Origin of the sequence: Nocardia sp. NPDC052112, assembly GCF_040680135.1 — a bacterium.
GTDB lineage: Bacteria > Actinomycetota > Actinomycetes > Mycobacteriales > Mycobacteriaceae > Nocardia.
This window is the reverse complement of the sequence record NZ_JBFAWD010000021.1, coordinates 56,675-113,082: the sequence shown is the minus strand read 5'-3', so window position 1 is coordinate 113,082 and position 56,408 is coordinate 56,675. Positions and strand designations below refer to the sequence as shown.

The 56,408-nt window shown below is 65.9% G+C and carries 53 protein-coding genes, 1 tRNA gene, 2 pseudogenes and 1 riboswitch (2 of these 57 running past the window's edge); of the genes and pseudogenes, 27 read left to right on the top strand and 29 right to left on the bottom strand.

Going from position 1 to position 56,408, the window contains the following annotated elements; translation table 11 throughout:
* Positions 1-887, bottom strand: partial view of a DEAD/DEAH box helicase gene (locus AB0L58_RS32625; protein ID WP_364392805.1) — the start only. 1,432 nt of this gene lie to the left of the window's left edge; the window shows 887 of its 2,319 coding nt (coding positions 1-887); its start codon is at positions 885-887; its stop codon lies beyond the left edge, outside the window.
* Positions 888-1,386: 499 nt separating this feature from the next.
* Here AB0L58_RS32625 and AB0L58_RS32620 point away from each other — a divergent pair, with 499 nt between their 5' ends.
* From AB0L58_RS32620 to AB0L58_RS32590, 7 genes are all read left to right on the top strand, one after another.
* Entirely contained in the window at positions 1,387-1,593 is a 207-nt protein-coding gene (locus AB0L58_RS32620) for a cold-shock protein (protein WP_011206895.1), read from the top strand.
* A 356-nt stretch (positions 1,594-1,949) separates the two neighbouring features.
* Positions 1,950-4,763: a type I DNA topoisomerase gene (gene topA / locus AB0L58_RS32615; RefSeq protein ID WP_364392898.1), complete on the top strand. Its 2,814-nt coding sequence runs from the start codon at positions 1,950-1,952 to the stop codon at positions 4,761-4,763.
* 128 nt (positions 4,764-4,891) lie between these two features.
* The gene (locus AB0L58_RS32610; protein WP_364392802.1) at positions 4,892-5,395 is read left to right on the top strand and encodes a DUF664 domain-containing protein; all 504 of its coding nucleotides are present in this window, start codon (positions 4,892-4,894) and stop codon (positions 5,393-5,395) included.
* Between the two features lie 120 nt (positions 5,396-5,515).
* Positions 5,516-6,721, top strand: a complete 1,206-nt coding sequence (locus tag AB0L58_RS32605; RefSeq protein ID WP_364392800.1) for a DNA polymerase III subunit delta' — start codon at positions 5,516-5,518, stop codon at positions 6,719-6,721.
* 192 nt (positions 6,722-6,913) lie between these two features.
* Positions 6,914-6,989: transfer RNA gene (locus tag AB0L58_RS32600), tRNA-Thr, on the top strand.
* A gap of 312 nt (positions 6,990-7,301) precedes the next feature.
* A complete protein-coding gene (locus AB0L58_RS32595) occupies positions 7,302-7,451 on the top strand; it encodes a hypothetical protein (protein ID WP_364392798.1) in 150 nt (49 codons plus the stop codon).
* Positions 7,452-7,465: 14 nt separating this feature from the next.
* The gene (locus AB0L58_RS32590) at positions 7,466-7,711 is read left to right on the top strand and encodes a hypothetical protein (protein WP_364392796.1); all 246 of its coding nucleotides are present in this window, start codon (positions 7,466-7,468) and stop codon (positions 7,709-7,711) included.
* 369 nt (positions 7,712-8,080) lie between these two features.
* Here AB0L58_RS32590 and AB0L58_RS32585 read toward each other — a convergent pair whose 3' ends face one another.
* The 3 genes from AB0L58_RS32585 to AB0L58_RS32575 all read right to left on the bottom strand — a co-directional run bounded on the left by AB0L58_RS32585 (position 8,081) and on the right by AB0L58_RS32575 (position 11,159).
* A complete protein-coding gene (locus tag AB0L58_RS32585) occupies positions 8,081-9,022 on the bottom strand; it encodes a sigma-70 family RNA polymerase sigma factor (RefSeq protein ID WP_364392794.1) in 942 nt (313 codons plus the stop codon).
* A gap of 10 nt (positions 9,023-9,032) precedes the next feature.
* The gene (locus AB0L58_RS32580) at positions 9,033-10,223 is read right to left on the bottom strand and encodes an FAD-dependent oxidoreductase (RefSeq protein ID WP_364392792.1); all 1,191 of its coding nucleotides are present in this window, start codon (positions 10,221-10,223) and stop codon (positions 9,033-9,035) included.
* Between the two features lie 168 nt (positions 10,224-10,391).
* Positions 10,392-11,159: a hypothetical protein gene (locus tag AB0L58_RS32575; RefSeq protein WP_364392790.1), complete on the bottom strand. Its 768-nt coding sequence runs from the start codon at positions 11,157-11,159 to the stop codon at positions 10,392-10,394.
* A 63-nt stretch (positions 11,160-11,222) separates the two neighbouring features.
* Between AB0L58_RS32575 and AB0L58_RS32570 the strand changes: the two genes are divergently transcribed.
* From AB0L58_RS32570 to AB0L58_RS32560, 3 genes are all read left to right on the top strand, one after another.
* Positions 11,223-11,405, top strand: coding sequence for a hypothetical protein (locus tag AB0L58_RS32570; RefSeq protein ID WP_364392787.1), 183 nt, complete (start codon positions 11,223-11,225; stop codon positions 11,403-11,405).
* A gap of 100 nt (positions 11,406-11,505) precedes the next feature.
* Positions 11,506-12,630 carry a PLP-dependent cysteine synthase family protein gene (locus AB0L58_RS32565; protein ID WP_364392785.1) on the top strand — a complete coding sequence of 375 codons (1,125 nt, stop codon included), beginning with the start codon at positions 11,506-11,508 and terminating at the stop codon, positions 12,628-12,630.
* A complete protein-coding gene (locus AB0L58_RS32560; RefSeq protein WP_364392783.1) occupies positions 12,627-13,940 on the top strand; it encodes an MFS transporter in 1,314 nt (437 codons plus the stop codon). Before AB0L58_RS32565 ends, AB0L58_RS32560 begins: the two co-directional genes overlap by 4 nt.
* Here AB0L58_RS32560 and AB0L58_RS32555 read toward each other — a convergent pair.
* Together AB0L58_RS32555 and AB0L58_RS32550 are read right to left on the bottom strand one after the other, a co-directional pair.
* Positions 13,930-14,610 (bottom strand): MspA family porin, encoded by a 681-nt coding sequence (locus tag AB0L58_RS32555; protein ID WP_364392781.1) that lies wholly within the window; start codon positions 14,608-14,610, stop codon positions 13,930-13,932. The two genes, AB0L58_RS32560 and AB0L58_RS32555, sit on opposite strands and share 11 nt — an antisense overlap.
* 311 nt (positions 14,611-14,921) lie before the next feature.
* Positions 14,922-15,227 (bottom strand): helix-turn-helix domain-containing protein, encoded by a 306-nt coding sequence (locus tag AB0L58_RS32550; RefSeq protein ID WP_364392896.1) that lies wholly within the window; start codon positions 15,225-15,227, stop codon positions 14,922-14,924.
* Positions 15,228-15,298: 71 nt separating this feature from the next.
* Here AB0L58_RS32550 and AB0L58_RS32545 point away from each other — a divergent pair.
* Positions 15,299-15,573, top strand: a pseudogene (locus tag AB0L58_RS32545) (hypothetical protein); the annotation flags it as partial.
* 51 nt (positions 15,574-15,624) lie between these two features.
* Here the strand turns inward: AB0L58_RS32545 and AB0L58_RS32540 are convergent.
* Positions 15,625-17,058 carry a gamma-aminobutyraldehyde dehydrogenase gene (locus AB0L58_RS32540; RefSeq protein WP_364392779.1) on the bottom strand — a complete coding sequence of 478 codons (1,434 nt, stop codon included), beginning with the start codon at positions 17,056-17,058 and terminating at the stop codon, positions 15,625-15,627.
* On the opposite strand from AB0L58_RS32540, the gene AB0L58_RS32535 reads away from it, so the two are divergent.
* Complete coding sequence (locus AB0L58_RS32535) at positions 17,036-17,524, top strand: hypothetical protein (RefSeq protein WP_364392777.1); 489 nt, start codon at positions 17,036-17,038, stop codon at positions 17,522-17,524. The two genes, AB0L58_RS32540 and AB0L58_RS32535, sit on opposite strands and share 23 nt — an antisense overlap.
* Positions 17,525-17,697: 173 nt before the next feature.
* Here AB0L58_RS32535 and AB0L58_RS32530 read toward each other — a convergent pair whose 3' ends face one another.
* Complete coding sequence (locus AB0L58_RS32530) at positions 17,698-18,207, bottom strand: DNA starvation/stationary phase protection protein (protein ID WP_364392775.1); 510 nt, start codon at positions 18,205-18,207, stop codon at positions 17,698-17,700.
* A 215-nt stretch (positions 18,208-18,422) separates the two neighbouring features.
* Between AB0L58_RS32530 and AB0L58_RS32525 the strand changes: the two genes are divergently transcribed.
* Positions 18,423-19,067 (top strand): response regulator transcription factor, encoded by a 645-nt coding sequence (locus tag AB0L58_RS32525; RefSeq protein WP_364392773.1) that lies wholly within the window; start codon positions 18,423-18,425, stop codon positions 19,065-19,067.
* Here AB0L58_RS32525 and AB0L58_RS32520 read toward each other — a convergent pair.
* Positions 19,045-19,455, bottom strand: coding sequence for a response regulator (locus tag AB0L58_RS32520; protein ID WP_364392771.1), 411 nt, complete (start codon positions 19,453-19,455; stop codon positions 19,045-19,047). The two genes, AB0L58_RS32525 and AB0L58_RS32520, sit on opposite strands and share 23 nt — an antisense overlap.
* 111 nt (positions 19,456-19,566) lie before the next feature.
* Here AB0L58_RS32520 and AB0L58_RS32515 point away from each other — a divergent pair, with 111 nt between their 5' ends.
* The 3 genes from AB0L58_RS32515 to AB0L58_RS32505 all read left to right on the top strand — a co-directional run bounded on the left by AB0L58_RS32515 (position 19,567) and on the right by AB0L58_RS32505 (position 22,727).
* Positions 19,567-21,150, top strand: a complete 1,584-nt coding sequence (locus tag AB0L58_RS32515; protein ID WP_364392769.1) for a GAF domain-containing protein — start codon at positions 19,567-19,569, stop codon at positions 21,148-21,150.
* 213 nt (positions 21,151-21,363) lie between these two features.
* On the top strand, positions 21,364-21,864 hold the full coding sequence (locus tag AB0L58_RS32510) for a hypothetical protein (RefSeq protein WP_364392767.1): 501 nt from the start codon (positions 21,364-21,366) through the stop codon (positions 21,862-21,864).
* Between the two features lie 167 nt (positions 21,865-22,031).
* Positions 22,032-22,727, top strand: coding sequence for a cupin domain-containing protein (locus AB0L58_RS32505; RefSeq protein ID WP_364392765.1), 696 nt, complete (start codon positions 22,032-22,034; stop codon positions 22,725-22,727).
* Between the two features lie 28 nt (positions 22,728-22,755).
* Here AB0L58_RS32505 and AB0L58_RS32500 read toward each other — a convergent pair whose 3' ends face one another.
* The 4 genes and pseudogenes from AB0L58_RS32500 to AB0L58_RS32485 form a co-directional block, all read right to left on the bottom strand.
* Positions 22,756-23,097 carry a hypothetical protein gene (locus AB0L58_RS32500; protein WP_364392763.1) on the bottom strand — a complete coding sequence of 114 codons (342 nt, stop codon included), beginning with the start codon at positions 23,095-23,097 and terminating at the stop codon, positions 22,756-22,758.
* A gap of 2 nt (positions 23,098-23,099) precedes the next feature.
* Positions 23,100-23,924 carry an alpha/beta fold hydrolase gene (locus tag AB0L58_RS32495; protein ID WP_364392761.1) on the bottom strand — a complete coding sequence of 275 codons (825 nt, stop codon included), beginning with the start codon at positions 23,922-23,924 and terminating at the stop codon, positions 23,100-23,102.
* A gap of 25 nt (positions 23,925-23,949) precedes the next feature.
* Positions 23,950-24,426 (bottom strand): annotated as a pseudogene (locus tag AB0L58_RS32490) (poly(3-hydroxyalkanoate) polymerase); the annotation flags it as partial.
* A gap of 371 nt (positions 24,427-24,797) precedes the next feature.
* The gene (locus AB0L58_RS32485; RefSeq protein ID WP_364392758.1) at positions 24,798-26,018 is read right to left on the bottom strand and encodes a helix-turn-helix domain-containing protein; all 1,221 of its coding nucleotides are present in this window, start codon (positions 26,016-26,018) and stop codon (positions 24,798-24,800) included.
* On the opposite strand from AB0L58_RS32485, the gene AB0L58_RS32480 reads away from it, so the two are divergent.
* Positions 25,935-26,537 (top strand): SDR family oxidoreductase, encoded by a 603-nt coding sequence (locus AB0L58_RS32480; protein WP_364392756.1) that lies wholly within the window; start codon positions 25,935-25,937, stop codon positions 26,535-26,537. The two genes, AB0L58_RS32485 and AB0L58_RS32480, sit on opposite strands and share 84 nt — an antisense overlap.
* A gap of 238 nt (positions 26,538-26,775) precedes the next feature.
* Positions 26,776-27,258 carry a hypothetical protein gene (locus AB0L58_RS32475; protein WP_364392754.1) on the top strand — a complete coding sequence of 161 codons (483 nt, stop codon included), beginning with the start codon at positions 26,776-26,778 and terminating at the stop codon, positions 27,256-27,258.
* Positions 27,259-27,338: 80 nt separating this feature from the next.
* On the opposite strand, the gene AB0L58_RS32470 is transcribed toward AB0L58_RS32475, so the two are convergent.
* The 4 genes from AB0L58_RS32470 to AB0L58_RS32455 form a co-directional block, all read right to left on the bottom strand.
* Positions 27,339-27,656, bottom strand: a complete 318-nt coding sequence (locus tag AB0L58_RS32470) for a hypothetical protein (RefSeq protein ID WP_364392752.1) — start codon at positions 27,654-27,656, stop codon at positions 27,339-27,341.
* Positions 27,657-27,724: 68 nt separating this feature from the next.
* A complete protein-coding gene (locus AB0L58_RS32465; protein ID WP_364392750.1) occupies positions 27,725-30,154 on the bottom strand; it encodes a LuxR C-terminal-related transcriptional regulator in 2,430 nt (809 codons plus the stop codon).
* A 108-nt stretch (positions 30,155-30,262) separates the two neighbouring features.
* Positions 30,263-31,048: an OB-fold domain-containing protein gene (locus AB0L58_RS32460; protein WP_364392748.1), complete on the bottom strand. Its 786-nt coding sequence runs from the start codon at positions 31,046-31,048 to the stop codon at positions 30,263-30,265.
* A 184-nt stretch (positions 31,049-31,232) separates the two neighbouring features.
* Entirely contained in the window at positions 31,233-33,548 is a 2,316-nt protein-coding gene (locus AB0L58_RS32455) for a LuxR C-terminal-related transcriptional regulator (protein WP_364392746.1), read from the bottom strand.
* A gap of 324 nt (positions 33,549-33,872) precedes the next feature.
* On the opposite strand from AB0L58_RS32455, the gene AB0L58_RS32450 reads away from it, so the two are divergent.
* Together AB0L58_RS32450 and AB0L58_RS32445 are read left to right on the top strand one after the other, a co-directional pair.
* Positions 33,873-34,139 carry a hypothetical protein gene (locus tag AB0L58_RS32450; RefSeq protein ID WP_364392744.1) on the top strand — a complete coding sequence of 89 codons (267 nt, stop codon included), beginning with the start codon at positions 33,873-33,875 and terminating at the stop codon, positions 34,137-34,139.
* Entirely contained in the window at positions 34,136-35,131 is a 996-nt protein-coding gene (locus tag AB0L58_RS32445) for an alpha/beta hydrolase (RefSeq protein ID WP_364392742.1), read from the top strand. The genes AB0L58_RS32450 and AB0L58_RS32445 overlap by 4 nt, the downstream gene beginning before the upstream one ends.
* A 185-nt stretch (positions 35,132-35,316) precedes the next feature.
* Here AB0L58_RS32445 and AB0L58_RS32440 read toward each other — a convergent pair whose 3' ends face one another.
* The 3 genes from AB0L58_RS32440 to AB0L58_RS32430 all read right to left on the bottom strand — a co-directional run bounded on the left by AB0L58_RS32440 (position 35,317) and on the right by AB0L58_RS32430 (position 39,135).
* Positions 35,317-36,162 (bottom strand): tetratricopeptide repeat protein, encoded by an 846-nt coding sequence (locus tag AB0L58_RS32440; protein ID WP_364392740.1) that lies wholly within the window; start codon positions 36,160-36,162, stop codon positions 35,317-35,319.
* A 627-nt stretch (positions 36,163-36,789) separates the two neighbouring features.
* Positions 36,790-37,701, bottom strand: a complete 912-nt coding sequence (locus AB0L58_RS32435) for a transglycosylase SLT domain-containing protein (RefSeq protein WP_364392738.1) — start codon at positions 37,699-37,701, stop codon at positions 36,790-36,792.
* A 60-nt stretch (positions 37,702-37,761) separates the two neighbouring features.
* A complete protein-coding gene (locus AB0L58_RS32430) occupies positions 37,762-39,135 on the bottom strand; it encodes a S1 family peptidase (RefSeq protein ID WP_364392737.1) in 1,374 nt (457 codons plus the stop codon).
* A gap of 84 nt (positions 39,136-39,219) precedes the next feature.
* Between AB0L58_RS32430 and AB0L58_RS32425 the strand changes: the two genes are divergently transcribed.
* Positions 39,220-39,753 carry a hemophore-related protein gene (locus AB0L58_RS32425; protein ID WP_364392736.1) on the top strand — a complete coding sequence of 178 codons (534 nt, stop codon included), beginning with the start codon at positions 39,220-39,222 and terminating at the stop codon, positions 39,751-39,753.
* Between the two features lie 408 nt (positions 39,754-40,161).
* Here AB0L58_RS32425 and AB0L58_RS32420 read toward each other — a convergent pair whose 3' ends face one another.
* The gene (locus AB0L58_RS32420) at positions 40,162-41,160 is read right to left on the bottom strand and encodes an alpha/beta hydrolase family protein (RefSeq protein WP_364392734.1); all 999 of its coding nucleotides are present in this window, start codon (positions 41,158-41,160) and stop codon (positions 40,162-40,164) included.
* A 332-nt stretch (positions 41,161-41,492) separates the two neighbouring features.
* On the opposite strand from AB0L58_RS32420, the gene AB0L58_RS32415 reads away from it, so the two are divergent.
* On the top strand, positions 41,493-42,890 hold the full coding sequence (locus AB0L58_RS32415; protein WP_364392732.1) for an FAD-binding oxidoreductase: 1,398 nt from the start codon (positions 41,493-41,495) through the stop codon (positions 42,888-42,890).
* 68 nt (positions 42,891-42,958) lie between these two features.
* Here AB0L58_RS32415 and AB0L58_RS32410 read toward each other — a convergent pair whose 3' ends face one another.
* Positions 42,959-44,014, bottom strand: a complete 1,056-nt coding sequence (locus AB0L58_RS32410) for an alpha/beta fold hydrolase (RefSeq protein WP_364392730.1) — start codon at positions 44,012-44,014, stop codon at positions 42,959-42,961.
* A 315-nt stretch (positions 44,015-44,329) separates the two neighbouring features.
* Positions 44,330-44,599, bottom strand: coding sequence for a hypothetical protein (locus tag AB0L58_RS32405; protein ID WP_364392728.1), 270 nt, complete (start codon positions 44,597-44,599; stop codon positions 44,330-44,332).
* 77 nt (positions 44,600-44,676) lie between these two features.
* On the opposite strand from AB0L58_RS32405, the gene AB0L58_RS32400 reads away from it, so the two are divergent.
* The 3 genes from AB0L58_RS32400 to AB0L58_RS32390 are packed head-to-tail and all read left to right on the top strand — an operon-like array spanning position 44,677 to position 45,782.
* Positions 44,677-45,063, top strand: coding sequence for a glyoxalase superfamily protein (locus AB0L58_RS32400; RefSeq protein WP_364392726.1), 387 nt, complete (start codon positions 44,677-44,679; stop codon positions 45,061-45,063).
* A 48-nt stretch (positions 45,064-45,111) separates the two neighbouring features.
* Positions 45,112-45,576 (top strand): DUF2752 domain-containing protein, encoded by a 465-nt coding sequence (locus AB0L58_RS32395; RefSeq protein ID WP_364392724.1) that lies wholly within the window; start codon positions 45,112-45,114, stop codon positions 45,574-45,576.
* A 20-nt stretch (positions 45,577-45,596) separates the two neighbouring features.
* Positions 45,597-45,782, top strand: a complete 186-nt coding sequence (locus tag AB0L58_RS32390; RefSeq protein WP_364392721.1) for a hypothetical protein — start codon at positions 45,597-45,599, stop codon at positions 45,780-45,782.
* A gap of 7 nt (positions 45,783-45,789) precedes the next feature.
* On the opposite strand, the gene AB0L58_RS32385 is transcribed toward AB0L58_RS32390, so the two are convergent.
* The 3 genes from AB0L58_RS32385 to AB0L58_RS32375 form a co-directional block, all read right to left on the bottom strand.
* Positions 45,790-47,139, bottom strand: coding sequence for a M1 family metallopeptidase (locus AB0L58_RS32385; RefSeq protein ID WP_364392719.1), 1,350 nt, complete (start codon positions 47,137-47,139; stop codon positions 45,790-45,792).
* A complete protein-coding gene (locus tag AB0L58_RS32380) occupies positions 47,139-51,161 on the bottom strand; it encodes a Pls/PosA family non-ribosomal peptide synthetase (RefSeq protein WP_364392717.1) in 4,023 nt (1,340 codons plus the stop codon). The genes AB0L58_RS32385 and AB0L58_RS32380 overlap by 1 nt, the downstream gene beginning before the upstream one ends.
* A gap of 118 nt (positions 51,162-51,279) precedes the next feature.
* Positions 51,280-51,702 (bottom strand): MarR family transcriptional regulator, encoded by a 423-nt coding sequence (locus tag AB0L58_RS32375; RefSeq protein WP_364392715.1) that lies wholly within the window; start codon positions 51,700-51,702, stop codon positions 51,280-51,282.
* An 81-nt stretch (positions 51,703-51,783) separates the two neighbouring features.
* Between AB0L58_RS32375 and AB0L58_RS32370 the strand changes: the two genes are divergently transcribed.
* A complete protein-coding gene (locus AB0L58_RS32370; RefSeq protein ID WP_364392713.1) occupies positions 51,784-53,211 on the top strand; it encodes a DHA2 family efflux MFS transporter permease subunit in 1,428 nt (475 codons plus the stop codon).
* A gap of 42 nt (positions 53,212-53,253) precedes the next feature.
* Here AB0L58_RS32370 and AB0L58_RS32365 read toward each other — a convergent pair whose 3' ends face one another.
* Positions 53,254-53,889, bottom strand: a complete 636-nt coding sequence (locus AB0L58_RS32365; RefSeq protein ID WP_364392711.1) for a LysE family translocator — start codon at positions 53,887-53,889, stop codon at positions 53,254-53,256.
* A 113-nt stretch (positions 53,890-54,002) separates the two neighbouring features.
* Positions 54,003-54,116, top strand: a riboswitch (SAM riboswitch).
* Between the two features lie 45 nt (positions 54,117-54,161).
* Here AB0L58_RS32365 and AB0L58_RS32360 point away from each other — a divergent pair.
* On the top strand, positions 54,162-55,526 hold the full coding sequence (locus AB0L58_RS32360; RefSeq protein WP_364392709.1) for an aminotransferase class V-fold PLP-dependent enzyme: 1,365 nt from the start codon (positions 54,162-54,164) through the stop codon (positions 55,524-55,526).
* A gap of 51 nt (positions 55,527-55,577) precedes the next feature.
* Here the strand turns inward: AB0L58_RS32360 and AB0L58_RS32355 are convergent, their stop codons facing one another.
* Entirely contained in the window at positions 55,578-56,129 is a 552-nt protein-coding gene (locus AB0L58_RS32355) for a flavin reductase family protein (protein WP_364392707.1), read from the bottom strand.
* 33 nt (positions 56,130-56,162) lie between these two features.
* On the bottom strand, positions 56,163-56,408 hold the 3' portion of the coding sequence (locus AB0L58_RS32350) for a YbaK/EbsC family protein (protein WP_364392705.1). Its footprint extends 228 nt past the window's final position; 246 of the gene's 474 nt are visible here — the last part of the coding sequence; its start codon lies beyond the right edge, outside the window; its stop codon occupies positions 56,163-56,165.

Below are 56,408 nucleotides of genomic sequence, written 5' to 3'. Positions count from 1 at the left end.
GCGAGCGTGCGCGCGCCCTCGACCACTAGATCGGCCATGATTCTGGCCGCCTCCGAGGTCGCCGACCGCCGAACCGGCGCACCGTTTTCGCCGGTCAAAGTGGTCAGCAGCGGCGGCTCCCACAGCGCGATGGTGCGCGAGCCCTGCGGCGATCCGTCCTCGGTGACCGCGACACAGGGTGCGCCGATCAGCCGGGATGCCGCGGCGGCGGGGTCGGCTGTGGTCGCCGAGCACAGTATGAATACGGGATCAGCGCCGTAGTGCGCCGCAATGCGCCGCAGCCTGCGCAGCACCAGCGCCACATGCGAGCCGAATACGCCCCGGTAGGCATGGCATTCGTCGACCACCACGTAGCGCAGCCTGCGCAGCACTCTGGCCCAGCGCTGATGTGAGCGCAGCATGCCGACGTGCAGCATGTCCGGATTGGTGAGGATCAAGCGGGCATTGGCGCGCACCCATTGCCTGACCTCGGCCGGTGTATCGCCGTCGTAAGTGGCCGGATGGACATCCCGCAATGGGCTCTCGTGCGTCAATTCCGCTATTGCCCGTAGCTGATCGGCACCCAATGCCTTGGTAGGCGCCAGATAAAGGGCCGTCGCGAGCGGATCTTCGCGCAATGCGGTGAGCAACGGCAGCTGGTAGCCCAGCGATTTCCCGGATGCTGTGCCGGTGCTGACGACAACATGCCGACCGCTTGCCGCGAGGTCCGCGGTCCTGGTCTGATGCGTCCACGGCGCCTCGACTCCGGCGGCCCGCAGTGCGGCGACGACATCGGGTGCGGCCCAATCAGGCCAGGTAGTGCTGGCTGCTGGCCGCGCGGCGAGCTCGACGACATGGGTGAGCCGGGGGTCTTCATCGGGGCCCCCATTCAGGACACGATTCAGCAACGATCCCCCGTAACTCGGGCTGTTGCTGGCGCGTGGCCGAGTTGCCGGTTCGGTCGGATTCACGACTCGGGCTCCGCGACACGCGCAGAAAGTGTGAAACGTGTGCGCTTGGGAAGTCCCACCTGCCATTTCGATACCAAATAGCGACCTGGGTCACAGCTTGTTTGCCAGACGCTGGCTCGGTTATCAGGAAGCAAACGAACCACAAGTCTGGATTCCGGCATTGTGTCCCTCACCTGCGCATTCGCAAGATCAACTTTTTTGCAAATTGTCGGTAACTCGACTGTTGAATTGCTCGAAGACATGGTTCACTAGTTCCTGGTCGCAAGCTTCTGTGTTCGAGGGACGGATCCAAAGTCCAAACCGTCAGCAGGATCGATGTTGCGAACGGTGTGCTTGGTGCTTTCCTGCAGGGGGAACCAACAGTACAGCGGTCGGAACGGACCCGGTGGATGAACCTACTTGTCCGCCGTTCCGGTAAGAAAAGAGAAGGAACAGAATGGCACAGGGAACTGTGAAGTGGTTCAACGCGGAGAAGGGGTTCGGCTTCATCGCGCCGGAGGACGGCTCCGCTGACGTCTTCGTCCACTACTCCGAGATCCAAGGGTCGGGCTTCCGCACCCTCGAGGAGAACCAGAAGGTCGAGTTCGAGGTTGGCCAGGGCACCAAGGGCCCGCAGGCCACCGGAGTTCGCGCGCTCAGCTGAGCGACGCAAACGATTCGCTCGTCCCTCACCGCCGGTAACGGAGGTGAGGGACGAGCTATATCTGGGGTAAGACACAAAATCGGCGCGTACCTGCGGTGCGGCCGTATCGCGGCAGGCACTGCATACTGATCACCAGCGACGCAGGTACGCTCTGTGGTTCGAGTCGCAAGCGCTCGGCCACACGTCGCGTCAAGGTATAAACGTGTCTGGTGGCAACGTCGTCCTCGTCGCCGCCGCTTGCCCCAGCCGCGCACAGCGCGAAGAAGCGCCGCGCGGGTCGATAAGGAAAGGTGTATTCGCCGGTGGCAACACGAGACCGCAGTGCAGCCGACCAGGGCCGTCCCCTGCGTCGTCTCGTGATTGTCGAGTCCCCGACCAAGGCCCGCAAAATAGCGCCCTACCTGGGTCGCAATTACACGGTCGAGGCCTCGGTCGGTCATATCCGGGACCTGCCGCGTGGGGCGGCCGACGTGCCCGCCAAGTACAAGGGGCAGTCCTGGGCGCGCCTCGGTGTCGACGTCGACAACGACTTCGAGCCGATCTATGTGGTGAGTCCGGATAAGAAGGCCAAGGTCTCCGAGCTCAAGACCCTGTTGGCCGATGCCGACGAGCTCTACCTCGCCACCGACCCGGACCGCGAGGGTGAGGCCATCGCCTGGCACCTGTTGGAGACGTTGAAGCCCAAGGTGCCGGTGCGACGCATGGTGTTCCACGAGATCACCGAGCCCGCCATTCTGGCCGCCGCCGCCGATACCCGCGATTTGGATAACGATCTGGTCGACGCGCAGGAAACCCGGCGCATCCTGGACCGGTTGTACGGCTACGAGGTCAGTCCGGTGCTGTGGAAAAAGGTCATGCCGCGGTTGTCGGCGGGCCGGGTGCAGTCGGTTGCGACTCGGGTGATCGTGCAGCGCGAGCGCGAGCGGATGGCATTCCGCTCGGCCGAGTACTGGGATATCGCGGCGAAGCTGGATGCGGGCGGGGACAACGGCGACGCCACCAATCCACGAACCTTTGGGGCAAGGCTGGTCAGCGTCGATGGGACCAGGGTTGCCACCGGTCGGGACTTCGGACCGGACGGGCAGCTCAAGGGCAATGGCGTTGTCGTCCTCGACGAGCCCTATGCCCGCCGTCTCGCCGAGGCGCTCGAGGGCGCCGATCTGGTGGTTTCCTCCGCGGAGGCCAAGCCGTATACGCGCAAGCCGTACGCGCCGTTCATGACCTCGACGTTGCAGCAGGAGGCGGGCCGCAAATTGCGGTTCAATGCCGAGCGCACCATGCGGGTCGCGCAGCGGCTGTACGAAAACGGTTACATCACCTATATGCGTACCGACTCGACCACGCTGTCGGAGTCGGCGATCGCCGCGGCCAGATCGCAGGCGACCCAGCTGTACGGCGCGGAGTACGTGCATCCGTCGCCGCGGCAATACACCCGCAAGGTGAAGAACGCGCAGGAGGCGCACGAGGCGATCCGCCCGGCGGGCGATACCTTCGCGACCCCGGGCCAGTTGCATGCGCGGTTGGACAATGACGAGTTCCGGCTCTACGAGCTGATCTGGCAGCGCACGGTCGCCTCGCAGATGGCCGATGCGAGGGGCACCACGCTGACCCTGCGAATCACCGGCGTCGCGGGTACCGGCGAGGAATGCGTGTTCTCGGCCTCCGGTCGGACCATCACCTTCCCGGGCTTTCTCAAGGCCTACGTGGAGAGTGTCGACGAGGAGGCGGGCGGTCAGTCCGATGACGCCGAATCCCGGTTGCCCGCACTCGACGAGGGTGAGCGCGTCACCGCGGTGGAGCTGAATCCCGATGGGCACAGCACGAATCCGCCCGCGCGGTATACCGAGGCTTCGTTGATCAAGACACTCGAAGACCTCGGCATCGGTCGGCCCTCGACGTATTCGTCGATCATCAAGACGATTCTCGACCGCGGATATGTGTACAAGCGTGGGAGTGCGCTCGTACCGTCGTGGGTCGCCTTCGCTGTGGTCGGTTTGCTCGAGGCTTATTTCGGTCGGCTGGTCGACTTCGACTTCACCGCCGCGATGGAGGACGATCTCGATGCCATCGCGGGTGGGCGTGAGCAGCGTGGAAATTGGTTGTCCAGCTTCTATTTCGGTGGCGACCACGGTGTCGAGGGTTCGGTCGCGCGCTCCGGCGGTCTGAAGCGGATGGTCGGCGAGCGGCTCGAGGATATCGATGCCCGCGAGGTCAACTCCATCAAGCTGTTCGTCGACGACGAGGGACGCGACGTCGTGGTCCGGGTCGGTCGGTTCGGACCGTATCTGGAGCGCATGGTCGCCAATCCCGATGACCCGGAAGGGGATTCGATCTCGCAGCGGGCGAATCTGCCCGACGATCTGCCGCCCGACGAACTGACCCCCGAGGTCGCCGAGAAGCTCTTCTCGACACCGCAGGAGGGACGTGCGCTGGGTGTCGATCCTGCGACCGGACACGAAATCGTCGCCAAGGAAGGACGTTTCGGCCCGTACGTCACCGAGATCCTGCCGGAGCCCGCGGCCGAGGACGGGCCGACACCTGCCAAGAAGACCGCGAAAAAGGCTGCGGCGCCTAAACCGCGGACCGGATCGCTGTTCAAAGGTATGGACCTGGCGACGATTACGCTCGACGATGCGCTGAAATTGTTGTCGCTGCCACGCGTTGTCGGTGCCGACCCGGTTTCCGGTGAGGAGATCACCGCACAGAACGGACGCTACGGCCCATATCTGAAGAAGGGCACCGATTCTCGTTCGCTGCTCAATGAGGATCAGATCTTCACCGTGACGCTCGACGAGGCATTGAAGATCTACGCCGAGCCCAAGCGACGCGGACGCCAGGCCGCCAGCGCCGCGGCGCTGCGCGAGCTCGGTAACGACGCGGCCACCGGCAAGCCGATGGTGATCAAGGATGGCCGTTTCGGTCCGTACGTCACCGACGGTGAGACCAATGCCAGTCTGCGCAAGGGCGACGAGGTCGATTCGATCACCGATGAGCGGGCCTCGGAACTGCTCGCCGATCGGCGCGCGCGTGGGCCGGTGAAGAAGACTGCCAAGAAGGCGGCGGCGAAGAAGACTCCGGCGAAGAAGACCGCTGCCGCGAAGAAGACTGCGGCCAAGACCACGGCGGCGAAGAAGACCGCCGCCAAGAAGGCGGCCGCGAAGAAGTCCTGACGGCTGCACCGATCGGTCGATTCGATCGATCGGTGCGGTTCGCCCTGCGCTCGGACGATCGAGGCCGTGCTGGCCGAAGTTGCCGTAGCCTCCCCCGTATCGACGAACGATCGTGAAGGGGACTGTCCATGGCCATCGACCAGGAACGCGAGAATCTCATCGCCATGCTCGCCAGTCAGCGCGAGCTGTTCCGGATCACTTTGCGCGGCATCGACGACGCACAGGCGCGGCAACGCACGACGGTCAGCGAACTGACGCTCGGTGGCCTGCTGCACCACCTGGTCAGTTGCGAAAGCCACTGGACGACGGTCATTATCGAGCGCGATGAAACGGCCGAACTCGACGTTTCGAAATTCGATGGCGAGTACGTGCTCGGACCCGATGAGACGGTGGCCGGACTGCTGGCGGCCTGGGACGAGGTCGCGGCGGCGACCGAGAAGCTGATCCGGACCGAACCCGATCTGAACACGTCCATTCCCACACCGACCACGCCGTGGACACCCGAACGCGAATGGTGGACGGTGCGTTTCACCGTGCTGCACATCCTGCGCGAAATCGCCCACCACAGCGGTCACGCCGACATCATTCGCGAAGCGCTCGATGGTGCGAACACGACCTATCAGCGAGCATGAGCGACGGTGGGGGCTCGGACTCGCCGCCCGGATGATGACTATGCCGGAACGCCGGTTCGGTGTGGACGCTCGGACGGCGCGGGAACGAGCCTGTCGGTGGGGACGGTTAGGGTGTATGGCGTGGCGGGTGTCTTCGATCGGCTGGTCGGCCAGGATGCGGTCGAGTCCGAGTTGACGGCTGCCTCGATTGCCGCGCGTGGAGGCGCGGGCAATGGGGCGATGACGCATTCGTGGCTGTTCACCGGGCCGCCGGGATCGGGGAGATCGGTTGCGGCGCTGTGCTTTGCGGCCGCGCTGCAGTGCACCGACGAGGGTGTGCCCGGATGTGGGCGATGCCATGCGTGTACGACCACGATGGCCGGAACACATGGCGATGTGCGGCGGGTGATTCCAGAGGGGCTGAGTATCAGCACCAAAGAGATGCGCGAGATCGTGCAGATCGCCGCACGGCGGCCGAGCACCGGCCGATGGCAGGTGGTGCTGATCGAGGACGCCGATCGGTTGACCGAGGCGGCGGGCAATGTGCTGTTGAAGGTGGTCGAGGAGCCGCCGGAGCGGACGGTATTCCTGCTGTGCGCGCCATCGGTGGATCCGGAGGACATCTCCGTGACGCTGCGGTCGCGCTGTCGGCATGTGCATCTGGTGACGCCCTCGGTGCCGGCCATCGCGCAGGTGCTGCGGGAGCGCGACAAGCTCGATGAGAAGACCGCGACCTGGGCGGCATCGGTGAGCGGTGGTCATGTCGGGCGGGCTCGGCGGTTGGCCACCGACGAGGAGGCGCGTGCTCGTCGGCAACGGGCGTTGGCGTTGGTGGGCGCGGTTTCGCGGCCAGGTGCCGCCTACGCTGCCGCTGACGAATTGGTGAAATCCGCCGACGACGAGGCCAAGCAGATGAGTGCGGCCCGCGACGAACGTGAGCGCGAGGAATTGGCGACCGCACTCGGCGCGGGCGGCACCGGCAAAGGCGCCGCGGGTGCGACCCGAGGTTCGGCAGGTGTGCTCAAGGACCTGGAGCGCAGGCAGAAATCCCGCGCCACCCGCACCGGCCGCGATGCCCTCGACCGGGCGCTCATCGACGTCGCGGGCGTCTACCGCGACGCCATCGCCGTCCGCTTCGGTGCTGCCGGCAGTGGTTCCGGTGTCACCCTCACCCACCCCGATATGTCCGACCAGATCCATGATCTCGCCGACCGCGTCCACCCCGAGGGTCTGCTCCGCTCCATCGAAGCCGTCCTCGCCTGCCGCGAGGCCCTCGACCTCAACGTCAAACCTCGCTTCGCCCTGGCCGCCATGGTCGCCACCCTCATCTCCGCCCAATCCGCCTAGCCCATCCGATCGACACCCGTCGCGGGCTTCACTCGTGAAACCGGCCGAGGATCCGCTCTTCCGATGCCTGACCTGCTGGTGCAGCCGACCGAAACCGGCCGGGACACCATCGGCCTGCCTATCAGGTCGCGCTGACCACCCGTTTTCGCGATCCGGCCGCCGAGACGATAGACTCGCGACGCCGAAAGGCACGCCGCCTTAGCTCAGTCGGTAGAGCGCTTCACTCGTAATGAAAAGGTCGGGGGTTCGATTCCCCCAGGCGGCTCCAGGTCAAAGCATATTTTAACGGTGTTTACCCATGGTGTGTGGCACCGCCGGTGTGCCAACGCTCGGGAGAAGTTCCCCGTAGAACGCCTGCCGTTGGCTTCGGATCTTTGGGTTTTGGGTCGCTGTGGAGACAGTGAGATTGGTTGGTTGTGGGGTGCCAGGCTCCGATGGTGGCGAGGCTGGCTGCGCCTTTCCATGCTGGTGGTGGCGGCGTTCGGTGCGTTGTTCCGCGTCGGCCTGGAGGACGTTGCGAGCGTATTCGACCTGCTCACAACGTCTTTGGTGAGTGGCGCGAGCTGCTAAGGCACCGTGAGTGTGGTGGGGTGGACGGTGCTGCCGTGTCGACGACGCGCTCGCCTATGTCGGCGACCCGCATCATGCCCAGGGCGACGGCGAGGTGGCGCTGACCGCATTCGAGGCCCCGCTGCGCGCCACCCTGCGGTTCGATCTGATTTCCCGCTGATCGCGCCGCGCAGGTTGTGGGGCGAGACCAGCGACCTGATCATCCCGATCGGGCTGGACGCCGATCTGAACGAGGCCATGCGCGAATGCGTTCGCGGCGCGATCGAGCTGTTGACCGACGCGGGCATAGACCGGGCACACGCCTACGCCTATCTCTCGGCCGCAGGTGATTTCGCGGTATCGCAGGTGGTGGACCGGGTATGCGGGGTGCACGGCGGGATCCGCAAGGCCGATCTGGTCGAGTTGCTCGAATCCGATTAGTCTCGCGCGGCCGTCGCGTCCATATCCATGACCTGCTGTGAAGGAGCTCTGTCGCAAAGGTTGGACTTCGGGGTGCGCAGTCCGCTCGTCCGCGCGACTTCCGCTGAGTAATCGCTGTTGGGAGAGGATTGCTTTGCGTCCGGCATCGACTCCGGGTCGGGGACGTTGATAGGCATCCGGGGTTTGGTTCGACCACCCCAAGGGTTTCGGCGGTGCACCCGAGCTCGGAAAAGTGGTGCTGGAGCAGACACGGGACCGCCTTCTCGTATTCGCGGGCGATCTCACCGGTTCGGAACGTGGCGAGCATTTCGGTGTCGACGTAGCCCGAGTAGACGATCGTCCCATCGACATCGGGTGCCGGACGGCCGGTTACCACGATTCGATCAGCGGGACATCATGGTCCTGCCGCTGCCATTCCGCCGTGAGGCGACCGAGTCGGTCCGGGGCCGCGATGCCGCGCACGCCTGCGATCTTGTCATCACGGATCTCCAGGATCACGACACCCACGGCCCGGTCGTCGAGCGTGGCGAGCATCGCCGGGCAGCCGTTGACAACCACGGCATGGATCGAGGGCGAGCCACCGGCGAGTCTGCGCTTGGCCGGAGTTGGTTTGAAGCCGGCCCGCACCGCGCTGGCGATCGTCGCCGGGGTCGAGTACCGGATCAGCTTCTCGACCAGTCCCAGCCCGGCGCCGTCGGAGATGCCGGTCGCGTCGTCGGTCAGCAGCGCAACCAGCCGTTCGGTCCGGCCCGAGGCGGCGGCAGCGACGAACGCCTCGACGATTCGACGCGCGGAAGCATGGTCGACGTCAGTGCCATTGCCGGCGGCGGCGATTCGACGCCGGGCTCGGTGGGCGTGCTGCTGACTCCCGGACTCGGTGATACCGAGGATCTCGGCTATTTCGGCGTGGCTGTACGAAAAGGCCTCGCGCAGCACGTAAACGGCCCGTTCGATCGGCGACAGACGCTCCATGAGCGTCAGCACCGCCAGGGTCACCGATTCCCGCTGCTCGACGGTGTCGGCCGGGCCCAGCATCGGGTCGCCGTCGAGGAGCGGTTCGGGCATCCAGGCGCCGACCGCGCGTTCGCGCCGCACCTTCGCCGAACGGAGCCGGTCGAGCGCCAGATTGGTGACGATCTTGGTCAGCCATGCCTCGGGGACCTCGACATACTCCCGGTCGGCGGCCTGCCACCGCAGGAACGCGTCCTGCACCGTGTCCTCGGCGTCGGCGGCCGAGCCGAGCAGACGGTAGGCGAGCGAGGCCAGCCGGTTCCGACTGGCCTCGAAACGCGCCACGGTGGCAGTGTCCATGAGCACAAATCTATGCGGCGATCACGACGGACGAGTGCTCTCGGGTGGTGGCCAAGCGGTACTGGTGACTCGGCCTGCCGAAGGTCGGGCGGCTGATGGCCCAGCCGCTGGTTGCCACGATCGCCGACTTGACGCGCGCCGCCGACCGGCCGCAAAGGGCCCCGGGCTTCGAGCGAGCGTCACCATCGACCAGCTGGAAGATCCCGTCCTTGCGTCCGAGGCTGATGTGGTTGCCGAAATAGGACAGTGTGGTCGCCTTGATCTTGCGCCCGGTCCGGTCCCCGATGATCGCGGCCGTCGCCTGCATGCCGGTAAATCCCGCGGAAGCGCAGGACATCGGCAATGGATGACCGTTCTCGCCGATGACGAAGGCGCTGTCACCGGCAACGTAGACATCCGGGTGTGAGACCGACCGCATCTGACGGTCGACCGTGATCTGGCCGTTGGGTTCCACCGCGAGGCCGCTGGCGGCGGCAATCGGGTGGACGGCGAAGCCGGCGGCCCACACGGTCGCGTCGGCGGCGAAAACGGTGCCGTCGGCGGCGATCACGGCCGCTTCCTCGACGCGCTCGATGGCGGTGTGCTCGTGGACCGTAATGCCGAACCGGTCGAAGGTACGCAGCAGGTGACGCCGGGCCTTCGGGCCCAGCCAGCCGCCCAGTTCGCCGCTGGTGACGAGGCTGACCCGCAGTCCAGGACGGGCCTCGGCGATCTCGGTGACGGCCTCGATCGCGGTCAGGTTGCCGCCGACTACCAGCACCTTGCCGTCCTCGCCCAGCTCATCCAGGCGTGCGCGCAGGCGCAGCGCGGACGGCCGCGCGGCCACATGGTAGGCGTGCTCGTCGACGCCCGGAACGCCGTGGTCGGCGGCGGTGCTGCCGAGCGTGTAGAGGAGGGTGTCGTATTCGAGCCGGGCGATGCCCTCGCCGTCGGCGACTGTGACAGTCCGGTGCTCGGCGTCGACGTCGGTTACCCGCGCCAGTCGTAGCCGGATGCCGGTGCCCGCGAACACCTCTGCCAGCGGCCGGTGGCGGAGATCGTGCCCGGCGGCGAGCTGATGCAGGCGCAGCCGCTCGACGAAATCGGGTTCCGCGTTGACGACGGTGATCTCGAAGTCGTCGGAGTGGAGTTGGCGGGCCAGGTATCCGGCGGAGAAGGCTCCGGCGTATCCGGCCCCGAGGACGACGATGCGGTGCTTCATGGTTCGCTCCTGTCTGGTTCGCGTGCTACCTGAACGCGACAGCCCCCGAATTCCTGACAGCATCGCCCGTGACGTGGATCACCCCGGGGCTCGCGCAGCAGACGAACTCGGGGCGACCCAGGTCGACTGCTTCAAGTCGTAGGCGAAGCCCCCTCCGGACCGTCGCTGCTACGTCAAGCACGCCCGCAGTCGAGGGATGGCCTCGACGGGATGTTGTGCGCGGATGGCGTCGCCGATCGCGCCGAACTGCCATACCCCGTCCGGGCGGAAGAGTTTGCCCATGACCAGTCCGGTGTGGTGCCACCGCCGGTCAGGTCGTAGCGGGCGATTTCGGTGTCGGAGATGCCGTCGACCAGGCGGGGAGAACGCGTTCTCGATCTGGTCGAAGGTCTGGCCCGAGTAGGAGGTGACGATGAAGACGATGGTGGTGACCTGCGGTTGTCGAGGTGCAGGATCGAATCCGGGCCGCCGTGCGGGGCCGATGAGCGGATGGGGGTAGCCGAGGAGATCCGAGCTACGCAGGATTCGACAAAAAGCGCGGGTAGTGCACGGGAGCGCCTTCGCGACGCCGGCAATTTCCACTGCCACAGTGGTCGGCCATCCGGCGATCGGGTAGGTGAGCAACCAGGCCAGATGCGACAGCGAGAACTGTGCGGCGACGAGCATCCGGTGTGTGCCATCGGGACGCCGATCCCGAACATCCGATGCCGCGACCCGCGCTGCCGCCGTTTGCCACCGGACCGTCGCTATAGTTGGCTCATTGTGAACCTCATCGGGCGGTTGCGGCACGGTGGCCCCGTAGTAGCGGTGCTCGTCGCGGTGCTGCTCATGGCGCCGATGGTCCACTGCGCTCGCATGGATGACCACGAGCACGCCGGTGCCCATGCCCGAACGGTGCCGGGCGAATTTCTCACCGCCGCCGCCGATTCCGCTCATGCGGTCATCGACGCGTCGCACGAGCCCTGTGGCGCACATCTTGCCCACTGCATCGTCAAATCGGTGCGACCGAGTGCGGCCGAGAACTTCGCGGCGCTGCGCCTTCTCACCTTGATCGCGGTCGTTGCCATCGTTGCCACAGCCATCTATTCGGCACTCGCCGGGGCCGTGCGCGGTCCGCCGGTATCCCCGCCCGCCGCTGCTGGTCGGGACATTCTCACGCGGTTCTGTATCGCCCGACGCTGATCGGTCAGCGCCAGGCCGACGCTGTGTGTCGTCGGCCGGTGTTCGCTGCCGTTCAACGTCCGCGCCGCCGCATGGCGGTCTCGATCAGGAAGCGACAGTCATGAACAAGATCGTGCTCGACAGGCCCGAGGTGCCCCCGGCGCTGATCCCGGCACCGGGTGCCGCCCGGCAGGCCCGCGCGCTGGTCGGCAACACGCCGGTGCTGTGGGTCGGCGCCCCGCTCGCACCCGCCGGTCGGGGTTTCTGGGCCAAGCTCGAAGGATTCAATCCCGGCGGCATGAAGGACCGCCCGGCGCTGCACATGGTGCGGCGAGCCGAAGCGCGCGGCGCCCTCGCAGCCGGCGCACGAATCATTGAATCATCCAGCGGCACACTGGGATTGGGTTTGGCGCTGGCAGGCATGGTATACTGCCATCCGGTCACGGTGGTGACCGATCCCGGCTTGGAACCCATCGTCGCCCGAATGCTCGCGGCCTATGGTGCTCGCGTAGATCTCGTCGCCCAGCCGCACCCGAACGGCGGTTGGCAACAAGCACGTCGGGATCGGGTCGCCGAGTTGCTGGCCGAGGAATCCGGGGCATGGTGCCCGGACCAGTACAACAACCCCGACAATGTCGACGGCTATGAATCGTTGGCGCTCGAACTGGTGGAACAGCTCGGGACGGTGGATGTGCTGGTGTGCGCGGTGGGCACCGGCGGCCATTCGGCCGGGGTCGCGAGGGTGCTGCGGCGGTTCGATCCCGACCTGAAACTCATCGGCGTGGACACGCTGGCCTCCACGATCTTCGGCCAACCGGCGGGACCACGGCTGATGCGTGGTCTCGGGTCGAGCATCTACCCGACCAACGTCGACTACGGCGCGTTCGACGAAATCCATTGGGTCGCACCGTCGGAAGCGGTGTGGGCCTGCCGCGCCCTGGCCGCCACGCACTATGCCACCGGCGGCTGGAGCGTCGGTGCGGTGGCGCTGGTCGCGGGCTGGGCGGCGCGCACCCACGACGCCGATGCCCGGATCGCGGCCGTATTTCCCGATGGCCCGCAACGCTATTTCGACACCGTCTACAGCGACACCTACTGCGCCGAGCACGGACTGCTCGATGCCGAGCCGCCGACCGCCCCCGACACCATCACGCATCCGGCCGAACGGGTCGTGACCGCCTGGACCCGTTGCGGCACAGTTGTCGACCCGCGCGAACAATCTTCGGATCAGGGGGCAGCCCGGTGACGGTTTTCGGAAAGTTCCGTAGCTTCGACCTCCCGGCACGTTTGTTGATGGTCAACCAGTTCGGCATCAACCTGGGCTTCTACATGTTGATGCCGTACTTGGCCGGGTATCTGGCGGGTCCGCTCGGCTTGGCGGCGTGGGCCGTCGGTCTGGTGCTGGGTGTGCGCAACTTCTCGCAGCAGGGCATGTTCCTGATCGGCGGCACGCTGGCCGACCGGCTGGGCTACAAACCGCTCATCGTGGCCGGATGTCTGCTGCGCACCGGCGGTTTCGCACTGCTGGTTTTCGCGACATCCCTGCCCGGTCTGCTGATCGCCTCGGCGGCAACAGGTTTCGCGGGCGCCCTGTTCAACCCGGCGGTACGCGCCTACCTCGCAGCCGATGCCGGGGAGCGGCGGGTGGAGGCATTCGCCGTGTTCAACATCTTCTATCAAGCGGGCATCCTGGCCGGACCACTGGTCGGACTCGCACTGATGGCGGTCGATTTCCGGGTCACCGCAGGTATCGCCGCGCTGGTGTTCGCGGCGCTGACGGTGGCGCAGTTGTGCGCGCTGCCGACCCGTCGGGCGGAGTTCGCCAACGAGCAGTCGTCGGTTCTCGACGACTGGCGGACCGTGGTCGCGAACCGCCGATTCCTCGCCTTCGCGATCGCGATGATCGGCTCGTATGTGCTGTCGTTCCAGGTTTATCTGGCGCTGCCGCTACACGCGGAGTTCATCGCGGGTGCGCGCGCACAGATCCTGGTATCGGCACTGTTCGTGGTGTCAGGGGTGGTAGCGGTCGCCGGTCAGCTACGCATCACTGCCTGGTTCCGCGAAAGATGGGGGAGCGGACGCAGTCTGGTCGTCGGGATGGGCATACTCGCCGTGTCATTCCTACCTCTGGTGATCGTCCCTGGGCCTGGACGTTTCGGCGTCGGCGCGGCCGTGGTGGCATTGCTTGTGTCGGCGGCATTGCTGGCGGTCGGCACCGCGACGGTATTCCCGTTCGAGATGGACACGGTCGTATCCCTGGCCAACGGGAAACTCGTGGCAACCCACTACGGGTTCTACAACACGGTGGTCGGCGTCGGCATTCTGGCGGGCAACTTGGCAACCGGCGCCGTGGTCGGCGCCGCCCGCGCCACCGGAGTCGACTGGGCGGTGTGGTCGGGGCTCATCGTGATCGGTGTGTGCGCCGCCTTCGCATTGCTCCGGCTCGACCGGACCCAACTCGCTCACCCGGTCGCGACGAGCAACCCCGCACCAGCATTGTCCGGCGAGCGTCGTCGACAGCCCGAGCACCCGGCGGCTGCGCCCCCTAGAACGTGAATTGTGGTCCATAGCCGGTTGTCTGGGCGGTTCCGTTGGTGCCGTCGGCGCGCACGGTGACGAACGGGACGGCCGACGCGGGTGCCGCGCATGAGCTGACACTCAGTGGCGTATTGGTGTGGCCGAAGGTGTAGGGGAACGCCGCGTCCTGATCCAGGCTGGCCGCACCGATAACCACCGCCGTAACGGCCCCCGGTGCGAGGGTCAACTCGATCGTTCCGGCGAGACCGGCATTGACGGAAGCGCTCGGTTGAACTGCGAAAGTGACGCTGGGCATCGAGTCCATGCTCAGCGTCAACGCGGCCGAGGGGGCGATACCCATGCTGGCGCCTACGGCGGGGGTAATCGCGAGGGAGAGGCCGTTGGAAAGATCCACGGCGCAACCGACCACGTATCCGACCGCCATTTCCCCGTCGCGAACCGATGAAACACCGCTGAGCGACACCGAGTAATTTCCGGACACTTTGACCGCGTGCGCGAACGGGATTCCGGCCGGGGTATCGCCCCCGGCCGGAAAGACATCGCTCGTGTCGACCGATGCGACGATGTGCATGCCACCGGCATCGACTTCGCCGGGTGCCGCAATGGCGGGTGCGGTGGCAATACCGGTGGTCGCCGCACCGACCATTGTGGTGAAAGCTGCAATACTCCTCAGATATCCCCTGGTCATAGCACTCCAGTCGAATAGATACCGACACAGTCTGTTCCGTCGAGAATGGATCGCTCGCGACACCGGGACTCGAAGTCTCTACCGGCGCAGGAGGTTCGATACGCCGACCAGCACTCGAACCTTTCGGCAGACCCTACCGTGTCGACGGGACAATTGATCTCCTGGGCCGCGTAACTCGCCGGGCTCGGCCACAATCCGGACATTCACGACCGCGGCTCGAAACCGGCCGTCGCACCGTCGAACACGCGACTCGTCCGGAGATATCGCGAGCCGCGTCTGGACAGGTAGTCGACGAGAGCCGGATCAGGTGATCAAGCCGGATCCGGTCGAGCGAGTCGCGCGGCGGTCAGCGCGGCGTATGGCTCGGCGGCTGCTTTCGGATCCGAGCAGCGGCGGTCGGTGCGGGTTTCGATGCGGCGCAGTCGGAAGTGGATGGTGTTGCGGTGATAGTGCAGGCGTTGCGCGACTTCGGTATTGGAGCCACCGCATTCGAACCAGAGGGAGGGTGTCGAGGAACGTGCACGGCGTTCGGAATCGGCACGACGGACGCGTTCGGTCCAGTAGTCGCCGTACGCATCGGCAGCGGCGCTCGAGTAGTCGTCGATGATCCGCCACATTTCCGACCCGAGCTGGGGCAGCACATCGAGGCTCTGGCCCGTGGCCGTGACGAGTGCGCGTTCCCACAGCAGCCGCGGTGTTCGGCGTGCCCGACGACAAGTGGGACGAGCGTCCCGTCGTCGCTGCCGCATTACGCACCGGAGCCGAGGTCGACGCGGATGCGCTGCGGGCGTTCTCGGCCGACAGAGTGGCGAAATGGCAATTGCCCGAACGCTGGACATTCGTGTCCGAGGTGCCCGAGACGAGCGTCGGCAAATTCGACAAAAGGTCCTGCGCGCCCGCTATGCGGCAGCTGAACTCGATATTGTGGGCTCGGATCCCGGTACGGCGCAAAAGAGTTCGTAACCCGTCAGGTCGCAAGCCGTATGGCGATAGAGATTGCTCGCAGAGAACTAGCTAGCCGATCTTGGCCATCACATGCTTGACGCGGGTGTAGTCCTCCAGCCCGTACATCGATAGATCTTTGCCATGCCCGGACGACTTGAACCCGCCGTGCGGCATCTCGGCGATCAGCGCGGTGTGGGTGTTGATCCACACGCTGCCGAAGTCGAGCGCGGCCGATACGCGTAGTGCCCGCGACACATCTTTGGTCCACACCGAGGATGCCAGCCCGTATTCGACGTCGTTGGCCCACCGGATCGCCTCGTCTTCGTCGGTGAACGACTGCACGGTGATCACCGGGCCGAAGATCTCGTGCCGGCTCAGCCGGTCGGCCTGCCGCAGCCCGCCGATGACCGTCGGCTCGATGTAGTACCCGTGGTCACCCTGCCGGTGCCCACCGGTCACGACCGACGCGTGATCGGGCACCTCGTCGAGGAAGCCGAGCACTCGTTGTAGTTGGTTGGCGTTATTGACCGGCGGCACCCAGGCGCCCTCGTCATCGGTGGTCTTGCCGAATGTCGTTGTCGCATTGTCGGCCTGCTCGGCCAGCGCCGCGGTCAGGTCTTCGGCCACCGACGCGTGGCCGAGCACCCGGGTGGCCGCCGTGCAATCCTGCCCGGCATTGAAATAACCCGAGGCCGTGATACCGATGGCGGTAGCAGTGATGTCGGCGTCGGGGAACACGATTACCGGCGCTTTGCCGCCCAACTCGAGATGCGTGCGCTTCAGGTGGGCTCCGGCCGATTCCGCGACCGCGCGGCCCGCGGCCACCGAACCGGTGATCGATACCATCCGCGGGGTCGGATGCGTGACCACCGCCGCACCGGTCGTCCGGTCACCGGTCACCACATTGAGCACGCCTGGCGGCAGGTGCTGAGCGGCCAGTTCGGCCAACATCACCGTCGTCACCGGGGTGGTGTCGCTCGGCTTGATCACCACGGTGTTGCCTGCCGCGATCGCGGGAACGAACTTCCAGATCGCCATCATCATCGGGTAATTCCACGGCGTCACCTGTCCGATGACGCCGACCGGCTCCCGTCGGATCCAGGATGTGTGGCCGGCCAGGTACTCGCAGGCCGACTTCCCCTCCAGTACCCGTGCCGCTCCCGCGAAGAATCGGGTCTGATCCAGCATCTGCGGGATCTCTACGGCCGCGGTGACGTGTTGCGGCTTGCCGGTATTGCGGCCCTCGGCCTCGACCAGCGCGTCCGCGGCACGCTCCAGCGCGTCGGCGAAATCCAACAGGGCCTTCTGGCGATGCGCCGGCGTCGTGCGCTTCCAGTCGCAGAACGCCCTGGCCGCCGCCGCGTACGCGTTGTCGATGTCCTGTTCGTTGGACACCGCGGCGGTGCCGTACCGATCGCCGGTGGCGGGGTCGACGATAGCCATCGTCGCACCGCTGACCGAGTCGACGAGCTTGCCATCGATGAAGTTCTGGACCACGGTCATGATGCCTCCTCGGTTGCTCTGTTCAGTCGACACGTCTCTGACGTGGCACGTTTCCCCCTCTGTCCATGTTGACGCTTCCGATCTCGATGCGAAGCGCTACTTCCGAAGCTTTCGCAAGGTTGACGGCGATGCCGCTGGTGAGCTCGACACCGTCGAGCACATCGAGGTGGCCTGGATTGTCGGTGACGAGCGACCGGAGGTCGGCCGGGCGGTGCTCCAGCACCTGATGCATCTCGCGGCCGGTCCATGCCTGACCTGGGAGAATGGCGGCCAGGTCACACATGAGAGCTTTGTCGGAACCGGTACGCTGCCGATGGGTGGCGGCTTGGGCGGCCTGACCGCCAGCGAGTTCCACCTGCGCCTGATGTGCCTGCTCGGCTCCCCGGCCGCCCACGCGCTCGGCAATTCCACCATCGCCAAACTTCGCGACCAGTGCATCGATCGCTTGACCAGACCCGCCGAGTGAACTCGCGGCGGGTGGGTGTCCGGGCCTGTCCGCGTACGGAATTCTCGATCTGCTCGGCGGCGCAGCGATGGGCCTGCGCTACTCGGCGGATCCCGGAATCGAGTAGCGGCCTGTTCGAGCGAACCCGCCGCGAGCTGGCGGGCTTGCGGCGGGTCGAATGGCGTTGCGGGCGGTCAGACCTTGCGGTTCTCCGACTTGATCATCCACGCCAGCTTCTCCAGTGCGTCGATGACCTGGTGCAACAGGTCGCTGGTGCTGGGGTCTTCGGCGTCCACCGCATCGTGCACGTCACGGATGGTGTCGATCGCCGCGTAGGTCCGCGTCGTGATCAGATCGACGACATCGGCGGTATCGACCTCTTCGGCGGGGAAGGGCGGGAGGCTCGTGGTCGACGCGACGGTGTCGGACCGCCCGTCGGGGACCGCATCGAGGGCTCGCATCCGTTCCGCGATGGTGTCGCTGCTCGCGCGGGCCGCGTCGACGAGTTCATCGAGTTGTAGGTGCAGGTCACGGAAGTTCGACCCGACGACGTTCCAGTGCGCCTGCTTGCCTTGCAGGTGTAGTTCGATGAGATCGACGAGTACGCGCTGCAGGCTGGTGGCGAACTGCGGGGAAGCGGTGAAATTCCGGATATCGTCGGCGAGACGACGGTTGGTGCGTTGGGTCCGAGTTGCGGCGGTCATGGTTGTACTCCTTTCTGGATCCTCATCGCGAACAACCTCCAGCTTTATTGGAATCATTCCAGATTGCACTGTTGCGCAGCTCACTGCTAGCGGCGGCGATTGCGGCGCGAGTGGTTGTCTGTGATCGCAGGTACCGCTGCGGGAGCGCTCGGTCGGCCGCGCCCTGTGCTCAGTTGCCGGCGGTAAGCTCGGGATTGATCAGTCGGAGGTGGCTGTTGCGGGTAATCCTGGCCGAAGACGACGTCCTGCTTCGCGAAGGTGTCGCGAGCCTGCTCGCACACTGCGGTATGGACGTCGTGGGGCAGGCCGGAGACGCCGCGCAACTCTTGGCGCTGGTTCGTCACGAAGTTCCTGATCTGGTGGTCGTCGACATCCGGATGCCGCCGACGCACACCACCGAGGGGCTCGACGCGGCCAAGGTGATCCGGGGCGAACTCCCGGAGACGGGCATCCTGGTCCTGTCGGCGCACGTCGATGTCGAGGACGCGATGGAGCTGCTGGCCGGCGGTCAGCGGATCGGCTACCTGCTCAAGAGCCGAATCACCGACGTGGCGGAGTTCATCGACACCCTGCATCGGATCGCCAAGGGCGCATCGGTCATCGATCCGGCTCTGGTGCAGGAGTTGGTATCGGCGCGCCGGCGCGATGACCCGTTGGCCGTGCTGAGCGCCCGGGAGCGGGAAGTGCTCGCGCTGATGGCCGAGGGCCGATCCAACGCCGGCATCGCGCGTCGCCTGTGGGTCACCGAGGGCACGGTCGAGAAGCATGTGCGCAGCATCTTGACCAAACTGGATCTACCCGAGACCGGGGACGATCACCGCAGAGTCCTCGCGGTGGTCACCTTCCTCGATGCGCGCTGAGCGGACAGTCCTCGGCGGCGAGCAGCGCGTGGATCGCACCCGACGACAGCGCGGACTTGGTCAGGAAGCCCACCGCGTGGCTCGCGGCGACCAAATCGGCGACGTCCGGCGCGGCGCGGGCCGAGGTCAGTATCACCGGCGGTGCCGCAGGCCCACCATGGCGGTGCAGGCGCTCGGCGAGTTCGAAGCCGTTCTCCGCGCCGAGCTCGATATCGACAAGCGTCACATCCGGCACCAGCTCCGCGACACCGCGCAGTGCCGCAGCACTGGTGGACGCCACGCCGACGACGGTGATCCCCTCGCGCTCGAGCAGTTCACGTCCGGCGTCGAGAAAGTCGAGGCTGTCATCCACGATGAAACAGCGCAAACGCTGAGCCGACTGCACCATGACCCCAGTGTCCGGTAGCGCGCTACCGGCACGCATCCCCGCTAACGGGAAAATTGAAAATCGAAATGACCACCCGATTGTCCGAGCACGGCGAGGGAGGATACTGAGTTCATGCCGCCGAGGGATGTGCTATCGGCGTTGCTGCGTCCGGCGACACCGCCGTTGTCGTTGGGGATCGTGATCGCCGCGGTCGTCATCGCGCTGGAGACGCTTGTGATCATCCTCCTACAGCATCTGTCACCCGGCGAGACGTTCGAGCCGGTCTATCTGCTCGGCATCCTGGTGGTCTCCATGGTGTGGGGATTGGGCCTTGCGGTAGCCACCTCGCTGGTCAGCGCCATCGCCCTGGCCTATTTCGGTGGTGCCAGATCCGGCGACGAGTTCGCGCCGTTCAACTTCCAAAACGGCGTGCTCGTCGTCGTATTCCTCGTGGCGGCACTGTGCACGAACTTCATCGCGGGGCTGGCCCGAGTCCGGGCGGTCGAAGCCGAACAACGCCGCCACGAAGCCGAGGATGCCAAGGCCGGGCTGCGGGAGAGCCGCGACCGGATCAGTGTGCTGGCCGAACAGCAGGCCGCGCTGCGGCGGGTGGCCACCCTGGTGGCGCGCGGCGCGCCCGGCTTCGAGGTCTTCGCGACGGTAGCCGAGCAGTTGGCCCGCGCGCTCGGCGCTGCCAACGCGTCGTTGTGGCGCTACGAATCCGACGGCACAGCCACTCTCGTCTCGGCCTATGACGATCCAACGCAGGAAACGGCGATGCCCATCGGAACACGCTGGTCACTGGAGGGCGACAATGTCGTCGGCATGATTCTCGCCAGCGGCCGCCCGGCCCGGATCGATACCGGCGACTCGCTCGGGTCGGCTGCGGCGCGCATCCGTGAGCTCGGCCTGCGCGGCGGGGTAGGGGCGCCGATAGCGGTCGAGGGCAATCTGTGGGGCGCCGCGGTCGTCGGCAGTGTCGAACCCGGGCCGCTACCAGCGGATACCGAGGCCCGCGTCGCCGACTTCGCCGACCTCGTCGCGACTGCGATCGCCAACGCGGAATCACGTGCGGAACTGACCGCGTCGCGTATCCGGATCGTGGCGGCCGGCGACGAGGCGCGGCGCCGCCTGGAACGTGATCTACATGACGGAGCCCAGCAACGGCTGGTGTCCCTCGCCTTGGAATTGCGCACGCTGCAGGACTCGGTGCCCTCCGAATTCGGTGCGCTCAGCGGACAGATTGCCCGGGTCGCGAGCGGTCTGACCGCCGCATCGGAAAATCTCCAGGAACTCTCGCGCGGAATTCATCCGGCGATCCTGTCGAAAGGCGGCCTCGTCCCGGCCTTGAAGACATTGGCCCGCCGCTGCCCCGTTCCGGTGGACCTCGACATCGCGGTGGAGCGGCGGTTGCCGGATTCGGTGGAGATCGGCGCCTACTACGCGGTGGCCGAAGCGCTGACGAATGCCGCCAAGTACGCCCGAGCCTCCGAAGTATCCGTCCGGGCGGTGCTGCAGGGCGACAGTCTCTGCCTGACGATCAGCGACGACGGCATCGGCGGCGCCGACTCCCGGAAAGGGTCGGGACTCATCGGTCTCAAAGACCGCATCGAAGTGCTGGGCGGCCATGTGCTCGTCAGCAGCCCGACGGGGATCGGCACGGCGCTGTACATCACGATCCCGAAGGCGGTTCAGGACAGCGCACGTCTCACGTGACCGCGCGGTTCTGCTGCTCGATGCGGGTTCCGGTGGCGTCGAACTGCCGTATTCAGCGGGCTCGATCGGGCCGAGTTGCAGCTAGCAGGTATCGGCATTGTCACGGTAGTGGGGTCTGTCGACTGCGGTCAGCGTCGACGACAAAGGGCACGCGGCGAGACGATTCTGGACGTCGTTCCATTGGTCCCCACCGGGCGTTCTAGGAGTCTCGACATGGTCGCACCCACACAAGCCGTCATAACCCGAGCAGTCGCCGAAGTGCCCACCCGCGCACCGGTAGGGCTGACCACCGAGCCGGGAGCGGCGAGGAGCGAGCGCGTGGCCCTCCCCGAAACGTGGTCGGGTACGCCGCTCGGCGAACTCATCGCCGAACATATCGACGCTCTGCACGTCACGCACTCGACTATCGCGAACCCGCAATCCGCCGAGTTCGCGGCGATGGTGGCCAACGGCACCCGCAGCGCACAGTGGCGGCTGAGTTGGCTTCCCGAAATGGGACTGACCCGAACGCAAGTCCTCAGCGCAATGGTTCTCGAGCGAATCCTCATCGCGCATGATCTCGACAGCGCGACCATGCTGCGGATCATGAATGTCCTGGCCGCGGATCTGCGGATGCCGCTGTACCAGCTGCTCGGCCGCCTCTCGTCGCATCAGGAGGGCACAGGCGGGCCGCGTCGCGGCGTTTCGGCAACGTGGCGCAGGGTCCGCTATTGATGTGCCGAGGTGTCCAGTTCGCCTTACCGTGAGGTCGTGCCCGTCGCGGCACCGAGCACCGCGCCGGAACCGCGGGTGTCCTACCACCTTCGTGAAGTAGCGGGACATATGCTGACGAGCGCTGCAGCGTAGCTACCCATCCTGTCCGCCAGTGCGAACGGAGGCGTATGTCGAGCGATTCCGAACCGGACGCGACGGGAGTCAACCGGCGCGCGGCCATCGGCACCGGCGCCGCCGCGCTGGGTGGAGCGGCGTTGGGCGCGGGACTGATGGCGGCTACCGGCTGCGCCGACACCGTCGCGAGTCAGCTGCCGAATACCGGTGAGATCGCCGAGAACCTGCAGAACTCTCCACACCTGTTCCATCTCACCTCGGCGGATCCGCAGCGATTCGACGGCGGCACTCTGCAAGGCGCGCACGAGGGTAGCTTCCCGGTGTTGGCCGGGCAGAACGGATCGGCCTACTTCGTACGTCTGGAACCGGGCGGCATCCGCGAACCACACTGGCACCCCAGCGCCTGGGAAATGAACTACCACATTTCCGGCACCGCGAAATGGACCATTCTCGGTACCCACTCCGACGGCACTTACCACAGCCAATCCTTCGAAGCCCACCCCGGCGACCTCGTATTCGCGCCGCAGGGCTTCTTCCACTACTTCGAGAACGCGCGCACCGACGCACCCCTCGAGGTCCTCATCGTGTTCAACACCAGCGCCGCGGAAACCAACGACGACATCGGCATCCTCGCGGCGATCAATTCCATCCCGCGCTCCGTGCTCGCCACCGTGCTCGCCATCCCGGAATCCGCCTTGGCGGGCATACCCACCGATATCAAACCGGTTGTTGTCACCAAACGACACTGACGGCCATCGGTCACGCCCGCACCGAGATTCATCGCCGATACCGCCTGCCGCGTGCGCGTGGCCTCCGGGTCAAGCGGAAGCCCCAGACGGTCAGCGAACTGGCGAGACTCATATAGATGGCATAGGCGAGGACGACCAACAGCACGCCGTAGTCGCGCGGCCAACTCCGCGCCGGCAGCAGCGCGGCGACCCCGGCGACAACCAATATGACGCCCAGCACCAGCGCGGGTGCTCCGAGTGCGGCGATATCGTCGTTGCCGCACCGGGGATTCGGCGAGCGGAAGCTGCGGGTGCCCCTCGTTGCCGGGCGCGGGCCGGCGGTGGCAGGTGTATCCGATGGTTCGGGGAGTGGTTCCGTCGGAATCCACACAATCAAATCCTCTTTCTGAATCTTTCGACGACGGGAGCCAATTCGGCGGCATTGGTGATGAGGTCGACGTGCCCGCCGTCGTGTAGGTGCAGCGTCGAGTGGGGGAGCAGACAGTGCATGATCCGGGAGTTGGCGACGGGAACGACCGGATCGTCGCGGCCTGCGATGATCAATGTGGGTTGCCGGATCAGCGGCAGCGCGAAGATGCTGGTCCAGACCGATCCGGCGAGCAGTTGGTAGAAATATCCGAGCCGGCATCCGCGAATCGGCTGTCGATCGAACAGTTGCTCCACGATCGCCGGTTCGGTGCGGACCGTGCCGCCGTAGAGTTCGCCGGCGATCGACGCGGCATAGCGATGGTCTCGAAACCGTCGTGGGGTCAGCATTTTCCGCAGCCTCGCCGGATGGCCGGGCATCATGATCATGCCGGTACCGGTGGAAACCAGAATGAGCTTGCGGCAGCGGTGCGGGTGTTGCAGGGCGAATTGCTGCGCCAGTGCGCCGCCCCAGGACAGCCCGAGGATGTCGACCGGTTGCCGGATACCGAGTGCGCCGAGCAGCCGTCCGAGCAGGTGGGCGAGATATGGAAACCCGTACGGCAATGGCGAATTCGACGATCCGCCGCTGCCGGGCGCGTCGAAGCGGATGATCGTTGTGGTCGGGGCGAGGTGGGCGACGAGCGGATCGAGTACCTCCAAGCCCGCCCCGATGCCATTGCAGAGCACCAGCGGCACACCGGTTCCCCAGCGCACCTGCACGCGGATCCGCTGCCCGAGTATGGCGATGTGGCGGTATTCGACCGGCCCTGCGGTCTGTGGTGCGCTCATGACTGTCGCTGCGGCACAAGTTCTTTCAGTGTTCGAGTACATAGGCGCCCGGCGCGGGATCCAGCGGCGGCAACTGCGCATTGCCCAGCCTTTCCGGTGCGTCGGTGTCGTGGCCGCTGCGTTCGGCCAGCCACGCCGCGAAGTTCGGCCACCAGGAGCCCTGCTGTGCGGTCGCGGAGTCCAGCCACTCGGCGGGATCGTCCATGTCGGCCGCGCCGATCCGGTAGGAGGATTTGGGGTTTGCCGGTGGGTTGACCAGTGCGGCGATATGGCCGCTGCTGGACAGCACGAACTGCAGATCCTTGCTGCCGAGCAACCGGGCGCTGCGGTAGCAGGCCTGCCACGGCGAGATATGGTCGGCGACACCGGCCACGATGTAGGTGTCGACGGTGATCCGCGACAGGTCGACCGGGGTGCCGAGCATACTTTCCTGATTCGGTGTGGCCAGGGAATTGTGCAGTCCCATCAGCACCATGTCGCGATGCAGGGCGGCCGTCATGCGGGCCAGGCTCAGCGCCAGCCGATTCCACGAGGTATTCGGCAGCATGCGCCTGCCGACGCCGACCGCGGAGGTTGTCAGCAGCAGGTCCAACGGGGCCGCGAGTTCGTCGGCGCCGTCGGTCGTCGTTGTCATATTTTCTCCTGGGTACACAGCGACCGCGTTCGCCCGCATTGCGCGCGGCGGCGGTGCCGCGTTGTGGGCTTCGATGCCGTGGCTGCGTTATCGATGGGCATCGGATCTGCGGACGGCGCCAGCTCCTTTGCCGACGCGGTCCGTTCAGAGTTGATGCCGGAACGGTAGATCGGCGCGCCGGTCGTGCCATCGTCCCGAGAGCACGAAGTCTGCCCGGATGTTTGTCTTCCGCAGTGGCGCTACGCCGGGTCCTCGCGCAAGGCCGCCGTGCCGTACCACTGGCACACCAGCAGCGCCATCTCGACCTCGAGCCGGTCGTCTTCTATCGGTCGACCCCGGCGCGCAACCGCCCGTGCCACCCGGTACTTCACGGAATTGAAGTGCAGGTTCATCTCCGCGGCCGCGGCCTTGTAGCTCGATCCGTTGCGCAGAAATACCCGCAATGTCTCCCGGAGCCGCTCGTCGTTGTCGTTGTCGGCGGCCAGATCGCCGAGCACCTCGTTCACCCATTCCCGTGCTTCGGTGATGTCGCCGCACAGCAGCGCGGCGGCCGACAGTCCCGGATCGGTCGCGGAGAACACCATCGGACGATCCGCGCCGCGAGCGAGTGCGACCGCGCGCGCGGCCTGAGCGTGTCGATGTGACCGGCGGAAGCCCGCGAGCCCGACGTCGGGCGTGCCGATCGCGAAGCAGGGGGCGTCGGCGCGGTTACCGGCGAACCTGCGGACGGTGTCGACCAGGTCGGCGGGCAGCGATCGGTACGGCAGCCACACCCATGCGCTGACCCGATCGGCGGCGGCGAACAGCGGGCGCGCCGCCGTGCCCGCCGCTTCGCCCAGCTCCCGCACGAACCGCTGCATCCGGGGGAGTTCGTCACCATCGGTGCTCAGCTCCGGATACCACAGCACCAGCGCGAGATGATGCCAGCGCAACGGATAGCGGATCGACTCGGTCGCCGCGTCGATGTCGATGGTGCCGGTCCCGTTCAGCACTTCGCGGACTTCCAGTGCGCGGATGCTGTTCTGGTTCTCCAGCCACTGTTCCCGCTCACCCTGGTAGGCGGCGACCACCTGACGGGTGATGGAGTCGATGTAGCTGTACAGCGTCGTGGTGAGGGTTTGCAGGACGTCGATGCGCTGTGATGCCGTGATGTCGGCGGCGCGCACTTCCGCGAAGACCAGTTCGCTCATCCGGCGCTGCCCGACCCAGTAGGCGCGAATCAGCGCATTGACCGAAACCCCGTGCTGGGCCAGGCGTTTGGCGTACTCGATCGCGGCCGTCGGCGCCTGGATGCGCGCGACCGGGATATCGTGACGCACCGCCTGCAGCAGTGTCTCGACATTGGCTTCCACGCTGGCCCCCAGCAGTTCCCGGGAATGCGTGTCGTCGCGCAGTTCGGCTATTTCCTTCTCGAGTTCCCCTCGGATGGTCGCGCCTATTTCCGTCACCCGCTCGTTCATACGGGCGGCGATCCATGCCACGTAGTCGCGGAGTTCGACTTCGCTATCGCGACGAAAGGTCGTCACCTGTTCATTGTAGGAACCTCCGGCGCCTTCTTCCTCTCCCAGGCCGCACTGGCGCACATGGTGGAGCGTGGCACCGGACGCATCGTCAACGTTTCTACCGTTGTCGGTGAGACCGGCAATATCGGCCAGGCCAACTACGCCGCCTCCGAATCCGGATTGTTCGGTCTCACCAAGACCCTGGCGAAGGAGGCCGCCTTCCAGCTCGCGCGCTCCGGCAAGCGCAGCGACGACAGCATCGGCATCACGGTGAATACCGTCACGCCCGGCCTCGTCACCACCGATATGACCGCGGCGATCCCGGAGAAGGTGATGCACGCGCTCACCGGCCGAATCCCCGTCGGCCGGGCGGGACGACCCGAGGAGATCGCGCGGGTGGTCCACTTCCTGGCCGCCGACGCGTCCTCATACATCACCGGCCAGGTGTGGAGTGTCAACGGCCGCATGGATATGTAACTGCCGGGGCTGCCCCGACTGCTGGTGCCGACTCACCTGTCGATTCGTCACAGCGTCTGGCGGGTCGATGCGGCGAATATCGCGTCTCGAGCTGTTTACTTGGCAGGATGCTCCTTGTCGAATGCGCAGGTAGCACCATGAATGCGGCTCTCGGCGACGCCGGTCCGGTGATCATGTCATCGGTTGTCATTGCGTTGTCGGTGCCGATACGGGCCGGAATCGATTGCGAGGAGGGCTAGTGACGAAGAATGTGGTTCGCCGAGCTGTCCGCGTGGGCGCCAGACTGGTTTTGGCGGCCGCGGCCGTAGGTGCGTTGGTGCTCGGGCAGCACAGCGTTGCCCGCGCCGCACAGACGACCACGTTCCAGCTGCCGCTGGTGAAGATAACCCAAACATGGGGTGTCCCGACGCAATTGAGCATCTACATGACCGCGACCGTTGGCGACAACTCCGGCGTCACCACCTTCGGTGTCGCCAACCCCGGACCCTTCGGCGGCAACAGCGCGCTCGATTCCCACGCCCGGATCCAGTGGTTCAACCTGAACACCGGAGCATCCGGTGTAGTCGACGTGGCAGATCGGGAGACGGCGCAGCCGCCCTGCGACTGCGCCCCGATGCCGGTGCCGGTATTCACCGGAGCAGGTCGGATCGTCGCACTCGCCACCGCGGGCGGCCTCGGCATCACCGTGTCCTCGGGCGTCGGCACCTTCACGGCTCTTTGAACCCGGCCATCACCCAGGTCCCCGAGCGGCGCGAACTCGGACTCCCTTCTGCCACAAGGATTTCAGAAGGTGCCGACCGGTCATTGATCTGACGAACGGACCGGCGGATGCCGGTACGGGGCAATCCCGATGTGGGCATCGGATAGCAGTTCGGCCAAGCCGACTTCCAAGTGTTCGGCGGTCCTGCGCAGCCCGATCGCCACCGTGCGCGCAGGTGTATCCGCGCTGCTCTCTAGTCGGATCGGGGCGAGGGCCATCCCGTCGATATCGATGCGACAGATGTATGCCGGATCCTCCGCCGACTGGTCTGGGCAGGGCCTCCCGATCGTGATGAGGACCCGCTTACCACCCACGGCGAGGGTTCTGGTGGCCAAGACCGAACCGCTCCCGGAAGTCATAGCGCCACAGTATGGCGATCCCTTGGATTGCAAGCCATTTCGACAGCGTGGCGACACGCCCATGGGGCCTAGTGCCGGGCCTCGTCCACGATCCAGGCCGCGATCTGGGCGCGGGAGGCGAATCCGAGTTTGCTCAGGATATGTTCGACGTGGCCCTCGGCCGTGCGTTGGGAGAGCACCAGTTTTGTGGCGATCTGCTTGTTGGTGAGTCCTTGGGCGACAAGGCGCGCGACCTCCAGTTCACGCTTGGTCAATGTCATTTCCGAATCCAATGGTGCGGCGGCTCGCGGTTCTCCCAGGGCGTAGGCCACCGCGTCGTTCATCCCCATGGCCTGTCCGCGCCGGAATGCCGCGTCGAATCTCCGGTCACCGAGTGCGCGACGCACCGTGCGCTCGCATTCGTCGTGAAAGTGGGACAGCTCGTTGAAAAAGGTTGTGATGCCCGAGGTGGAGCGCAACAGGTTTTCCGCGGCACCCATCAGCATGGCGGCGCGTTCACCGTCGTCGTGGACGGCAGTCCAGGCCAGTCCCTCGAGGTCGAGCGCCGTGACGAATGGGCTGTGCACCGGCCGACTGGCACGCAGCGATTCCAGCAGCAGTTCTTGTGCGTGGTGCCGCTCGCCTTGTCGCCATGTGTCGATGCCGACTCCCCACAGCGTGGTCGACCGGAACAGCGATTCGCCGCATGCTCCGGTGATGGAAAGTATTCGCTCGCGGTATTCGGTCGCCCGCTCGGTATCTCCCCCGAGCGCACATGCCCAACCGAGCATGGACAACGCGGAGATATACAGATGACCCCGCGTATTCGATTCGAATACGGCCAGGGTGGGCTCTAGCGCGGATACCGCCCGATCGTGCTCGCGCCGATACAGTGCCAGGGCTCCCTCGGCGGACGCGGCCACCGCCTTGGTTGTGGGCGCGGGGTCCTGTTCGGCGAGGGCGTGTGCCTGCGCTACGAAGGCGGCCGCGCGCGGCAGGTCACCCTGGACCGAGGCCATGATCGTGCTCGTATGGAGTGCTTTGACACGATCGAGGATCGAATGCGCGGCGGGGTGGGTGAGGACGCGGTCGAGCCAGCGTCGGCCTTCGCTGTACTGGCCCCGAAAGCTCCAGAACATGAAGAGTGCGGCGGCGGTGCGCAGCCCGGCTTCAGCGGCCTCCGCACTGGCGTCGGCCACGCAGAACTCGAGCATCTCGCGGATATTCGGTTGTTCCCGGTCGAGCCGGGCGAGCCAGCCGAGCTGCCGGTCGCTGATCCATTCCGCCTCCGCATCCAGGGCCAACCGCTCGTACCAATCGCGGTGCCGCCGACGCAGATCCTGGTATTCGCCGATCTCTTGCAGCTTCTCCCGACCGTAGTCGCGCATGGTATCGAGCATCCGGAAGCGCACGACGCCATCGGATTCCTCCCGGATCACCACCGACTTGTCCACCAGGGAGGACAGCACATCGAGCACATTCTCCGGCGCGAGGTCGGTACCGCACACCTGCTCGGCGGCATCGAGTTCGAAGCCACCGGCGAATACCGATAACCGGGCCCAAAGACGTTGTTCGATCGGTGTGCACAGTTGGTAGCTCCAATCGATGCACCAGCGCAGCGTCTGTTGTCGCGTCGGCGCGGTGCGGCTACCGCGGGTGAGCAACGCGTATCGGTCGGTGAGTCGTTGCAGGATCTGCTCGGGCGACATGGCGCGCATCCGAGCCGCCGCGAGTTCGATCGCCAGCGGTAACCCGTCGAGCCGGGTACAGATCCGGGCCACGGTGTCCTTGTTGTCCTCGCAGAGTTCGAATCCCGGCACCACCGCCGCGGCGCGGTCGGCGAACAAGGTCACGGCGTCGTATCCGGGCAGTCCGCGAACGGCCGGTTCGCGGTCGGGATCCGGGACCATCAACGGCGGCACCCGCACCGTCGCTTCCCCGGCGATATCCAGCGGTTCGCGGCTGGTGACGAGAATCCGCAGATTCGGGCAGGCCAGCAATAACGTCTCGACCAACTTCGCCGAGGCGGCCACCACCTGCTCGCAGTTGTCGAGGACCAGCAGCATTTCCCGCGAGCTGAGGAACTGGACGAGTACCTCGAACAACGGCTGGTCGGACTGGTCGAGCAGGCCCAGGGTGGCCGCGACGATTTCGACCAGCATCGATGGGTCGCGCACGTCGGCCAGTTCGACAACCCAGACCCCATCGGCGAAATCGCGGCGTGCGTTCGCTGCCGCCCGCAACGCCAGCCGGGTCTTGCCGACGCCACCGATCCCGGCCAACGTCACCAGCCGGTGGGTGGACATCAGATTCTTGACCTCCGCCGACTCGGTGCGGCGGTCGACGAAACTGGTCAGTTCCAGCGGCGGCTCGCCGGTGCGGCCGCCCGTCGTGTACGCCGCGGCCCACACTCGGTTCTGCGATGTGTATTCGGCGTCCTCGAACCCGGACGCGTTCGAATCGGCCGTGACGGGGGCGATCGTGTCGCGGCTGGTCCGGAGTGGATCCTCGGTTGTCATCAGCGGCGGGCAATCCACTCGGCATATGCGCGAGCACCGGGCGCCATGCGCTCACCTTTCGACAATGCCAGCGTATCGCCAACGAAGGTGAACGGTCCGCCCGTTGGATCAGGCGCGACCTGCGGGCAATTCGGTTGGACTCGTCCGCCACGCCTGTGCCAGCGTGTCCTGCAAATGATGCTTCACCCCGCGCACCTTGGCACTATCGGTCCGCCGCGGGTTCAGTGCCTCTTCCACCATGTGCACAAACCGCTGTCGGGTAACCCCGAAGGTCACGAGCAACTCGCCCGCGGTCGCGCCGCCGAACGGCGCCCATCGGATCGCGAAACCGATCACCGCTTTCGCCGCCGCGTCGAGGGCCTTCGCGCCCTCCATGAGTTCACACTCGCGCAGCGATGTCCGCACCCACCGCGCGTCGTAGTGCGGCTCGATCTCGGGACGATGCGCAGACCGCACATCGTTCGAAGCACACGCGCGCGGTGCTGCCGGACGAGTGTCATCCGAATCGGGCGGGGCGGGGCACACGGCGAAGACCGGGAACCGATCCACTCGAGGACGCGGCTCGAATCGCACCCGGACCGGCAGATCGGGCAACGGTGCGACCTCCCCTTCGATCGTCGCGTATACCCACGGCCCCTCGTCGAGTTCCACAATGGCGATCGTCAACGGCACCACCTGGTCGTGCGGTCGGCTCACATTTCGGTGTACGAGCCGCCACGACACGATCGAACCGCGACCCGACGATGGCGACCACTCGAGGTTCCAGGACCGGCACGTCGAACATTCGGCGGTCAGCGGCGCGAACAGCTTGTCGCAGCGCCCACAGCGCCGAATCATCATGGTGGTTTCGGCCCCGACAGGGCTGCTACTCGACTCGTATGTGTGCTCGGACATGGAAACCTCGGTGTGTGATAGCCATGAATGCTGTCACAACCAAGCGTCGCTGCCGCGGCGTCCGACCACGACGGTAGATCTACCCGGGGTATACCCATTTTTGCCGAGTGGGTCCTGTGCGCGTACTTCTCCGACAGACGTCGTGTACCCAGGTTGATGCGCTGATCCCGGCCTCGGTACGGCACTATCGCAGGCGGCGGGTGCGGGCGATCCATGCGGCTATCTGTGCTCGGGACGAATAGCCGAGTTTGCCGAGGATGTTTTCCAGGTGACGGTCGACGGTGCGCGGCGACAGTACGAGCCGTTGGGCGATCTGCCGGTTGCTGAGCCCCTCGGCGACGAGCTCGGCTACCTGCCGCTCGCGGGCCGTGAGCGTGGTGTCCTCCTGCTCGTCCGGCTCCTGGGCGCTCTGGCTGGGGTCGAGTGCGTACTGGATCGCTCGGGCGTGTACCAGGGCCGCGCCGTGCGCTCTTTCCGCGTGCTGCACCGCCTGCCGCAATGATTGGGTGAGGGTGTGCTCGCAGGCCGAGTGCTGGGCTCCCAGATGCGGTCCGAATGCCGCGATCGAGGTGCCGATGCGGCGCCACACCGATCCGACCGCCCCCATCAGTCGTGCCGCGTGCCGGTATTCGCCGCGGGCAGCGGCGATCCAGGCCAGCAACTCGATCATCAGCGCCGCGCCCACGTGGTCATTGAATTCGCGCTGGATCTCCAACGCCGCGCGCGTCGACTCGACTGCCATTTCGTATTCACCACGGACGTACTGGTGGTAGCCGTAGGCCCAGAGTGAATAGGATTTGGTCCACCGCTCACCGCGCCGGTCGGCCAGTTCGATGCCCCGGCGGGCCGTCGCTCCCGCGCCCTGGTCACCGGCATGTGCTTGTGTCATGGCGAGCTGGAACAGCGTCATGCCGACCACATCGTCGTCGTCGGAGAAGTCCGCGACGGTCTTCTCGAAGTCCGCGATGGCCGATTCGAGGTGTCCGGGAAACAACTGCGCGGTACCGCGCAGGCAGCTCACCCAGCCCAGCGCGTGGCGGTCGCCCACCACCGCCGCACCCGCCGCGCATTCGTCGATCGCGGCGGTGGCCGCTTCGGGATCGCCCTGCAGCAGCCGTACCCACCCCGCTACCCACAGTGCGGAGATCCGCTCCGGGCTGGTTCGGTCGGCGACACGCAGGGCCTTGTCGGTCCACAGCCGTCCCTCAGCGAGGAACCAGTCCGCGCACCAGTGGTAGCGCAGGGCGGTGACCAGCGCCAGCGCCTCGCGAGCGGCCGTCGGTGTGCTCGTCGCCCAGTCCAGCGCCGCCCGGAGGTTGTCGCGTTCGGCGCGCAACTCGGCCAGACCGGCCGCTTGGCCCGGTCCGTTCCAGGCTGCGGCGATCCGTTCGGCGAGTGCGAGGTAGTAGTCGCAATGCCGCTTGCACAGATCGCCGCTCTTGTCCCGTTCGGTCAGCCGATGCCAGCCGTATTCACGGATCGTTTCCAGCATCCGATACCGCGGCGGGCCGTCGGTCGGCACCGGCGCCAGGATCGACTGCGCGACCAGATGGTCGATCAGGTCCAGAATGCGTTCGCGCGGCAGATCGGTACCGGCGCACACGCCCTCAGCCGCGGCCAGGCTGAATCCGCCGGCGAACACCGACAGTCGCTCCCACAGCAGCTGTTCGGATGGCAGACACAGCTCGTAACTCCAGTCGATCAGGGCCCGCAGCGTCCGCTGGCGTGGAACCGCGGCCCGGATGGAGCCGACCAGCAGTACGAACCGGTCCTCGAGTCGGTCCAGGACCGCGGGCAGCGACAGCGACCGCAGTCGGGACGCGGCGAGCTCGATGGCCAGCGGAATCCCATCCAGACGCTGGCAGACCCGCACCACCACATCCGCATCACGTTCGGACAGGGTCAAGTCCGGGCGCACCGCCCGAGCCCGCTCCACCAGCATGGTCGGTGCATCGTAGGAAGTCAGCGCCCCGAGCGTGACCGGGTCGTACCGGCTCGGCATCGACAGTGTCGGGACGGTGTACACGTGCTCGCCCGCGACGCCGAGCAATTCGCGACTGGTGGTGAGGATCCGCAGCCCGGCGCAGGATCGCAGCAGTAGATTGCACAGCGCACCGCACGCATCCACCAGGTGTTCGCAGTTGTCCAGCACGATCAGCGCCTGCAGATCGGCGAGGTGCTCGACGAGCTGCTCCTCGACGGTCCGGTTCGATACGTCCACGATTGCCAGGCTGGTCAGCACCGTCCCCGCCACCAGATCGGGATCGCCGACACCGGACAGGTCGACCAGCCACACCCCGTCCGGAAACGATCGGCCGGAGGCGGCCGCGACCTCGCTGGCGAGCCGAGTCTTTCCGACACCGCCCACGCCGGTGAGCGTGACCAACCGTGCCGACGCGAGCAGCTCCCGGACCTCGCGGATCTCCCGTTGCCGTCCGACGAAACTTGTCACCGCGAATGGCAGGTTACCGACCACGCGAGTGGGCTTACTTCGCCCCATGAGACCCAATCTAACCGTGCCAGGGGCTCTGCGAGGGCCCGGTTTGCGAAGGTCGTTTCCGAAGCGATTGCTACCCGATCGCCCGGCGTGCGGGACGCGATTTGTGCCCTGAGCATTGCCCGTCGGTACCTACCCATGCCCATTCAACCGGCGCGAACTGCGGAAATGGGTGGCGAAGTGGGTGTTTCTACCCATGTCCACACGGGCCGGATCTGTGACGCTCGGTAGTGAGCAGGAGGTCGACCTTGAAATCTCACCATATGTGCCCGAGCGATGAGGGTCGCCGAGGGCACCAGTTGCGCCCACGACAACGTGGAGTCGGCGATGGATAGCGTATGTCGAACCGAAGCCGACGGACTGCGCGTGACGTGGCGATTGATTCAGAATCGGCTGATCTCGATCGTCGCCGTGCACGACGCATCCGACGCCTCGCCGGTTCTCTCGTTCGGCCCCGCCACCTATCCGGATCTCGCACAGGCACGAGAACTCCATCCTGGACTGGCCGAGCTGTGGGACGCGGTACGCCACGACTTCTGGACCACACTCATTCCGCCCCGCCGAGATAAGGGCAGACGTTGGCAATGGTCGTGACGACCACTGCGCAACCCGAACCATCGTCACCTACCGTCGAACCACCCAACCAGGCGAGTATCGGAACTCGAATCGCGCATCCGCTGCTGCGCGCCACCCTCGGGTTGGGGTTGGCAACCCTGGCGCTGATTGGTGGCGGTAGCCGCTTCGAACACGTGCTCCGGGTGACCCGTCTGATCGAACTACCGGCGGCCGCACTCGTCCCCCCGAGCGGCACCAAACGTCGGACCGTTCGGCTGGGCAACTTCCGCGCCGAATGGTTGTGGCACGACACTCTGCCCGACCCGGGGCAAACACAGGATTCGGCGCTGCTGTACTTCCACGGCGGCGGGTTCATCAGCGGCGGCCTGAATACCCATCGGCGCCTCGTCGCCAGAATCGGCCGGGCCAGCGGGATGCCCGCATTCAATGTCGACTACCGGCATCTACCCGACGCGCATTTCACCGAGACGCTCGACGACGCCGTCGAGTCCTATGCATACCTGCTCGAGCAGGGCTTTCGACCCGAGCGCATCATCGTCTCCGGCGACTCGGCCGGCGGCGGGCTCGCCTTCCGACTGGCCCTGGCGACCCGGGAACGCGGATTGCCGATGCCCGGTGCCATTTCCACGATCGCACCGTGGGCCGACTTCGATTCGACCACCCGCGACGCCCACCCCAATCGGTATCGCGATTCCTACATCCCCACTCGGATCCTGGAGCTGATCGCGCGGCACGGCGTCTGCCTCGACGGCGAACTCGATCTGGCATGGTCGCCGGTCAACCATGACTTCACCGGGCTGCCGCCGGTCCTGATCCAGGTCGGCTCCACCGAATGTCTGCTGCCGGACGCCGAGATGCTGGCCGAACGCTGCGCCCGCGCGAATGTGCCGGTACAGCTGCAGATCTGGGACCGCGCACCGCACGTCCACCACGTCGCCGCCGATCTCCTCGCCGATGCCCGCGCCGCAATCCACGACCTGGGGCAGTTCCACCGCCGGATCTTGGCCTGACGCGCGCCCGAGACACAGTCCGGCAATCACCCGCATGCGCCGGGGGTCCCGGATTTACCGTGCTGTCATGTCGAACCCGGGACAGGTCGACCAGTTGCGGCCCTTTGGCTTCGGTTCAGCAGATGACCTGTCCGAGAATCGGTCGATTTCGAACAGGTCAGTCTGTCGACCGAAGGCGCAGGCCATCAGCCCTGCCACTTCCCGATGCCGCTCCACGCCGCCTCCAGTTCTCTGCCACGGCCGGGAATGCTGCGCAGTGCGTCGGCGACCGCGGCGTGAACGGCGCGCATCACCTCCATTCCACCGTCGGCGTTCAACTGGCGGCCGATCTCGACTGTGCGCTGATCGCTCACGGCGCCGGTGCCCGAGGCATTGACGCTGAGGAACTCCCGTGTCCTGCCGATCGTGATCAACTCTCGCACCAGTTCGGCGTAGGACTGTAGATCGACCGGTTCGGGGGCGCCGGCACGAATGAGTTCCCGCACCGTGGCAGCTTCGTCGGCACGGTCCGATCGCTCGTAGAGTTCGGCAAGTTTCGTGTGCACGTCCAACGTGTATTCGTGGCGCGCACCATAAAGGCGGGCATAGTCCTTTGCCAATGCCTGATACAGCGTGATCGCTTCGTCGGTGCGGCTCGCGGCGCTGAAGGCGCGGGCCAGGTTGTGGCGCATCAGCAGTATCCACTTGTCGCCCTCGTCGCCGTCGGCCGCATATATCCGCTCATAGTCCCGCACGAGTGCTTCGCGATGAGTGATTTGCTCGTCGTAGCGTCGAGCCCAGCCGTAAATGGAGGCAAGGTCATTACGTGCGCGCAAGGTATCGGTGTGGTCGGGGCCCAAAATCCGCTCGTAGTCGCGAATAACCGCCTCGCACAGCAGGATCGCATCGTTGAGGCGCTCGGAGGCGGTCATCCAGTCACAGGAAGCGGCGCGGGAATGGCGTGCCTTCACGACGGCGAGGTCGTCGGTGGGCGTGAGATCGTGCCAGCGATCATCTCGGGAACGACGTGTCAATCTTGCGAACCAACTCATGATTCGCGCTCCTCACCTCGTGTGGCATTGCGGGCAGGAGTTTATGAGGAAGGTGTGGCTCGTGCCCGCCGATCAGCCATACTCGGCGACCGGTTCGTCTTCGGACTCGACCGCACGAACCACCGGCTCTGGCACTTGCAACGGGAGTGCTGATCGTCGGCGCCGGGTTCTCCGGCCTCGGTATGGCAGCATCGCTGGGCGACAACAACTTTGGCATCTTCCGCACCACTGGCACGTCGAGCACGCCTGACACACCCTGTTCGACTGTTTCTGTACAGCACGTTCGCGATCGTCGCGGTCGGTGTCACGGCGCCGTCGATCGTATCCGCGCTCGGCACCGCCGGTCTGCTGGTCGATCTCCTCCTGTTCATCGTGCTCGGCCTGCCCTCCTCCGGCGGCACCATTCCGGTCGAAGCGCTTCCGAAATCCGTTGCCTGGCCTGCCGATTTCGAACCCATGCACCAGGTGCACCTCGGCGTCAAGGCCATCTTGTACTTCAATGCCGACGGCTCCGCCGGCCTGAGCCGGGCGATTTGGATGACCCTGCTCGGCCTGGTCATCGGACTTGTCCTCGGCAGTGTCGTCACTCGTACTACGACCGCAAAGAACTGCACCGCGCACCCGCAGTCAGTACCAGTGGTGTTTCTGCCAGAATGCCCACGCGCCGTCGGGGCTGCCGTAGCGTTCGTTCATGTAGTCGTAAGTCCAGCGGATTTGGGTGAGGGGGTTGTAGCGCCAGTCCGCGCCGTGGGTCTGCATCTTTTCGGCGGGCAGTGCTTGGCCGAGACCGTAGGCGCCGCTTTGCGGGTTGATGGCGAAGAAGTCCCAACCGCTTTCATGGGTGATGACCGCGTCGAAGGCTGGAAACTGGTGCAGTGGTACCACGGTCAGGGCCAGGGCTCTGGTGCCCAAGCGGACCAGTGAGGTTGCGAGTCCGGCAGGTGTGACGGCCGAGTCGTGCGGGTTGGCGGTGGGGGTGGTGGCGATGTCGTCATCGGTCTCGTCAGTGGGTGGGGCAAGGCTGTCATCCCGACCGTCGGCGGATGTCATCACGCTGTCGTCCACGCGGTCGGCGGCCGTGGTGCGGCGGTCGTTCAGTTCGTCGGCGGCTGTGGTGTCATGGCCTGGACCGCCTGGAGACGTGGCGTCGTCGTTCGGGGCATCGGCGGATGTGGTGACACTGTCGTTCGGTTGGTCGGCGGATGTGGCGACGTTCTCGCCCGGACCGCCTGCGGCTGTGGCCGTACCGCTGTTCGGGGCATCGGCCGCTGTGGTGGCGTTGTCGTGCAGTCCGTTGGTGGACGCGGCGGCGCTCTCACCGAGTCGGTCAGCGAATGTGGCGGCATCGTTGGCGGATATGGCGTCGTCGTCGATCAGTTCGTCGGTGGATGTGGCGACGTTCTCGCCCAGATCGTCGGCGGATGTCGCGGCACCGTCGACGACACCGACGACGCTGTCGCCCAGACCCTCGGCAACGGCTGGACCGGCACAAATTACGAGCGCACCGACCGCGATTGCGGCCGCGACGAAGCGCAGCATCGGCTCACTCCTTAGATGTATTTGCCTTCCGTATCGATGGGTGTCATTAGCTCGCGTGGATCAGCTCGTCCGCATGGTCAAGCCCGGATTGTCTTGCAGCACAGTGTTGATCGGCTGGCCGAGGAGCAGCGGGACGTGGCCGCAGCCGAGATCGAAGGGAGAACTCTCCGTGACGATGGCGCTGCTGAGGCCGAGCGCCTTGGTGCCGGCGAAGATCGGTCCGCCGCTGTCGCCGCGCTGGCCGCAGAGCGCGGCGTAGAACATATTCTCGATCTTGACCGGTTGGTCGCCGTGGCCGGTGACACCGTGCAGCAGGCCCCGCTGCCCGGCCACCAGTACCGTCCCGCACGAATATCCGGATGTGAACCCGGTCTTGCATACGGCCGCTCCGACCACCGGTTCGGTGGTCCCGTCGATGCGCAGGACATCCGCATCGGCTCGCGATTGCCTCACACTGCCGGTCACATTCACGTCGGGCGCCTGTGCCGGTGCATCCATTTTCTGGGTGGATACCGAATTGTTCCGGAAGCGCGGCGCGAACGTCTCGTTGATACGCACGATCGCATAGTCCTTCGGGCCGAACTGCGAGACCTCGAAGTCGCCGATCTCCGCACCGAGCTGCCCATTTTTGAATTCGTAAACGTGTTGGGGCTCAGTGGTTTTCGCGGATGGCTCGACGAGGTTGTTCGGGTCGCAGTGCCCGGCGGTGATATTCACGGTATCGCCGCGGGCATCGATGGCATTGAAGCCGAACGAGCACCTGTGTGCCTTGCCATCGACCTTGATGCCGTAGGGCTGGCCACCGATGATGTCGCCTTCGGCTTCGATACCCGCGATCGCCTCGATGCCGACAGTGGAATCGTCGGTTCGGGCTTCCGGCAGCATTGCCGTCACCGACTGGATCGGCCCGACATCGGTCGGTAGCTGTACCTCCTTCGCCAGGCGAACGGCGAAACCATTGGTCACCACGTCGATGCCATAACCGACAATCGCATCGGCGATGGTGCTCGGCTGACCGGATAACCAACGTTCGAAGGCGACGCGGCGGGCATCGAGGGTGCGCTCGCTCTCGGCAACGGTTTCCACGGTGAACCCGGCCTGTTCGGCGCCGGATTTTGCGTCCGCGGCGCGCTCGCCCTCGGTGAGCGAGACGATCGGGCGGTCGTCGTTCATTCGAACCCCGGCGAATACGGCCGGGTACGCGGCGCGCGCCCGCTGGGCGAATTCGGCCAGCCGCCGGGCATTTTCGGTGCGTGTGAGATATTCGTGCGCATCGATTCCCAGATCGCTCTGGACGGCGGCGATCAGTCCGGGCGGCAGTGGCGCATTGTCGGGGTGTGGCGCGGCGGCGGCCGGATACGCGACCGAACCCGCGATGGCCAATGTGGCACAGCAGCCGAGCGCCGCCCGCCGCATGCGAGTCCCCGACCTCATCGAGCCGCCTCCTGACTACGCGCCGAAGTATGCGATGAACGCTATGTCACATCCGTCACAAAACGGACTATTTGGTTCCGTAGCGTGTCGGTGCTTACGCCGACCCGCCGCGATGACCGGGAAATACTCCCCGGCGGAATGCGCTGGCTTATATTCCGGACTTCTTCGAATGCCGTCGCCACCGGGGCACTGTCCCGATATCGAATGAAGGGTGTACGTATGAGGATGCTCGACGCCCGATACCCGATCGCCGCCCTCGCCATCGGCGGGTTCGCAGCGGCTGCTCCGCTATTCGGGACGGGAGTCGCCGCCGCGGATGTGCTCGACGTTATGGATCCGCTGCTGACTTCCAGTTGTTCGTTCGCTCAGATTGATGCGGCACTGCACGAGATCGCACCGGAATCGGCGGCCCGCCTCGATAACTCGCCCCTCCAGAAGGGAATGCTGAAGCTGGTATTCGATCAGCCGACCGAGCAGCGTATGGCGATGTACGAGCAGCTCTCCGCGCACCGCCAGCGCATCGGTGCCGGAACCGGTCTCAACCCCGGCGCCGACCTCGTCGAACCTGAGGTCGGCACGGTGCTGCACAAGGTGTCCGATTCCTGTAAGCGGTACTGATTTCCCGTACCGGACAGCTTCTCGACACGCCGGGAGCGTTCAAGTGTCGACTACCCGACGCTTGGGATGATCGCACCGGCTCGATCAACCCACCACCGAAATAGGAGGACTCCGTGCTGCTGCCGGGTGTTGGACACAATCTCGGTATGGCCGTTGCCGCTGCATTCGCGGCTCTCGGCCTCCTCATCGCGATCATCTGATCGAGATAACAACGGGCGCGTCGGCCTTGCGATAATTCCGTAAACGAGGAGGAAACACATGCTGCTGCCCGGAGTTGGTAGTGCGCTGGGCGCCAGTGTCGCCCTATTGGGCGCGGCTCTCGGCTGGATCATCTCCATCATCTGACCGGTATGACCGAGCGCGGGTCGGATACCGAAAGGTGTCCGACCCGCGCTCGGTTCCCACGCACTATGCCAAGCCGAGTCCGTGTGCGAGTACCGGCCACGATCGCTTCAACTCGTCTTCCCAATAACCCCAGGAGTGTGTGCCCTCGTCGAAGTTGTAGGTCGCCGGAATATCGAGCGATATCAGCTTCGCCTGTAGATTCTTCATGCAGTAATTAGCGGCCGCCTCGATTACGCCGCCGAGCAGAATCTGATTTGTCAGTCCGTCGAGGCCGGGGTCGATATGCGGTCCGTTGAGCGTGTCGTATTTTCCCGGCAGGCCATTGCCCGAGGAAAGGTAGAGGTCGACGCCACGCAATTTCTCGGCATGCAGGTACGGATCGTTTTCCGCCCATCCGGGCGAACCGGCCGGGCCCCACATGTTATCCGCATTTCCGCCACCCCATGCGATCACGGTCTTCAGGAATCTGGAGCCGATCGGGTCGCTTGTCTGCGCGCAGCCGCTGTAGGCGGCGGCCGCCCGGTAGAGGCCGGGTTTGGCGATCGGCAAATCCAATACCGTTGCGGTGGACGCGGAAATTCCCGCGATCGCATTGACTCCGTCGGTGCCGAGCGCGGCATCGATCAGCGGTGGCAGTTCTTCGGTCAGGTAGGTCTTCCATTTATTGCGACCGAGTACCGGATCATCTTTGACCCAGTCGGTGTAGTAGCTGAACCTGCCACCGATCGGCTGGACCAGGTTGACATTCTTATCCGACAGGAACTGACTCGCGTCGCTGCGTGCCTGCCATGATGCGTCGTCCTGACCGCCGCCTGCGCCATTCAATAGATACAAGGTCGGCCGCGGCACAGAGGTATCCGCGGGCCGCTGGACCTCTACCGGGAATTCGGCGTCCATCGCCGCGGAATAGACCTGAAGCCGGACATTTCGATCGTCGATGTACTCGACGTCGGTGATATGCGAACCATCTTCCGATACCGTACCGGTAGAAATCTTCGCGGATGTGGTGACCTCGGCCGATGCAGTCGGCGCACCGAGCCCGGTACCGACAAGAATCCCCATGACAGCGATGCCGAGCACTGAACGCGCACGGCACGATTCGGTCACTCCTCTGATTACACCCCTGTTCATACCCAAGCTTTTTAGCAGCACGATTCCGGCCGGTGCCGTACCGACACGTCGCAGGCAGGTTCCTGCACGGGGCCGAAACCGGGCACGGCCGTGGTGCACAGCGTTAATATGGCTAGCGCGCTACATCACCTGGAGGGCGGGCTGTGTACGTGGCATCGGGATAGCACCACCTCTGTGTCGGTGCCGTAGCAAGAGTCGGCGACGCGGACAGCGTGACCCGCTCTTCCACGAGTGGTCGGGGACCTGGTGGCTGGAGAAATGCCATGACCCAAATAATGAGTTTCGACTTCAGAGCGTTGCGATCGGCGATCGCCGGGCCGGTATTCGCTCCTGACGACGCGGGTTATGACCATGCCCGCTCCATCTGGAACGGGGCCATCGACCGGCGGCCCGCGGTGATCGCCCAGTGCCTGTCCCCTGAGGATGTGGCCGCGGCCCTAGCTTTCGCCAGGGATCATGATCTCGAGGTCGCGGTGCGCGGCGGTGCCCACGCCTACAGCGGTACCGCGGTCTGCGACGGTGGCGCGATGATCAATCTCGGCGTGATGAACAGCGTCGTGGTGGACCCTGCGGCCGGGAGTGCCCAGGTCGGTGGCGGCGCCACGATGGCGAATATGGATGCCGCGACCCAGGCGTACGGACTGGCGGTGCCCGGCGGGATCATCAGCGATACCGGTGTCGGTGGCCTCACGCTGGGTGGTGGCATGGGGTGGCTGACGCGGATAGCCGGACTTTCGATCGACAATCTGGTCTCCGCGCAGGTCGTACTCGCCGACAGCCGGATCGTGCGGGCATCCGACAGTGAGTATCCGGACCTGTTCTGGGCGCTGCGTGGTGGTGGCGGAAACTTCGGCGTCGTCACCGAATTCGAATACCGCGTGCATGAGGTCGGACCCGACGTGCACCTCGGGCTCTTCTTCTGGCCGCTGACGGACGGCGCCGCCGTACTTCGCCTGGTTCGGGAGTTCATCCCGACGATGCCGCCCAGGTCGGGTGTTCTGGTCTGCGTCGGATTATCCGCGCCGCCGGAGCCTTTCGTGCCCGAGCATTTCCACCTTGTGCCGGGACATGCCCTTATCGTGGCCGGTTTCGGTACCGCCGAAGAACATGCCGAGATGGTTGCGCCGATCCGCAGGGCGCTCTCCCCGCTCTTCGAATGCATTTCCCCGATACCCTTCACCGGATTGCAGTCGATGCTCGATGCGGCGGAGCCGTGGGGCATCTACGGATATGAGAAAGCGCTCGATCTCGACGACTTCTCCGACGAGGTGATCGCGGTCCTGACCGGGCAGGCCGGGAAGAAGACATCGCCGCTGTCGTTCATTCCGGTCTTCACCCTCGATGGCGCGTTCACGGCCGTCGGCGAGGGCGATACCGCATTCGGCGGCGCGCGCACCGCCCACTACGTCTGCAATATCGCGGCCGCCGCCCCCGATGCCGAGGTACTTGCCGCCGACACGGCGTGGGTGCGCTCGACCTGGGAGGCGCTGCGGCCCTTCGCCGCCAACCCGGGTGGATATGTCAACTTCATGACGGATGGGGGCGAGGACCGGGTCCGCGCATCCTATGGACCCACCAAGTACGCGAAGCTGGCCGATATCAAGACCAGATACGACCCCGAGAACGTCTTCCACCGCAACGCCAACATCAAGCCGGGTTGATCAGTACACGGTTCCAGGGATTTCTGCTGGGGCCGGGCGCCGTTGACCAGCCCCAGCAGAGGTTCGGGTCAGCCTGCGGCGGCCGTATGGGGGTGGGCGCGCTGGACCACGTCGGCCAGCAGGGCGTTGAAGCGCTCGGCGGCCTCGATATTGCCGAGGTGGCCGGTGGGCCAGACCTGGTAATCGGCGAGGTGACCCGCTCGGGTCAGTGCCTCGACGATCGAGCGGGACATGCGCTCGGGCAGCAGGTGGTCTTCGGCGCCCGCGATGACCGTCGTCGGCACCGTCAGGTACTTGGCGGCATCGCCCAGGTCCAGGTCGGCGAGGGCGGCAGCGTGCAAGCCGCGGGTGAGCGGGCGACACGAGCGGACGATGCCGAGCGCGAAGTCCACCTCGTCGCGGGTGGCGGGCTTGGACATCACCCGAGCCTTGAAGACCGCGCTGACCGGCCATCCGCCCGGGAGCGGAATCGGTGCGGTGAGTGCGGTTTCCGCGACGACGAGCGGGACGCGAACGCTGGCGCCGAGTACGGTCACCGGACGGTTGGCCACCATGAGCGGCTTGTTGAACAGCGGCAGCAGATCGGTTTCGTAGCGGATATCGCTGGCCGCGGTATTGGCCATGATGACCGCGCAGGCGCGTCGCGTGACCTGTTCCGGATAGCGAGATGCCCAGGCCTGCAGGGTGATGCCACCCATGCTGTGGCCGATGAGGACGGCACGCTTGCCGAGCGGAAGGGCGGCCTCGAGTACGGCTTCGAGGTCGTCGGCCAGCGTTTCCGCGCCGGGGCCGGTGCTGCCGAGGGTGCTCTCGCCGTGGCCGCGCTGATCGTAGGCGACCACGCGGTAGCGGTCGGCGAAGGCGTTGATCTGCGGATTCCAGTACTCGATGCAGCAGCTCCAGCCGTGGATCAAGACGATGACATCGCCATCGGCGGGACCGTAGGCATGGACCCTGAGCTTGGCCCCGTCCCCGGTGGTGACCGGGATGATCTCGGGTGTGGCGGCGGGCTTGTTCAGCGACGTGGTCCGGTAGGTACGTGACCGGAGTCCGGCACGGTAGGCGGCGGTCAACGGTTCGTCACCACGCACTTCCGCCAGCGTCCTCATCGACTTGACCAGCATTCGAGCACTCCTTTGTGTCTGCCGCCACAGTACGATGCAAGCTAAGTGCTTGCAAGTGCTAGCACTCCTGGTGGCGGAATCCTGGCGCTATCGAGTGGATACCCGAAATTAGGTCGGCCAATAGTCTTTTCGGAAGAAAAATTGAGCACGATCCGCTTCCCTCCTGGATATCGCCCGTCCCCGAGTTGCTCGTTACCCCGCCGCTGCGCCCGTCTTGCCCCCAATTCCCCTGTCCCACCCCACGATTTCGCACCCGTTCGCGGGATCGCCCGGTTATGGGCGCCCACAACGGGTGCGGCTATACGCGTGGCTGGATCAGCTGGGGGTGAGGAAGTCGGCAATATCCTCGGGCATGACCAGGCAGACCTGGTCGTCCGGATGGAAGTCGCCCGGAACATCGCGGCGGTTGGGAGCGTGCACGAAAACGACCACGGACGAGCCGTCTCCGGGGTCTATTTCGACCGCGACCGAGCCGGAGAAATCGCTGTCCGGGGGTGCGTACCAGTGGCCCACATGCCCGAATTCGAGCTTGCGAGCCGCACTGAGCCCGAATCGTTCGAGCCGGGTAACACCAGCGGCGTCCACATCGAGAAATTCTACTCTAGCTGCGGAAATGCCGGAGGGAATCGATCATGTCGGTACCTACTGCGATGATTTCGCCCGTGGCTTCCGATGCGATCCGGTTGGCGGCGCCGATCCCGGTGCTGCGCATCTTCGATATTGCCAAGGCCTACGAGTTCTACCGCGACTATCTGGGATTCACTGTGGACTGGGAACACCGGTTCGGTGCGAACTTTCCGTCGTACGCGCAGTTGTCGCGGTCCTCGGCGACGGTGCATTTGAGTGAGCATCACGGTGACGGCACTCCTGGATCGGTGGTGTGGATCGCGGTGCACGACATCAAGGCACTGCATGCCGAGTTGGCGGGCAAGGACTATCGGTACGCGAAGCCGGGATGTCCAGCGGATGGGCCCGGCGGGCCGGGATTCGAATTGGCCGATCCGTTCGGCAATACGCTGCGGTTCGCGCAGCCCGAAGAGCGGGCATGAGCTGTGGCGGGGGTGGGGCGACCGCGGCTACCGTTGATGCTTGTGGAGATGAGGCAAGCGGCACCGGTTGCACAACAAGGGCCGGATACCGCACCGGAACAACCGAAGCGCACCGGGCTGCGCGCCATGGGGTGGCCGCTCGTGGCGGCAGGCGTCGGTCTCGGAGCCACGCTGCTGCTGCATTTCCGGGATCCGCACAGCGAAGGCTCCTACGGCATCTGCCCGGTCTACGCGCTGACCGGGTGCTATTGCCCCGGCTGCGGCGGCATGCGGGGCATGCACAATCTGACCGACGGCCGAATTCTCGATGCGATACACAGCAATCTGCTCGTGCTGCCGCTGGTGCTGGCCTTCGTATTGTGGATCGGTGACTGGTCGATCCGGGCCTGGCGCGGTGAGCGGATGCGACTACCTCGGCTCGGCCGCACCACGATGTGGGTGTTCTTCACTGCGCTCATCGCTTATACGGTGCTGCGCAATACACCATGGGGGACCTGGCTCACGCCGGTCTAGTCCGGAGGCAGGCTTCGAATATGAGTGATTCGCTGAAGGAACGCATCCGCGCGAAGCTCTTGCGCCAGCTCCACGAGGACATCCGAGACCAAGAGCCGGACGACCCGCGCCTGATCTCGGTCGAATCCGATCTCGACACACTCGACAGCATCGCCGACGACGATCCGTTGGTCGAAGAACTGGCCGCGCGCTACTTGGTCTTCTGATGACGTCTCAGCGCGATGTGAACTGCCCGCCGGCGGGCGGCAGTTGCGGCAGCGGCTCGCTGAGCAGCCACGCATCCCACAACGGCCGCAGCGGCACCAGGCTGTAGTGGCCCGCCAGATCGGTGAATTCCTCCGTGGTGACCGAGCCGTGCCGGTAGCGGGTCGTCCACTCGCGCAGCAGATCCCAGAAGGCGAGGTCGCCGAGTTCCAGGCGCAGCGTATGCAGGGTGAGCGCGCCGCGCTTGTACACGCGGTCATCGAACATACGGCGCGGGCCCGGGTCGCCGATGATGATGTCCTGCGGTTCACGGGACAGGTTGTGCCGCGCGGCGCGGGCCATTCGGTCCGCGGTGGGCCCGCCTGCGGCTTCGGACCAGATCCATTCGGCGTAACAGGCGAAGCCTTCGTGTAGCCAGATGTCGCGCCACTGCCAGATCGTGAGGCTGTTGCCGAACCACTGGTGCGCGAGTTCGTGTGCGACAAGGCGTTCCGCGCCGCGGCGGCCGTCGCAATGGTTGGCCCCGAAGATGGAGATGCCATGTGCCTCGATGGGGATTTCCAGGTCGTCGTCGGTGACCACGACCGTGTATCCCTCGAATGGGTACGGGCCGAACTTCTCGGTGAACAGTTCCATCATCTGTCGTTGGCGCTCGAAGTCGTGGTCGAAGTCGGCGCGTAGCCGGGCCGGGATGATGGCCTGCATCGGCACCGAACCACGCGGGGCGTCGATGCGGTGCTTGCGGTACGGGCCGATCTGGATGGTCGCCAAGTAGCTCGACATCGGTTCGGGTTGCTCGTAAACCCAGGTGGTCTGACTGGCCTTGGTCTGCTTGCGCACCAGCGTGCCGTTGGCGAGCGCGTAGTACGGGGTGTCGGTGGTGATCGAAATCCGGTAGCTGGCTTTGGAACTCGGGTGATCGTCGCAGGGGAACCAGGACGCGGCACCGTTGGGCTGGCTGGCCACCAATGCGCCCTCGGTCAGTTCCTCCCAGCCGACCTCACCCCATGGCCCGCGCACCGGCTTCGGTATGCCCGCGTACTGGATTACCAAGACGAGCACCCCGCCCGCCGGAATCCGCTGCTGCGGGGTGATCACGAGTTTGCCGTGCTGATGGGTGTATTTCGCGGCTTTGTTCCCGTTGACGAAAACCTTGGCGACGGACAGTGATTGGGACAGGTCGAGTGCGAAACGGTCCCGCACGGCGGTGGTCACCGCAGTGATCTCGGCGCGGCCCACCAGGCGGTTGCTCGCGACCTTGTAGGTCAGCGCCAGTTCGTACCGCGATACCCGGTAGCCCCAATTTCCGTTCTGCGGTAGGTATTCGTCGACGGGCTCTTCGTAGTACTTACCCGCCATCAGTTGGCCGCTCCGGCCTCGCTCGGGCTCGGCGCCGCACTGGACCACGGCGCGATCGGATTGCCCCACCAGCGGGTGGACGGCGGCACGGTGTCTCCGCGCATGACCAGCGATGCCGGGCCGATGGTCGCGCCCGCGCCGATACTCGCGGCGGGCAGGGCGACGCAGTGCGGCCCGAGGGTGGCGCCGACACCGAGGGTGACGGTGTCCATGGCCATGATTCGATCGTGGAAGAGGTGGGTCTGCACCACACAGCCTCGTTCCACGGTCGCGCCGTCACCGAGTGTCACCAGGTCCGCCTCCGGTAGCCAATAGGACTCGCACCATACCCCGCGTCCGATCTTCGCGCCGAGTCCACGAAGCCACAGATTCAGTACGGGGGTACCGGTCGCGGCGCGCGCGAACCATGGCGCGGCGACGGTTTCGACGAAGGTGTCGGAAACCTCGTTGCGCCATACGAACGAACTCCACAGCGGATGCTCCTCGGCGCCGATTCGCCCGATCAGCAACCACTTCGCGATGACCGCACTCGCCCCCGCGATCGCCCCGGCGGCCATCATGACCAGACCGCAGAGCAGTCCAGCGACCAGATAGCTCGACGATTCCGCGATCCAGGCCAGCATGAACAGCACACCGAGGCCGATGCCGAAGGTCACGAGCACCGGGACGAGCCGGCAGGTCTCGACTACGCCGCGGAAAACCTTCAGCCGCAGCGGCGGATGGAAGGTGCGTTCGATATCGCCGGTTTCGGAGGCGCGCCGCAGTCGGACCGGTGGACTGCCGAGCCAGGACGAACCCGCCTTGGCCTTGGATGGTGCGGCCGAAAGCACCGCGACCAGTCCGTTTTTCGGCACCCGTCGACCGGGTGCGGTCATCCCGGAGTTGCCGAGGAAGGCGCGCTTGCCGACCTTCGCATCGCCGATGTGCAGCCAGCCGCCGCCGAGTTCGTAACTGGCGATCATGGTGTCGTCGGCGAGGAACGCACCGTCGGCGACCGTGGTGAATTTCGGCAGCAGCAGCACCGTCGATGCCTCGACGCTCTTACCGACCTTCGCGCCGAGCAGGCGCAGCCACAGCGGGGTCAGCAGGCTGGCGTAGAGCGGGAACAGGAAGGTGCGCGCCGAATCGAGCAGCCGCTCGGTGGCCCACGCCTGCCAGCCGACCCGGCTGCGAACGGGATGATGGCCCTCGGCGAGTCCGATGCTGAGCAGCCGGACCGCGATGACCGTGGCCACGGCGTATATGGAGAGGCTGAGCAGCGTTGCGACGGGCAGGATGGCGAAGCCCTTGCCGAGCGCACCCGCGAGGGTCTCGGCGTCGCGGATGAACCAGGCGATGAATGCGCCGCCCGCGGCCAGACCGAGAATGGGCATGGCCGCCAATGCCATCGAGGTCACACCGAAAATCGCGACCCAATGCGCGGCCCGCGCCGGGGTGTGTGCTGGCCAACGATGCTGGGCCTTGCCGACCTTCGTGGCGGGCGACCCGGCCCACTCCTGTTCGGCCTTGACCTTGCCCGATACCGATGATCCGGCCGCGATCTCGGCATTCTTACCGATTTTGCTGCCGGGCAGCAGGATCGAGCGCGCACCGACCACCGCGCCCGCACCGATGGCGATCGGGCCGATCTGCACCACATCGCCATCGATCCAGTAGCCGGACAGGTCGACCTCGGGCTCCACACTGCAGCCGTCGCCGAGTTCGAGCATGCCGGTGACCGGCGGCAGGGTGTGCAGATCGACGCCCTTGCCGATCTTCGCGCCGAGTGCTCGCGCGAACGGGACCATCCACGGTGCACCGGAGAGACTTTCGGCGCCGCTGGCCTCCGAGAGTCGGACCGCCGCCCACAGCCGCAGGTGCTCCGATCCGCCGCGCGGATAACTGCCGGGGCGCACGCCGCGCAGCAGGATCCGGGCGCCGGTCGCGCAGATCACCATCCGACCGGGCGGTGAGATGAACACCAGGAAGGCGGCCAGCGTCCACCACCAGGACAGATGCGGCAGCCACGGCAATGAGCCGGACCAGCCCGCGATATTGCCGACAATGGCCAACCAGGTGAGCCACTGCAATCCGGTGAGCGTGCTGAGCGGGATAGTTGCCAGCACCTGGGCGCATTGGGCGCGCAGTGGCGTGGGGCGCACGATGCGTTCCTCGACGGCGGCGCTCGGTGCGGTCTCGTCGAGCAGTTCGGCCAGTGCGCCCAGGCGTGGATGGTCGTAGAGATCCGCGACCGTGATGCGTGGATGACGTTCGCGCAGTGCGGTGACCAATTGGGCGGCCGAGAGCGAACCACCGCCGAGATCGAAGAAGTCGGTATCCGGTCCGGTGACCTCGGCACCGAGAATCGAATCCCACAGTCCGGCAATCCATTTCTCGGTTCCGGTGAGATCGCCACTCGTGGTGTCGGGTTCGGACGTGTTCGGCAGCGGCCACGGCAGGGCGTCGCGGTCGACCTTGCCCGAGGTGCGGGTGGGCAGGCCGGGGACGATGGCGAGCCGGGGGACCAGCGGCGCCGGAAGTTGTTCGGCGAGTTGGGCTCTGGCGGCCGCGAGGTCGAAATCGGGTGCGGTGCCGGTCAAATAGCCGACGAGGATCTTATTGCCCGCCTTGGTGGTTCGGATCGCGGCCGCGGCGCCGGTGACGCCGGGTAGGTGCTGTAGGGCATTGTCGAGTTCGCCGAGTTCGATGCGGCGGCCGCCGAGTTTGATCTGATCGTCGGCGCGGCCGAGGAAGACCAGACCCGCGCTGTCCTTGCGGACCAGATCGCCGCTGCGATAGGCACGGTCCCAGCCGAGCGACGGTAGGGGAGCGTATTTTTCGGCGTCCTTGGCCGGATCCAGATAACGGGCCAGGCCGACACCGCTGATGACGAGTTCCCCGGATTCGCCCTCGCCCACCGGGTTTCCGGCGGCATCGACGACGGCCAGATCCCAGCCGTCCAAGGGGAGTCCGATCCGGACCGGGAAACTGCCGTCGAGCAGCGCCGCACAGGCGACCACCGTTGCTTCGGTGGGGCCGTAGGTATTCCAGACCTCGCGCGGGGAATCCGCATCCGAATTGTCGCAGGACTCCGTGTCGTCCTGGTCCGGACTCGTCGCCCGCGTCGCGGGCTGTCCGGCAAGGCGTTCGGCGAGCTCGGGTGGTACCGCCTCGCCACCGAAGATCAGCAGCCGGACCGGGTCCAGTGCCTCCGCGGGCCAGGTCGCGGCAAGGGTGGGAACCGTAGAGACGATGCTGATTTCGCGCCGGACCAGCCAGGGGCCGAGATCGGCACCGGTGCGGACCAGGGCGCGCGGTGCGGGCACCAGGCAGGCGCCGTTGCGCCAGGCCAGCCACATTTCCTCGCAGGAAGCGTCGAAGGCGACCGAGAGTCCGGCGAGGACCCGGTCGCCCGGACCGATCGGGGCATCCGGCAGGAACAGGCGCGCTTCCGCATCGACGAAGGCGGCGGCATTGCGGTGGGTGACCGCAACGCCTTTCGGGGTGCCGGTGGATCCGGAAGTGAAGATGATCCAGGCATCGTCGGTGGTGATAGGGCGAACGGTCGACGCCGCGGTGGTCGGTTCGTACCGCTCGGCGGCGGCCACCGTCGGTTCGATGCCCGCCGCGGTCACGATCGCGGTCACGCGGGCCTCACCGAAGACGAGTCGGGCGCGTTCCTCCGGATCGTCGGCGTCCACCGGGACGTAGGCCGCACCGGCAAAGAGAATGGCCAGAATAGTGACGTAAAGCTCATGTGTGCCGGACGGCATGCGTACGCCGACGCGGTCGCCGGGGCGCACACCCGCCGCGGTCAAGCGCACGACTCCAGCGTCGATCTCGGCGAGCAATTCGGTGTAGCTGAGCACCACGGCACCGTCATCGATCGCGGGGGCCTCCGGATGCGCCGCCGCGGTGCTGTTCAGGATGTCGACAAGGGTTCTGGCCTGCGGCGCGAATGTGCCGCGCAGCAAGGGGGCGGGTGTGCGGAGCCCGTTCGTCGGGTCCGTGCCCGCCGCGGTGTCGACCTGCGGCTGCAGCATCACGTCCTGCCCACCTCTCATAGACCTGCCTAGCGCTTCCTGGTTGTTGTTTCACAGCTGGGTTACCAGCGGGCAAACGCCACGGTGACCAACTGTCTACGGTACCTGCGGTATCGCCTCACCCCTCTTCGCCGAGCGCCTTGAGCGCCAGGTGGTGCAGGGTGCGTCGTTCCTCCTTGTCGAGTCGGTGCAGTACTCGCTCGGCGGCCTCTTCGATGAGTTCATCGGTCTTGCGGCGCTCGGCGCGTCCGGACTGGGTGATGGTCAGCCGGTATTTGCGCCGGTCGGTCGCATCGCGGGTGCGGATGACGAATCCGGCGTCCTCCAGGCCATCGATCAGTCGGACCACCTCGCTGCGGTCGATGCCGAGCGCGGTGGAGACCTGCTGCTGGGACAGGTCGTCGAACTCCTCGAGGCAGACCAGCACCCAGTGTTCGCGCAACGAGGTGCCCATCTCGGCGTGTACGGCCTTGTGCAGCTTGCCGAGCGCATAGGTCGGGAAGCGGAGCAGGCCGCGGGGGTGAATGTGGTCAGCGGGCATTCGGTAATCATATCTATTGTTGATAAACCAGATTGTTGATAATCTCCGCAATCTAGGTTGTCTACAAATAGCGGAGGATCCATGTCGGATACTCGAACTGCTGTCGCCGCACCCGCACTCGCACTCGAACCCATTCCCGCGCGGGTGTGGCGGGTGGCCGGTGTGGTGGTCTTCGGCGCGGTCATGAGCATGTTGGACACGTCGCTGGTGAATATCGGGCTGAACTCCATCGCGGCGGATCTCGGTGCGGCACTGGACAGTGCCCAGTGGATCGCGAGCGGCTATCTGCTCGCACTCGCCGTCACGCTGCCGCTGTGTGGTTGGCTCGGACGGCAATTCGGCATGGACCGGGTCTGGTTGACCGCGCTCGCCGGGTTCACGGTGACCTCCGGAATGTGTGCGCTGGCTCCGAATGTCGGTTGGCTCATCGGATTTCGGATCGCGCAGGGTCTGGCCGCCGGGCTATTGGTGCCTGCCGGGCAGACGCTGCTCGGTCAGGTCGCGGGCCCGCAGCGACTGGGGCGGGTGATGAGTGTGGTCGGTATCGCGGTGGTCGCCGCGCCAGCGATCGGGCCGACCATCGGCGGTGTCATGCTGGCGAATCTGGACTGGGAGTGGTTGTTCCTGATCAATATCCCGTTCGGACTGGTGGCGTTCGTGCTGGCGCGTCGACTGTTGCCGCGGGCGGAGGCGACGGGGAACGGGGGTCGATTCGACGCCACCGGATTCGCGTTGATCGCGGTCGGACTCTCGGCGTTGGTCTATGGTCTGGGTGAATTCGGCAGTCGCGGTAGCGTTTCCGCGCCGACGGTGTGGGTATCGGTGCTGGTCGGCGTACTGGCGCTCGGACTGTTCGTGGCACGGTCGATGCGCGGCGGCGGTACGAGTCTGCTCGAGGTCGGACTGTTCCGGCATCCGGTGTTCGCGACGGCCAATGTGGCGAATCTCTTCGCGGGTGCGTCGCTGTTCGGGGCAATGCTGTTGCTGCCGTTGTACTTTCAGGTGCTGCATCGGGACGGAATCATTGCGACCGGTTTGCTGCTCATGTCCTTCGGAATCGGTGGCATCATCGCACTGCCCGTCGGTGGCCGGTTGACCGATCGATACGGCGGGGGCGTGGTCGCGGTGGTCGGCAGTGCGGTGACAGTCGCGGTCACCGTGCCGTTCGCACTCGGTGACGCATCGATGAATCCTGTTGTCGTACAGGTACTTCTGTTGATCCGAGGCGTGGCAACCGGATTGACCGGCGTGCCGATCGTGGCCGCGGCCTACGCCTCGGTGCGGCCGGATCAGATGCCGGATGCGGCGTCGTTCGTGAATATTCTGCAGCGGGTCGGCGGGTCGATCGGAGCGGCTTTGCTCGCGGTGGTGCTGTATCGCGCGGCCGATGCCGGACTGCCGGTGGATGCCGGATTCCGGCAGGCGTTCTGGTGGCTCACCGCCGCGTCGGTCATCTCACTGGCCGCGTCACTATTGCTGTGGCGCAGAGAGATTCAACCGAACCTGTGACGCTGTGCGCCGGCCGGTGGCGACCGGCCGGGCCGCATGGGATTACGCGGCCGAGGCGGCCGTGCCGATGCCGAGCGCCGCGAGAATGGCCGCGCTGATCTGCTCGAGCCGATCGCGCACCCGGGGACGGCGCAACATCGCCACCGCCCGTGACGCCAGCAGGGCGAGCAGGATCATCTCGACGGCGGCAATGGAGCACTCGATGGCGCCGAGCGCGAGGGTGTTCAGGAAGGTGACCTCGGTGAGGAATTGCGGCAGCACCGCCAGATAGAACAGTCCGACCTTCGGGTTGAACATGCACGACACCAGGCCCGCGGCGAATGCCGAGCGAATCGAGGTCGGCGCCGGTGCGTCCGACCTGCCGGACGTCGCCGCGGTGCCCGTCCCGCGCTGCTTGCGGTGCTCGATCAGCGCCCGAATTCCCAAGTACAGCAAATAGATTCCGCCGACGACCTTGAGCGTTCGGTAGGCGGTCGCGGACTGTTCCAGCAGGGCGGCGACGCCCGCCGCGACCACCACCGCCCACCCGATCCCGCCCAGTGCCGAGCCGATCGCCGCCGCAATGCCGGGTCGCGCGTCCACGATCGAGAATCGCAGCACCAGGAACGAATCCGGGCCGGGCGTGATGGACAGCAGAATGCACAGGCCGACAAAGCTGAGTAGCAGCGAAAGGGTCACCGATCGATCAGACCGCACCGCGCCCGGCATTGCAAGGTTATTTATTCGACTGCATGTATATGCAGCAAGGGGCCGGTTGACAGGGCGGGGCGGCATCTGCCAATCTCGGTTCAGGTCATGAGTACCAGCGTCAAGCCCCGGCTAGCTGGTCGGCAACCCTCCTCCGCGGCGGGGTGCTCCGGGTGACGACCGGGCCGCAGCCCGACCGGGTGCGGCAAGCGCGGACTCGGATGATCACCAGATTTCGGGTCCCATTACCGATGGGATTTGTGATGACCGCTGCAACCGATCAGAGCTGTGTTTACCCACCTCGTCGGCTCCGCCGACTGCCGTCCCCCGGTGCCGCCCTCGCCCGGGTTTCCGGCGACGACCTCCGGGTGCCGCTCGTACAGGGCGGAACGACCACCTACGCGAACTTCGACTACGCCGCGAGCGCACCGGCATTGGCGCAGGTCACCGACCGGGTGCAGCAGCTGCTGCCGTACTACGCGAGTGTGCACCGCGGTGCCGGTTACGCGTCGCGGATCTCCACCGAGTGCTACGAGGCCGCGCGCGGCTCGGTATCCCGTTTCCTCGATGCCGCCGACGATCAGGTCGTGGTGTTCACCCGCAACACCACCGATGCCCTGAATCTGCTCGCCGCCTGCGTGCCAGGCGACACCGTGGTGCTCGATATCGAACATCATGCGAACTTCCTGCCGTGGACCCGGCACGGTCGCCGCGTGGTGCGGGCGGCGGCGACCGTCGAGGAGACCATTCGCCAGCTGATCGCCGAATTGTGCAGTAAGCCAGCCGCATTGCTCGCGGTCACCGGCGCGTCGAATGTGACCGGTGAGGTGCTGCCGCTGGAGCGTTTGGCCACCATCGCGCACCAGTGTGGTGCCCGCATCCTGGTCGATGCCGCCCAGCTGGCGCCGCATCGTCGGATCAGCCTGCGCGGCACCGGAATCGACTACCTCGCATGCTCCGGACACAAGCTCTACGCACCATTCGGTGCGGGAGTGCTTGTCGGACGCCGGGATTGGCTCGATGCCGCCGAACCGTATCTGGCGGGCGGCGGGGCAGTTCGCGAGGTCACTACCGCCGATACCGAATGGGCGTCCGCACCGCAGCGCCATGAGGGTGGTTCGCCGAACGTCCTCGGCGCGGCCGCGCTCGCCGCCGCGTGTGACGCGCTGTGTGCGATCGATCCGAAAACCCTTGCCGCGCATGAGCGACGGCTCGCCGATCGGCTGCGCAGCGGCCTGTCCGCGATTCCGGGCGTCAACCTGCTGCGCATCTGGGACGACAGCCCGGACACCGTAGGCATTGTCGCCTTCACCCTGGACGGGTTCGTGCCCGGCCACGTCGCGGCCTACCTCTCCGCCGAACACGGCATCGGTATTCGGGACGGCCGTTTCTGTGCCCATCCGCTGCTCGCACGCCTCGGTCTCGCCGGTGCCCTGCGTGCCAGCATCGGCCTCGGCAGCAGCTCCGCCGATGTGGATCGGCTGGTCGAGGCCGTCGCGACGCTGGCCACCGAGGGTGCGTCGTGGAATTACGCCAGCACCGACGGCCAGTGGAATCCGACACCGGAGACCCGTCCCTTCGCCCGCCCCGATTCCATCGACGGCGTCGCACCCTGCTCGATCGGCTGATCGGACCGACCGTTCAGTTGTTGCCGCGCAGGCGAATCCGCCCGGCCGCGCTCAGTCTTCGAGCGCGGTCGGGCGGTAGTAGCGGCCGCGGTAGTAGAGCAGCGGTGCGGCACTGGGTTGTTCGTCGGTATTGTCGTGGACCCGGGTGACCAGGCCGACGACGAAGGTGTGATCACCGATGGGGATCAGCTGTTGGATGGTGGCGCGGATCCAGATGGGGGTGCCGTGCAGCACGGGCTCGCCGGTGTCCAGCGTGGTCCATAGCGAGCGATCACTGAAGCGTTGGTCGGCGGTGCGGGCAAAGCGCTTGGCCAGATCGTGCTGATGTTCGCCGAGGAAGTGGATCACGACGGAATCGGCCGACCGCAATGCCGTCAGGCTCGACGAGGTGTGGGCGATATTGAAGGAGACCAGCGGGGGCTCCAGCGACAGCGATGCGAAGGAGGTTGCGGTGAAGCCGACCGGACCGTTCGCGGAGCCCAGAGTGACAACGGTGACGCCCGCCGGATAGTGCCGCATGGAGGAGCGATACAGCTCGGCGGTGATACCGCTCAGATCATCGGGAATCTGGATGTCCGTCGCGGGGGGTTGAGCATCAGTCACATGACGAAACTACGCTCGGTTCCCGTGCGGCGTTCAGTCCACGTCGATCGGCAGCCCGGCGGTAATGCGCACCAGTTCGCGAAACGAGGTGCGGAACACGGTATTCGGATGGCCGCCCGCGGCCCATACCTCCCGGTGCGTGGCCAGTGCATTGTCCACCCAGGTCGGCAGGTTGGTGGGATGGCCGACCGGTGCGATGCCGCCGATGGGCTGACCGGTCACCTCCTGGACCATGTCGGCGGGTGCGCGGGTGAGCTTGCCTTCGAGTCGTTCGCCGGT

Bases quoted from the DNA above. Each gene is read 5' to 3' on its own strand.
- AB0L58_RS32465 (WP_364392750.1), bottom strand. From the start codon at position 30,154: ATGACAACCGAGGATCCACTCCGGACCAGCCGCGACACGATCGCCCCC.
- AB0L58_RS32385 (WP_364392719.1), bottom strand. From the start codon at position 47,139: ATGGCGGGTAAGTACTACGAAGAGCCCGTCGACGAATACCTACCGCAG.
- AB0L58_RS32520 (WP_364392771.1), bottom strand. From the start codon at position 19,455: ATGGTGCAGTCGGCTCAGCGTTTGCGCTGTTTCATCGTGGATGACAGC.
- AB0L58_RS32495 (WP_364392761.1), bottom strand. From the start codon at position 23,924: ATGAGCGCACCACAGACCGCAGGGCCGGTCGAATACCGCCACATCGCC.
- AB0L58_RS32550 (WP_364392896.1), bottom strand. From the start codon at position 15,227: ATGTGGCGGATCATCGACGACTACTCGAGCGCCGCTGCCGATGCGTAC.
- AB0L58_RS32420 (WP_364392734.1), bottom strand. From the start codon at position 41,160: ATGGGGATTCTTGTCGGTACCGGGCTCGGTGCGCCGACTGCATCGGCC.
- AB0L58_RS32610 (WP_364392802.1), top strand. From the start codon at position 4,892: ATGGCCATCGACCAGGAACGCGAGAATCTCATCGCCATGCTCGCCAGT.
- AB0L58_RS32485 (WP_364392758.1), bottom strand. From the start codon at position 26,018: ATGAACGAGCGGGTGACGGAAATAGGCGCGACCATCCGAGGGGAACTC.
- AB0L58_RS32460 (WP_364392748.1), bottom strand. From the start codon at position 31,048: ATGTCCGAGCACACATACGAGTCGAGTAGCAGCCCTGTCGGGGCCGAA.
- AB0L58_RS32470 (WP_364392752.1), bottom strand. From the start codon at position 27,656: ATGACTTCCGGGAGCGGTTCGGTCTTGGCCACCAGAACCCTCGCCGTG.
- AB0L58_RS32415 (WP_364392732.1), top strand. From the start codon at position 41,493: ATGACCCAAATAATGAGTTTCGACTTCAGAGCGTTGCGATCGGCGATC.
- AB0L58_RS32390 (WP_364392721.1), top strand. From the start codon at position 45,597: ATGAGTGATTCGCTGAAGGAACGCATCCGCGCGAAGCTCTTGCGCCAG.
- AB0L58_RS32555 (WP_364392781.1), bottom strand. From the start codon at position 14,610: ATGACCAGGGGATATCTGAGGAGTATTGCAGCTTTCACCACAATGGTC.
- AB0L58_RS32410 (WP_364392730.1), bottom strand. From the start codon at position 44,014: ATGCTGGTCAAGTCGATGAGGACGCTGGCGGAAGTGCGTGGTGACGAA.
- AB0L58_RS32580 (WP_364392792.1), bottom strand. From the start codon at position 10,223: ATGAAGCACCGCATCGTCGTCCTCGGGGCCGGATACGCCGGAGCCTTC.
- AB0L58_RS32480 (WP_364392756.1), top strand. From the start codon at position 25,935: ATGCGTGTCGTCGCGCAGTTCGGCTATTTCCTTCTCGAGTTCCCCTCG.
- AB0L58_RS32505 (WP_364392765.1), top strand. From the start codon at position 22,032: ATGTCGAGCGATTCCGAACCGGACGCGACGGGAGTCAACCGGCGCGCG.
- AB0L58_RS32540 (WP_364392779.1), bottom strand. From the start codon at position 17,058: ATGACCGTGGTCCAGAACTTCATCGATGGCAAGCTCGTCGACTCGGTC.
- AB0L58_RS32455 (WP_364392746.1), bottom strand. From the start codon at position 33,548: ATGGGGCGAAGTAAGCCCACTCGCGTGGTCGGTAACCTGCCATTCGCG.
- AB0L58_RS32530 (WP_364392775.1), bottom strand. From the start codon at position 18,207: ATGACCGCCGCAACTCGGACCCAACGCACCAACCGTCGTCTCGCCGAC.
- AB0L58_RS32565 (WP_364392785.1), top strand. From the start codon at position 11,506: ATGAACAAGATCGTGCTCGACAGGCCCGAGGTGCCCCCGGCGCTGATC.
- AB0L58_RS32510 (WP_364392767.1), top strand. From the start codon at position 21,364: ATGGTCGCACCCACACAAGCCGTCATAACCCGAGCAGTCGCCGAAGTG.
- AB0L58_RS32585 (WP_364392794.1), bottom strand. From the start codon at position 9,022: ATGGACACTGCCACCGTGGCGCGTTTCGAGGCCAGTCGGAACCGGCTG.
- AB0L58_RS32380 (WP_364392717.1), bottom strand. From the start codon at position 51,161: ATGCTGCAGCCGCAGGTCGACACCGCGGCGGGCACGGACCCGACGAAC.
- AB0L58_RS32435 (WP_364392738.1), bottom strand. From the start codon at position 37,701: ATGCTGCGCTTCGTCGCGGCCGCAATCGCGGTCGGTGCGCTCGTAATT.
- AB0L58_RS32620 (WP_011206895.1), top strand. From the start codon at position 1,387: ATGGCACAGGGAACTGTGAAGTGGTTCAACGCGGAGAAGGGGTTCGGC.
- AB0L58_RS32395 (WP_364392724.1), top strand. From the start codon at position 45,112: ATGAGGCAAGCGGCACCGGTTGCACAACAAGGGCCGGATACCGCACCG.
- AB0L58_RS32515 (WP_364392769.1), top strand. From the start codon at position 19,567: ATGCCGCCGAGGGATGTGCTATCGGCGTTGCTGCGTCCGGCGACACCG.
- AB0L58_RS32370 (WP_364392713.1), top strand. From the start codon at position 51,784: ATGTCGGATACTCGAACTGCTGTCGCCGCACCCGCACTCGCACTCGAA.
- AB0L58_RS32360 (WP_364392709.1), top strand. From the start codon at position 54,162: ATGACCGCTGCAACCGATCAGAGCTGTGTTTACCCACCTCGTCGGCTC.
- AB0L58_RS32535 (WP_364392777.1), top strand. From the start codon at position 17,036: ATGAAGTTCTGGACCACGGTCATGATGCCTCCTCGGTTGCTCTGTTCA.
- AB0L58_RS32430 (WP_364392737.1), bottom strand. From the start codon at position 39,135: ATGAGGTCGGGGACTCGCATGCGGCGGGCGGCGCTCGGCTGCTGTGCC.
- AB0L58_RS32575 (WP_364392790.1), bottom strand. From the start codon at position 11,159: ATGAGCGGAATCGGCGGCGGCGGTGAGAAATTCGCCCGGCACCGTTCG.
- AB0L58_RS32450 (WP_364392744.1), top strand. From the start codon at position 33,873: ATGGATAGCGTATGTCGAACCGAAGCCGACGGACTGCGCGTGACGTGG.
- AB0L58_RS32375 (WP_364392715.1), bottom strand. From the start codon at position 51,702: ATGCCCGCTGACCACATTCACCCCCGCGGCCTGCTCCGCTTCCCGACC.
- AB0L58_RS32440 (WP_364392740.1), bottom strand. From the start codon at position 36,162: ATGAGTTGGTTCGCAAGATTGACACGTCGTTCCCGAGATGATCGCTGG.